Genomic DNA, 54586 nt, shown 5'->3' with positions numbered 1-54586 from the left:
CCAAGGCACAGCTCGTTTCCAACAACGCGCAGGGCGCTGCAATCGGCGCAACGCAGTGGGTTGAAAGCGTTGGCGACAAGGGCAAATATGTCGAATTGTTCGGTGCACCATCGGACAACAATGCGGCAACCCGCTCGAATGGTTACGAAACGGTCCTGTCGCAGTATCCAGATCTGGTGAAGGCCGGTAAAGACGTTGCCAACTGGAACCGCACTCAGGGCCACGACAAGATGCAGGCCCTGTTGCAGGCCAATCCCGACATTATCGGTGTCATCTCCGGTAACGACGAAATGGCTCTTGGTGCAATCGCTGCTCTGAAGAAGGCTGGCAAGCTGGAACAGGTCAAGGTCGGCGGTTTCGATGGTTCGCCGGATGCGGTCGCTGCGATCAAGGCCGGTGAGCTTCAGTACACCGTGCTGCAGCCGGTTGCCATTTTCTCGGAAGCTGCCGTCAAGCAGGCTGACAGCTTCATCAAGACCGGCAAGACCGGTGTTGATCAGGAAAAGCAGCTTTTCGATTGCTTCCTGATCACCAAGGATAATGTCGACAAATATACGGCTCCGTTCGTTCTCGAGCAGTAAGAGCATAGACCGGAGCGCCGGCTCTAACCGGCGCTCTGGATATCGTTCCCCTTTTTGTCTGGCGTAGTCCGCCAGAACCTGTCAGTGACAACGAAATAATGGCTGGGAACGGATGGCAGGCATGACGGTGAGCAACAAGGCAAGCATTGACAATCTGATGACAGATCAAGTGCCGAACGACAGTCGGCATGCGCGTCAGCTGGTTCGCCGCCAGCAGATCGCGGAGACTGTGATGGCCGAGGGGTCGATGCGGATCGAAGATTTGACCGAGCGTTTCGGCATCAGCCTGATGACGGCGCATCGTGATGTCGATGAACTTGTCAGCCGGGGACTTTTTCGCAAGACGCGCGGGGTCGTTTCCGCAGCACCCACCAGCCTGATCGAAGCAAGCGATCTTTACCGGGTGTCGCGGCAGTCGGAAGAAAAGAAACTGATCGCGGAAGCCGCGATGCAATTTGTCGAACCGGGGCAAGCCATCTTTCTGGATGACTCGACCACTGTTCTGCAAATGGTGCCGCATCTTCAGGCCAAGACGCCGTTGACTGTTATTACCAATTCGCTGATCCTGATGAACGAAGTTCGCGATATGCAGGACATAACGCTGATCGGTCTGGGTGGGCAGCTTTACAACTGGTGCAATGCCTTTGTCGGCGGCATGACGATCCATGAAATCCGTCGCCTGCGTGCCGATGTGGCGTTCATCTCGATCGCCGCGATCACCGACGATCTGTTGTTTCATCAATCGACCGAAATGGTTGAAACCAAAAGAGCGATGCGCGAATGCGCGGCGAAAAGTGTGCTTCTGGCCGACCACACGAAATTCGAACGGCGCGCTTTGCACAATTTCGGCGCTCTGAGCGATTTCGATGTGGTTATCGTCGATGAAAACACGCCCGAGGCGCATATCGAACATATGCAGTCACAGGAAATAAATGTCGTCATCGCCCGTTCGGGCGGTCAGAAAGAATAACAAAATCGCGGCGAACGCGTTTTGCCGAGCCTGCATTACCATACCAGGAATACGATCCATGCCCTGCCTGTTGGGAATCGATAGCGGACTGACCGTCACGAAAGCCGTATTGTTCGACATTGACGGCAGGACGCTGTCAGTCGCGCGCCGCCGTGTCGCCCAGTCGTTTCCGCATCCCCGTCACGTCGAGCGTGACATGGACGAATTCTGGAATGCCACCGCGGACGCGATTGCCGAAGCGATTGCCACGAGCGGCAGGCCTGCTTCCGATATTCTGGCCATCGCCACCACTGCTCATGGCGACGGTATTTATATGCTCGACAGTGAACACCGCCCGCTCGGCGCGGGCATTCTGTCGCTGGATAGCCGCGCTGTCGATATTGCGGAAAACTGGGTGAACGGTGCCGTCGCAGAACAGTCCATCGCCATTACCGGACAATTGCCGCATGCTTCCGCACCTTCGGCCATTCTCGCCTGGGTGAAAGAAAACGAGCCTGAGCGCTTCAGTCGTATCGCACATGTCATCGCCTGCAAGGACTGGCTCCGGTTCTGCCTGACCGGCGAGGTTGGAACGGATCGGACCGAAGCGTCCACCTCCTTCACGGATGTGCAGAGACAGGATTATTCACGCGACGCGCTTGCATTGTTCGGACTGGAAGCCCTTTGGAACGCGTTGCCACCCATGTCGCGTTCGGACGAGATCGTGGGTGGCGTTTCTGCGGCTTGCGCGGCGCGCACCGGTCTTGTTGCCGGAACGCCGGTTGTCGGTGGTTTGCACGATGTTACGGCATCGGCGCTTGGCGTCGGCGGGCTGAAGATGGGCACTGTGGCGGTGGTCGCGGGAACCTATTCGATCAACGAGACACTATCCTCCGAACCGCATGTGAATCCGAACTGGTTTTGCCGCAACGGTATCGCGCCGGGGGAATGGAACAACATGTCGATCTCGCCAGCGTCAACGGCAAATTACGACTGGTTTCTCGATAAGCTCTGCCCATCCGAGCGGCGTCTATCGGAAGAGACAGGTCGCTCGATCCACGACATGTTGCGCCCGGAAATAGATGCTGCACTGGCAAAGCCCTCAACAGCATTGTTCCATCCTTATCTTTTTGGTTCGCCTTATGGCGCCATGGCAAGCGGCGCTTTTTTTGGTCTGCGCGGCTGGCAGGAACGCGGTGATATGCTGCGCGCCGTATGGGAAGGGATTGCCTTTAATCACCGCATCCATGTCGATCATCTCAAGGAAGGGTTCGCCATCTCCGCTGCGCGGTTGACGGGCGGCGTATCGCGCAGCCCGGCCTTTGCGCAAATGTTTGCCAATGTGCTTGGGATGCCGGTGACCGTCACTGAGACGGATGAGGCAGCAGCTTGGGGCGCAGCGCTTTGCGCGGGCAAAGGTGCGGGTGTTTTTGCTGACGTTTATAGCGATCCGCGCGATCTCGATGCCATCGGCTGCACTTATACTCCAGATGTGGAGCGCAGCACGCAATATAAAAAACGCTTCGCACTGTTCAAGGAAATTGCCTCGGCGCTTGGGCCATTATGGCCGAAAATTGAAGCTCTTTCGGATTGACGACAGAACGAACGCATGTTGCGCGATTGCGCAGACAACAGATGTAAAGACGGTGAAATGAACAGTTTCGTAGGCCCTGCCGAAATGAAGAACCGCATCGCCCAACTGGAAGCGGACGGTGTTGACGTCCTTATTCTTGGCGCGGGCATCAACGGTGCGGGGCTGTACCGGGATTTGTGCGAACAAGGCGTGAACTGCCTTATCGTCGACAAAGGCGATTTTGGATCGGGCACCAGTGCTGCGCCGTCGCGGCTGATCCATGGTGGTTTGAAATATCTGGAAACCGGGGAATTCGGTCTGGTTGCGCAATCCACTCTGGAACGAAACCTGCTTTTGAAAAACGCGCCGCATAATGTTGAGCCGCTGCCGACGTTTATTCCTGTGTTCTCGTGGACCAAAGGGATCACCGCGGCCTTGCGCACATTGTTCGGTTCCACGACTGCGCCGCGCAGTCGCGGTGCCGTGCTGATCAAGATCGGCCTTGGCCTCTATGATTATTTCGGTGCGCGTGAGCGCGTCATGCCGCACCACCGTTTTCTCCTGAAGAAGACCGCAACGCAGGAAATGCCGTACATAACGCCCGCGATTGTTGCGGGCGGTATCTATCATGACGCCAAGGTCAGCCGACCCGAGCGGCTGGTCTATGAACTGGTCAGTGACGGACTTCAGGCCAATTCAAAAAGTGCAGCTGCGAATTTCACAGCCTTGGTCAAAGCCGGTGATGGGGCAATCAGCTTTGAAGGTCCAGACGGCGCGGCATTCTCAGTCAGGCCGAAGCTTGTGATCAACGCGGCCGGCCCGTGGATTGACCGGGTGAATTCTGCGCTTGGTAAACCCACCAAGATGATCGGCGGCACCAAGGGATCGCATATTCTGATCGACCATCCCGAACTGGTGAAAAGCCTTGCTGGAAGGATGATTTATTTCGAGGCCGATGACGGTCGTATCTGCCTTGTTTACGACTATCATGGTCTTGCGCTGGTCGGTTCGACCGACATTCCTTCCGACGATCCGGACAATGTGCGCTGCGAGGACGATGAGACAGATTATTTCATTGAAAGCCTGCGTTCACTGCTGCCGAAATTGCAGTTCGACCGCAATCAGATTGTCTACACCTATAGCGGTATTCGCCCGCTGCCTGCGTCCAGTGCCTCAGAACCGGGGTTGATCAGCCGCGATCACTCGGCGCCGGTGATTGAGCCCGATGCGGCGCGTCCATTCGCAATCATCTCGCTGGTAGGGGGCAAATGGACGACGTTCCGGGGGTTTGCCGAAGAGGTTGCGGACACGGTCTTGCGACGGTTGCAACGCACGCGCCTCCGCTCGACGCGCAATCTCGCAATCGGCGGCGGTAAGGATTACCCGCTGGATGACAATGCGCGCCGTGCGTGGGTCGCAAAACAGGCAAGTACAACGGGCCTTGAAGCTGCGCGTGTCGAGCTATTGCTCAAGCGTTACGGCACGACAGCGGGCTCCATCATCCGGGACGAAGCCAAAGTCGGTGTCACCTATTTGCCCGAGACGGATACGGTGAGCCGCGCCGAGATTGCCTGGATCGCTCGCAATGAACTGGTGGTTCATTTGGCTGATGTTGTGCTGCGTCGCACAACGCTTGCCATTGACGGCGCGCTGACCGCCGATAATCTGGCTGCGATTGCGGATATTCTGGCGCTGGAACTGGGTTGGGACGAAGCCCGCAAGGCTGAGGAAATTGAAGCGGTGACCGCAGAACTCGCCAAGCGCCACAATGTCATTTTGGCGGCGCGGCCCGCAAAGAGGCGCTGAACTTCCAAGGATACGCGACTGGGAGAATGTCGCGTATCCACTACTTTCCGCGCTTTGGCTTAAAGCGGTATTGATAGAACTCTATAGGGTTCGAGCGAAAACGCCCTCTTACCTTCTATGCTGACGCTCTGCTCTTCTGGCGTGACATTCACGAGCCAAAGTCCACTCTCAACCGCGAAGGCAAGAACGTGGGCCGGGCGGGATGAATGATAGGCGCGCCATTCTTTTCCGGCCAGTGCGGACAAGGCTTTCACGCTGTTGAAAATCGGGCGTGTACGCCCCGCAGGCGTGGGTTCGTTTTCATGCGCAACCAGCCCGAAGGGGCCGGTCAATGCTGATAGCGTCAGACAGTCGAGATTTGCATCTAGCACCCGCGCTGCATAGGCAAAGGCAAATGCTTCTGCGAATTTACCGTTATGGCGCGGATCGCGATTGGCCATGGCGATGCGTTTGCCATCGGGGTTGTCCATTGTCCGGCTCCCATAGGGATTCTGGCGCATGGGAATGGTCGATGGGCCGATGCGGTAGGGTTTGTCGCCATAAATGGCGCGTACCGAACGCGTAATGAAGGGCAGCGCCTCCAGTGTTTGCATGACGCTCAGGTCGTCGGCGGCATGCACGATTGGATTGGTGCAATGCGTCACAAAATCGATCAGGGCGCCCGGCACGCGCTTGCGGTTCAATTCCGTGAAATAGCTCAGCATACCGCCGCCGAGGTTAGCACCCGGAAAAGCGGTGCGCGCGGCGTTATAGACTTCTTCCAGTGGTGGGCAAGGCGGCCAAGCGCTGCCGGGCGGCGTGGACTGGCGATCTATTGACGGTGAGACAATGATAGCGTCGGGCGCAAAGCCTGCTGCTTTCATTTGCGTCGCAATCTGGGTGGTTTCGTCGATGAGTGACCCTTCACAGGGAAGTGCGATCTCCAGCGATGTGCGCCCCTTATATCCAGCGGCAAGAGCAGCAAAGTCTGCAAATGCTGTTGCGTCATGTCCGGCGTGTGGATCGTAATGGAACAGCAAATCCTGCGGAGAGATTTCGCTTAGCAGGCCGGACGAAGCAAGGCTCGCCTTGGCTTCTTCCGGAGTGATGATGATGCCGATACTTGGCATGATGCCGCGCGCGTCGTCAGACGTAATGAACACTGGTTCGGTGTTTGAAGTGACGGCAGTGGATGCACTCGACCGCTTATCGTGGATGGTCAATACGACCCGCTGATGGATTGGTTCGTTGGCTTCAATCCGATAGGGCCAAGGCAGCGCGAGAGGGCGCACATAGGTTTTATAGGAGGCATCGGACCAGTTGCGCTGATCCTCCATCTCGAAGACATCGCCTTCCATACGGCATTCGACCAACACACCCGGAAGGGCTTCATGGGTGATGGCGCGCATATCCTTAAATGGTTGCCACGGCTCGATGAGATCGGGCAGATGGTTCTGTACATGCGTTCCATCGACATGTTCCACCGTAACCGGCGAACCGGCAAGCCCGACAATCGGATGCAGAATACAAAAGCCGCAGCGGTTGGTTTCGAAGCCGGTTGTCGTTGTAGCCACAGCGTCGAATGTTAGTGTGCCACCAGTATCTGCCGATATGGTCACAGCAACCAATAGCTCGCTATCGCTGGGACCGCTGACATAGGCCTGATAGGCGACAGTAAAACCAGCGGCGTTTCTCTCTACGGTGAAGTCGCGAATAGAAGGGGCATATGTCCCCCAGTCGCGGTCGCGTACGAGATAAGACACCGCGCGCAGCACTTCGACACCATCATAGGTGATGCAGCGCAAATTCCCATCGCTCAGATCGACTGCGAGACGCCCAGCTTGCAGGTGCAGTGGCCGGGCATCGGTTTCTTCCGTGCCATAAAGCAGAAACGGATCGACGCTGCTCATCCCAGCATAGCCTTCACATCGACGCGGTTGCCGCTGGCCGCACTGTCATAAGCTGCATCCACCAGCGCGAAGGTTTTGAGATTATCGGCACCCGACGTTGATGTTTCCGCGCCGGAGGCAAGTTTGTCGATCCAGTGTTGCTGGATCGCGAAGACGCTCTCCTGAATATTGTGCCAGGGACGCGATGCCCAGGACAGCAGTTTGGGTGAAACGTCCGAAACGGTTGTGCCTCTGGCATTGATGACTTCCAGACGGTATCCCTGATAAAGCCGGATTGAGCCTGCTGTGCCATCCAGTTCGATGAGGGTTTCCGGGAAGGGGTCAACCTGAAGTCTGGTCGCATAGCTGACATCGACGACGGATGTGGCGCCATTTTCATGGTCGAGCAAAATGGTCGCGACGTCCTCGCCCTTAATCTTCGGGTTCACGCGTTTGGTCCGCGCGACGAGGCTTGCTACATCACCGAGAATAAAGCGCGCAATATCGAGCGTGTGAATGCCGAGGTCTTCGATGATGAAGCGCTCGCCTTCCGCAAGATACGGCTGGCCTGAGAAGACGTCGAAGCCAGAGCGGAAGGAAAAACGCCCCCAAAAGGGATCGCCTATCGCGCCGCTATCGAGTGCTTTCCGAACGGCCTGTATCGGTGTCTGCCAGCGGAAATTCTCGTGAACCATCAAAGGAACACCGGCATCTTGGCACGTTCTCACCATGGCCTTAGCGTCCTCAAGCTTCTTGGCAAAGGGCTTTTGGCAGATGGCGGGTACTTTATGTGCAGCGGCCATTTCAACCAGCATGCGATGGCTTCCAACTGTCGTGGCTATATCGACAAAATCGATATTTCCATCGGCAAACAGCGCCTCGGCATCGGTATAGCGACGTTCGATCCCGAACTGATCGCCAACGATCTTCAGTCGCTCGGGGTCGCGGTCGCAGATCGCCACGATTTTTGCGCCGGTAACATCGTTCCAGGCGTGCATTTGGTTGATTGCGAAGAAGCCGCAGCCGATGAGCGCGCCCTTGAATTCGGTCATTATCCTGCCTTTGCCATTTGCATGAGCGTGACGCGCTGCTGAAGGCGGCGCTGTGCCTGGTCTACAACCACGGCGATGATGATGACGAGCCCCTTGATGACCATCTGCCAGAAGGACGACACCCCCATCATGACCAGACCATCAGAAAGAATCCCGATCACGAAAGCGCCGATAATCGTTCCACCGATGGTACCGCGCCCGCCCGACATGGAGGTTCCACCCAGAACGGCCGCCGCGATGGCATTGAGTTCAAAAGAGTTTCCAGTTGCCGGGTGCGAAGCCATCAGTTCAGACGAAATGATAAGACCGGCAATGGCGGCGCAAAAGCCCGAAAACATGTAGACGAACATTTTTACGCGGTCGACGCGGATACCGGACATGCGCGCTGCGCGTTCATTGCCACCCACCGCGAAAATCTGTCGTCCCAACGGCGTGTACCGGGCGACATAGGCTGCGCCCAATGCAACGACGATCAGAAGCCAGATGGAAACCGGCAAGCCGAGGATGCTGCCCGCGCCGAGAAAGCCGAAGCCGGTGGTGCCGAGATCTTCTCGCCCGACGAGGTTCGGGAAGGTCTGGCCGTCAGATGACAACAGAGCAAGGCCGCGCGCGACATATAGGGTTCCAAGTGTTGCGATGAATGGCGCCACGTTGAGTCTGGTAATCAGGAGCCCGTTGATGAAGCCGACCGCGACACCTACAGCCAGTGTGATGAGCGATATCTCGATCACATTGAAATAGATCGTATAACCGATCCCCAGATCGATGCCGTAGATCAAAAGACCACCAGCGACCATGCCGCACAGGCCGACAATCGAACCGACAGACAAGTCGATCCCGCCCGTGATGATGACGAAAGTCATGCCCATGGCGAGAAAGGCGTTCAGCGCCACGTGTTTCGACATCAAAATGAGATTGGCTGTCGAGAGGAAGTTCGGTGCGGCGAAGGAGAAAAAGATGAAAACTGCAAAAAGCGCAATGAATGTCCGCAGCTTCATCAGCGTCAGCAAGGCCGATCCGCTCGAAAAGGTTGGGTCAGTGGCTGCCGTGGCGGTTTTGGCTGTCATGACGCGAGTTCCTTGGTTTGCAGATCGTGGTTATGGCCGTGGCCCTTGGCCGAGGCCGCTATGATATCGGCTTCCGTCGCATGCTCGCGGTCAAAGATGGCAATCAGCTTGCCATTGCTGAGCACGGCGATGCGGTCGGATAAGGCCATGACTTCTTCCAGATCGGAGGTTGAAAACAGGATGGCCAAGCCGTCGCCAGCGAGGCGACGCATGGTGCGGAAAACATCCGCTTTTGCGCCAACGTCGATGCCGCGTGATGGCTCGTCCATCAAAAGCACTTTCGGATTGGTCATCAGCGCTTTGCCGATCACAACCTTCTGCTGGTTGCCACCCGACATCGAAGTCACTTCGAAATCCGGGTTCGGGGCTTTGATGGCGAGATCCTTGATGGCCTGCCTGACGGCTTCCTTCTCACGCTTCGGCGCAATGTGGAACAGTTTCGTAAGCCGATCGAGACTGGCCATTGTCAGGTTGCTGGCAATCGACAGAACCTGCACCAGACCCTCGCGCTGACGGTCTTCGGGAATAAGCGCAAGTCCACGCCTTATGCGGCGTGTCGTATCGCGCTCGGTCACTTCCTGCCCGTCTATGAAAATATGGCCGGTCGAATGGCGGTGCTGACCCATGACGCATTCAAAAAACTCGGAACGGCCCGCACCCATAAGGCCGTATATTCCCAGAACTTCACCGGCGTGGACCGACAAGGACACATTATCGACGGCAAGGCCGCCTGTGGCGCGGGGCAGGGTGATGTTTTCGGCGCGGAACCGCTCTTCGCCTATCGTGTGGTTCACCGATTTGGCAAAATCCTTGGCATCGGAGCCGATCATGGAACGCACGATCCATTGCGTATCGATGTTCCTGACTTCTTCCTGCCCGGTGATCTTGCCATCGCGCAGCACAGTGATGTAATCGCCAATGCGCATCAGTTCTTCCAGACGATGCGAAATGTAGACGATGGCGACGCCTTGGCTTTTGAGTTCGGCGATGACCTTGAAGAGAATATCGACCTCGGCGGCTGAGAGCGCAGATGTCGGTTCGTCCATGATGACGATGCGCGCATCAAGTGAAATGGCTTTGGCGATTTCCACCAATTGCTGCTGGCCGATGGGAAGATCGGAAACCAGCATATTGGCATCGATGCCAGCATCCAGACGCTTGAGATATTCGTTGGCCTTTTGGACCTGCGCCTTGTGATCGATGCCGCGTACTCCGCGCATGATCTCACGGGTGGCGAAAATATTCTCGGCCACGGACATATTGGCGAACAGATTGAGTTCCTGAAAGATCATCGCGATGCCGCACTTTTGCGCATCGGCAGGACTGTCGAAAACCACCGGTTCACCGTCGAGAATGATCTTGCCCATGGTCGGGCGCTCAACACCGGCGATGATCTTCATCAATGTGGATTTGCCAGCGCCGTTCTCGCCCACCAGCACATTGACCGATCCGCGTCGCAATTCGAGATTGGCGCGTTTGACGGCGACGATCCCCGAATAGACTTTCGATACGTCTTCAAGCTTGAGGACGATATCGTCTTTGGTTGGCTGTTCCGTTTCCATGGCTCACTTCTCCAGCGCAATGGATACGGGCGTGAAAAGCGGTAACTGGCCCTTAGATGGCATGGCGAAGGCGCCACTGGCCTTTACTTTCATGCCGACCAGATTTTCGCGTGGCAGCTTCGACAAAACTTCGTCGTTGACGCGGATATTGAACGATTTCCCGAACTGCGCCCATTCGATCTGGTTGCGGAATTCGTTGAAGTTTACAAAGCTCAAGCTGTCGCGAATGGCCGTTCCGCGAACGGTTGGCCCGATCTGAACACGCGCATCCGCCTTGCCATCGCCATTGCTGTCCACATCGACATAGGCAGCCCGCGATTTGGTCTCGGCGCCAACGACCGTACCTTCCAGCCTGGTTGCAAAGGTCCAAGGCGCGTTGCCCTGCTTTTCGCGGTGGCCGAATTTGTTTCCCGCCGCGTCAGCGTCGGTATTGGCTGCCGTCATGACTTCATCAAGCGTCACGGTCTTTTCCGCGAAGAACGGTTTGACCTTGGAATCCCAGATGTCGGCAACCGAGCGGTCCGGGTTGAAATTGTCACCGCGGGCAGCTGCGGCTTCCTCAGCTGTTGGCGTCTTGATGATCTTGCAGCCCGAAAGCGCAACACCACAGGCCAGCACAACGATGGACGCTGACTTCAGCACTGACATGAAGATATCCTCGGTATGGGGAATATGCCGGGAGCATTAAGGCTCCCGGCTCTCAACTTTCCGGGGCTCAATCCTTCAAAGCGAAGGTTTCGAGCTTTTCCGCGTTGTCGCCATTGATCAGCACGCAATCCATCAACTGCTTCTCTTCAGCAGGCTTTTTGCCCGACTTGATGAATTCGTCAGCCTGAACGACAGCGGTTTGCGCCTGCGCGTAAGCTGGCTGCAGGACGGTGGCCTTGATGCCGCCAGCCTTGATGGAATCGCGTACATCGTTGGAGCCGTCGAAGCCGACGACGATCACGTCCTTACGACCGGCAGCTTCGAGAGCCGCCCAAGCGCCCATCGCCATCGTATCGTTGCCTGAAATCACGCCTTTGATGTCCGGATTGGCCTGCAGAATGCTCTGCATTTTGGTGAAGGCTTCCGGCTGGCTCCAGTTGGCCGACTGCTGTGCGACCATCTTCATATCCGGATAGTCGTCGATAACGTCGTGATAGCCCTTGGAGCGTATGCCGGCATTGAGATCGGCTTCGCGGCCAAGCAATTCCACGTAATTGCCTTTTTCACCCATCAGCTTGACGAATTCTTCCGCGCCGAGCTGGGCGCCCTGATAGTTGTTGGAAACAATCTGCGAGACGGCAATGCCGGTCGCATTGATTTCACGGTCGATCAGGAAGGATGGAATGCCTGCATCCTTCGCCTTCTGTACGGCAGCGATAGACGCTTCGGAACCGGCATTGTCCAGAATAATCGCCTTGGCGCCACGCCCGATTGCCGTATCGACGAGCTGAGATTGCTTGTTTGCGTCGTCGTCGTGAACGAGGATCAGCGTTTCATAGCCAAGTTCCTTGGCTTTTGCCTCTGCGCCCACGGCCTCAGCCTTGAAGAACGGATTGTCGTGTGACGGCGTGATGATCGCGATGAGGTCCGCCGCCCAGGCTGGCATGACTGTGCCTGCCGACAGCGCACCAGCGACGATGGCCAGCGCGATACCGCGCGTCAGTTTCCTGCGTGTGAATTCCATAATTTCCTCCCAGTGTGTTCAGCCCTGTTCCCAGCAGGGCAGTGAAGGAGGGCGCTTGACCCTCCCGTTGATTATCAGGTGATACGGCGAATGCTTTCGGCGATCTCCTGCGGTTCAAACACGTTTTTCCAGTCGTCGCGCATCAGCGCGGGTATGCCGAACTCGATTGCCTTGTTGCAGGCATCCGAGAATACGCCGTCGACTTCCTTGAAGATGACCGCGCCCAGAACATTCATATGGCCGAGCAGGAAATCGCGGGCCGCTTCTTCCGGTACGCCACGCCGCACGCATTCGTCCATTGCCTGGCGCATGACGACGAGAAGCGAGGCGCAGACGGTTTCCGAAAGGCCCGGCTCCAGCATCGCCATCTGTTCGACCGTGACGCGATGCGAGCGCATGACGGGGGCCCAGATCACCTTTGCGATTTCTTCGCCCAGCACGTAATCCGTTTCCGGCCCCTGCATGAGCGCCGAAACGATATGCTGCTTGGCGAAAAGACCACCGAAATGATCCTTCTTTGCCTGCATGTCCGTCTCGTCGTTGAAGATCGGCGGATGGCATGGGTGGGTGACGAAATAGGTCAGGTCGGCGCGTTCGGGCAGATGACCTGCGAAGGGAGCTGCCGCGTCAAGCGCGATCACCATGGTGCCGGGCTTCAGCTTGTCGATAATGCCTGCGGCCACTTTTCCGATGAGGGTGTCCGGCACGGCCAGAATGACAACCTCGGCGCCTGCAAGGCCCTGATCGGCATCGACTGTATCGATGCCCAGATCGTTCTTCAGACGCGCCTTGCCTGCATCGCTGACTTCAATATGGCGGACGTCGAAGCGCGAGCCCTTCAAGTTCTTGGCCAGACGGTAACCCATCTTGCCGCCTGCGCCGAACAAAGCGATTGCTGTCATGGTTGAATTTTCCTCCGGTGTCTTTGGTAACTTAACTGGTATAACCAGTCAATGAGTATTCCAGATTTCAGTTGGGTAAACCGTCGCGTATTTGGCTGAAATAATTGTCAGCGCCGACCTGTCCGCCTTTCAGTGCGATTTGCAGGCCATTGGTCGCAGTATCGCCACCATGCGCAGTGCAAAGCGGCGAGCCGGGTGTTTGCGGAAGCGGCAGCAGCGTGGTCAGCGCATCGACATGCAGCTCGCGCAGGGCGTGACTGGACGTGTCGCCACCAGCTATTACGGCGCGCGGCAGTTTTTCGCGCTCAACCAGACTGCGCAGGATCGAGCCCAGAATGCGCGCCAGTCGATGGCGGCTCCCGGCGATACGGTCGATTTCGCGACCGCGATCAGCAGAGGGGCCGAGCGCCGTGTTGAGAATGACGCTTCTGCCAGCCTGCAAGGTTTTTTGCGCATGTGCGACGGCGGTTTCAGTCGCCCGCGCGGCATTTTCGCCAAGGAGTTCGAGCGGATCGAGATCGATGCCGACAAAACCGGCTGCGGTTGCGGTGCGGATTTGTCTTTCTGTTGTCGGCGAAACGCTGCCCGACACCACGGCGATACGATCCACTTTGCCCGGCAGCGGAAAATCTTTCCGCGCGCCGATCAGGCCCGCCTCCCGCCATGCGGCAAGCAGCGCATATTCGATGCCCGAGGAACCGGCAACAAACCAGCCCTGAGGGGCACGTAAACGCCAGAGTTGTTCCCCTGCGCGCAACTGGCTTTCGGTGCTATCCACATCGAACAGCACCATGCCGGTCGCCTTTTGCGTGATCGCGTCGATACGCTTATCCGCTTCAGATGCGGCCAGCGCTGCACTATCAACCAATTCGGCTTTCAATGTCGTTTGTTGGGCCAGATGCAAACGCAGATCTGCTTCATGCATCGGCGTCACCGGATGACGGCTCATCACCGGATGGCGATCAATCCGGTAGGTCTCACCCTGATAGGCTGCAAAGAGATTGCCGAAGGATGTGTAGCGCTTGAGTTGCGGCGCACCGACGATCAGCGGAACATAAGCCTGCTGAAAGACCGATTTGCCGATCTCGCTCGCCTTGCCGATATTGCCGACATGCGGCGCGGAATCGAAAGTGGAACAGACCTTGTAGTGGCAAATTGCGGCATTGAGGCTACGCAGCCAGGCGAAGGCGGGTGTCAGATGCGCATCCATCCAATCCGGGGTTTCGCTGCGGCTGGTGCCTGCAAGACCAATGGCCCGGCAATGTCCAAAGCGCGATAGAAGCGCGTCATCCGGCTTGTTCATGAACAAGACAGTTTCGATGCCATTCGAACTGAGCGCTTCCATCACATCCGTGGAACCGGTCAGATCATCTCCGTAATAGGAAAGCAGCGGAGCGAGGCTGGTCATCCTTCGCCTCCATTGCCGAATTTCGCCAGCGAGGCCGCGAGTTCGGGGTGGTCTTTTGCGTAAACCTCAAGCGGGATGTCGGCCACTGCGGCCTCCCACGCCTGCTGTACAGCGCGAACCCCTGCTGCCGGTCCGCCGGGATGGCTGACAATGCCGCCGCCGCACAAATAGAGGAGGTCCGTGGTACGGCCTGTGCGTGCAAAGGTTTCCGGTGCCTGCCCGCCCCATTGACCGGAGCCTGCAACCGGCAGCGGGCAATCGGACGGATCGAAGAGCGGTGTACTGATCGCCTTGAACGACGAGACGAAGCTTTCGTCCGGCTCCCAATATTTCACGCGGATGCCGTTGATCTGGAACTGATCGACGCCGAGCAGGCGCCAGAACTGCTGATAGACGCGGAAATCCATGCCGACACCCGGATTGCGGGTCAAAACGTCCCAGCCATTGCGATGCGCATGCAGAACAAGACCCGAGCGCTTGCGCAGGAAACTCATGCCGCCGAAGCCGATGGAGTTGATATTGATCACGGCGCAATTGCCGCCCGCTTTGAGCACCAGGTCATGATTGCGCATCATCTCGTCAGGGTCTGCATGCGAGATGCCGAAGGCATACATGACCTTCTTGCCGGTCTTCTGTTCGTGATCGAGAATGCGCGGCATGATTGCCGCAATGCGTTCTTTCAGCGGGGAATAAGCAGGACTCATCAGTTTTTCATCGTCCTTGATGAAATCCACGCCGGATTCAATCAACTCACCCACCAATTCCGCCGTTTCATGGGGACGCAGGCCAAGCGCGGGCTTGACGATGGTGCCAATGATCGGACGCTTTTCAACGCCGGTGAGCTTGCGGCTTCCCTCAATACCGAATTGCGGGCCAGGATGGGCGTTACGGAATGCCTGCGGCAATTTCATATCGACGACGCGAATACCGGTCATGCCCTTGATCGAATAGACCCCGCCAATGGCGATGGTCATGAGCGCGGCGAGATCGGTGCCGACCGCATCAAGCGGAAAAGCAATATCAACATCGGCGCGCCTGATCGGGCCGTGATCGCATTCCAGTTCCGGCCAGGCTGGAACCTGCGCGTCTTCCAAAGGGCGGATATCCAGCACCTTGGCGGCGACGCGGGCCTTCAATTCCTCCGTTTCACCGGGAACAGCAACAAAAGTGCCGGTGGATTGATCGCTGGCGATCTTGGCCGCCATCTTCTCAATGTTGCCGGTGCTTTCTATGCGATAGGTCAAGCGGATGTTCATCGGAATTGCCGTCACTCGCTGTTTTACTCGCGCCAGCGAAAAGCGCATGGCGTTTGAATGCAAACTGGTATAATGAGTATTCCAACATGTGCAAGAGGAAAAATTGTTAGCCCCTGCATGTGGGTGTGGGTAACGGCTTTCATCTGCGCCGTTGAAGATGCATAAGGGAACAAAGCTCATGACTAGTGAGATGCCATGACCCAGCCAATCGAACCTATCGTTCGCCGTAAATTGTCAGACGAAGTTTTTGACCGGCTTGAAACCATGATCACGTCGGGCGAATTGCTGCCGGGCGATGAAATGCCATCCGAACGGGTTTTGATGGAACGCTTCGGTGTGGGGCGTCCGGCAATCCGCGAGGCAATGCAGTCGCTTGCAAAAATGGGTTTGGTCAGCATTTCGCATGGAGAGCGCGCGAAGGTTCTCAAGCTCACCGCAAGGTCGATATTTCAACAGGTGGACCCAACCGCGAAGATCATGCTTGCGCAGTCGATGGAGACGCTCGAGCATCTGAAGAGCGCGCGTATATTTTTTGAACGCGGCGTTGCACGTGAGGCGGCGCAGAAGGTGACTGCGCGCGATATTTCCGAATTGCGGGATATCATTGAACGGCAACGGCAGTCATTGGGTGATGCCAATGCGTTCATCGCCGCGGATATGGAGTTTCATATTCGCATAGCAAAGATACTGGATAATCCGATCTTTGTGGCGGTCAGCGAAGCCATGCTGGCGTGGCTGAAAGAATACCACACACACATGCTGATCTGGACCGGCAAGGAAAAATACACGCTTGCCGAGCACACCGAAATTCTAGACCGTTTGGCCGAAAATGACGCTGAAGGCGCCGAGGCGGCAATGCTGGCGCATCTGAAGCGTTCACGCGACTTATATGTGAAGTGATCGACCGTTTGGGGTGAATTCCGTCGTAAGTTTGCATTGAGTACGGATTTTTCTGCTGCGTCTGCCCCAGACGTACATATTCCGATATATTTGCTTTTCCGGAAATAGCAGCATGTATAATATTTATTGATCAATTATTATATTTTAAATATATTTTGGTGGAATCCATAAAATATAGTTTAATTACTGCGCAATGAAGGCGGGAGCCTTCGTTGATTGTGTCAGTTTTGCAATTAATTAATGTCACTCTTGCCAATTTCAATTTATGTGGTGTAGCTTAAATAAGGGAATGCTGCATCTATCCGCTCTATATCAAAGGTATATACCTGACCGGAGGACCAAAGCATGAAAGCTCAAACTGAGCTTGCGTCACAGATAATTGGTTCAAATCGGCTTGAGAGTTTCGCTGACGGTCCGCCGTCGGGCGGGTAGCGTACGCACTACCAACTGGCACCAACACAATCATTGAGCTCCATTCATCCGCGACTTGTTCTTGGTGGATGACGTTTGAATTGCGGTGCAGTGCATAAAACTGAATAGCATGCGTCTTTATCATCCCCGACAACAAAGGAGAATTGCCGTGACTTTTGTTAAAGCCAAGGATGGAACAGAGATTTTTTACAAGGATTGGGGCCCGAAGGATGCGCAGCCGATTCATTTCCACCATGGTTGGCCATTAAGCGCCGACGATTGGGATAATCAGATGCTATTCTTCCTAAAGGAAGGCTTCCGCGTTGTTGCTCACGATCGTCGCGGCCATGGCCGGTCGAGCCAGGTCAGCGAAGGGCACGATATGGATCACTACGCGGCCGATGCTTCGGCCGTCGCGGAACATCTCGATCTTCGCAATGCCATTCATATAGGCCACTCAACCGGCGGCGGCGAAGTCGCTCGTTATGTCGCCCAACACGGCCAGCCACAAGGTCGTGTCGCCAAAGCCGTGCTGGTCAGCTCTGTTCCACCACTGATGGTGAAGACAGAGAATAATCCTGAGGGTACTCCGATCGAGGTGTTCGATGGCTTTCGCGCCGCTCTCGCCGCCAATCGCGCTCAGTTTTTCATCGATGTGCCGGCCGGCCCTTTCTATGGCTTCAACCGCACGGGAGCGGAGCCTTCACAAGGCGTGATAGATAATTGGTGGCGGCAGGGCATGATGGGCAGCGCCAAGGCGCATTATGAAGGCATAAAAGCCTTCTCGGAAACTGACCAGACTGCGGACTTGAAAGCGATTACAGTCCCGACCCTAGTGCTTCAGGGCGATGATGACCAAGTCGTTCCCTATAAAACTGCCGCGCTTATGCAAGACAAGCTGCTGCAAAACAGCAAGTTGATCATCTATCCGGGTTTCTCGCACGGAATGCTAACGGTCAATGCAGATGTGATTAACGCCGATTTGCTCGCCTTTATTCGCAGCTAAACGATAGATGCGCCGGTATTTTCCGGCGCATTTCACTTTGATTCATTGCGCTTGGCTTTTTGCCAGATGTTGAAAGTTGAACTATTGGAGCGGCGGTTCAAAAAACCAATTGCCCAGAACATAGGCTGCTTGACTTCATCGCTAAATGCAGAGGGCGTTCAAACACTGGGATTATGGTCGGTCACCCGAGGCTGCATGATGAAATTCGGAACGGGAAGTACGTTACGGTAAAGTCGCCTCCGCAGATCGGCGGGCACGAAAGCCGAGAATAACCTCTATACGGGATAGTTTTTGGGTAAACCCAGCCTGTTTCCAGCACTGTGTTCACCCTCGTTATATTTGAACAGGCTCAACGATATCAAAGGGACTGGCACAAGCGGGTTTTAGCTACACGACTTCAATTCGCCCCTTCATATTGGGATGAAACCGGCAATAGTAATCAATGTTGGCTTTGTCCGTGATGACCCTACTCGCCCGTTTCCCGGGTGGTATCATGATTTCCCATCCACCTTGAACTGCAGCGGTAGGAGCCATCGGGTCCTTATTTGTCCACTCAACGGTCCAGCCTGCCTTTACTTTGACAATGCTCGGTTCCCCACTTCCGTTATGATATACCTTTGTAGGTCCGCGCGTCAGCGATATCGGAAAAGTTCACCATCAGGAACCGGCTTGCCGGTTATCGCGGCTGTGATGTTTTGCGATGCGATCATGGCAAAGGTAATTCCGTTGCCACCGAAACCCATGGCTGCGAATATGCGTTCATATCCCGGTACACGGTCGATGATCGGCAAGCCATCTTTCGTAATTCCGAATGGCGAGGACCAGATATAATCTGGCTTATCGATCGCAATTCCGGTGAGGTCTTTCAGCTTTTTCGCGATGATGGCCGCTTTATATGCCAGCTTCTTTGGATCGTGGCTGCTTTCTTGCGCCTGCTCGTCTTCACCCCCGGCGATGATGCGCCCAAATGCATCAGTTCTCAAATAAAGATAGGGATCAGCAGCTTCCCAGACGAGCAAGTTGCGCATCCAACGGGGCACACCAGACATAGGCTTAGAAGCGATCGCCCAGGTCGATGTGATGCTGTGCCATTTGGTTTCCATCTGGGGGAGATATTCATAACCGGTGCAAAACACGGCATGTTCCGCAACCAGAACTTCGCCCTTTCGGGTCGCCAGAGCTACGCCGGAGGGCATCTCAGCCATATCGGTGATCTCGACAGGAGAAACAATATGGGCATTGCGCGTCAGCGCCTTGTGCAGAAGCCCGGCGGTCAGCTGTGCTGGATTGGCAGATGCGGAAACATCCGACAAAATCGCGGCGGGACGATCCAGTCCGAAGCGCGCAATCAGAGCTGCGCGGTTGAGATAGTCGGCTTTGATGCCGATCTCGTTGCGCGCCTCCTCCTCCTTGGCCAATGCTTGAGCGCTCATCTTGTTGCCTGCGAGATAGAGCGCTGACTTGCGATGCATTTGACAATTGATCTCAAGCCGGGCGGACAAATCGATCAAGTCCTGAACAGCCTGCGCTGATCGGAGCCAGGCCGCATTGGCTGGTGCGGCGCCGATTTTCCTGCGCAGTTGCGTGAGAGGTATGTCGATTTCATGCTGGATCATTGATGTGGACGCCGAAGTTGATCCGCGTACAGGTGGCCTGCGGTCAACGATCAACACGCTTTTTCCACTGCGGGTCAGTGCTTCCGCCATCAAAGCCCCGGAGATGCCTGCGCCGATGACGGTAACGTCAAAAGACTGATCGGGAAGATGCCGGTCCACTTGCACCGTGGAATTCGGAGTTTTTATCCAGAAGGGAATTCCGGTTCGCAACTTGTCTTTGCGGGTTGCAGCATCATGATCTGCCATGAACAATCTCCTCCAAAGATACGTGAAAACGGGATTTATGAGCGTTTGTGGCAGCCATTGATCTGATCGCGGACTAAAAAAGCTGGAACATCTGCCATGGTAATAGGTTTTGAGGGCAAACAGTTCCCTTAAAATCATCGAGGTGCAGGCATGACCAAGTCCAAAAAGTGGTCGGCAGAAGTGACCGAGCATAGCGATGCGCTGACACTGGAACCGCATATTTTCGAAGATAATGATCCGAAGAAGATCGCGCTCTCCCTGAAACGTTCGGCCGATCACAGTCGAAAGCGCAAAACCACTCCATTCCAATCGGCGATGTCGATGCTGACTTTTTATATCAATCGTGCTGGCACAAAGCTGCCGAAAGAGCGCAAACGAATATTGGAGCTGGCGAAAACTGAATTGCGCAGTGCTTACGGAAAGCCGGAGAAACGTTAAACAGCTGGCGGAACAATCGCCTCTGCGACAGGTTCGGCCCTTCTGGAAAAGAGGAAGGAAATCCGATGAAAACGCTGCAACCCGATACCGCAAACGCTGCCCAATTCAAGAAGAACGCTCTGGAATTGCAATCGGGCGATCCCCCGGAGATACCATCGCCTGAGCCCGAAAAAGTCCCCCAGCAGCCGCCGGAGACCATACCACAGCCCGATGGAGATCCCATTGGTCCTGACGAACCGGAACAAATACCGCCGCTTCCCGATCCCGGGCCACCTTCGCCGGAACCGGACAACCCAAGCCAGCCCATGATGTTTTAATGGCTACCTGGATAGGGGTGGTTCTTCAATAAATGGGCAAGATGGACACAATTTGCGGCGACCATTTTCGTCGTTGAAACAACGACTTCGGGAATTGTGTTGAGATCGACGAAGTTGGTTGATTGCATCGCCTCGCCACCCAATAGGTGACGGCATTCGCTGGCAAGGTAAAACCAACATCGTTCAAAGCCTGATATAGCTCGGCGGATACGTGATGAGCTCCATCCTCATTGCCAACCACAACCACCGCAGCAACACAGTCATAGGAAGGCATCCGGTTCTTGTCGTCTGTTTCGGAAAGAAAGGCATCCATGCGTTCCAAAACACGCTTACAGATGCTGGATGGCTGTCCGAGCCAGATCGGGGTGCCGAGAATAAAAATGTCCGAATCTAAAATCTTCTGCCGCACCATGGGCCATTCATCCTCGTCGCTTTCGCGGGATGTCACACCCGGCTCGATATTGAATGCGCTCAATCGCAGATGTTCGGTCTCTACCCCATATGGAATGAGATGAGAATCCAGATAGCGTAACAGTTCATCGGTCGAGGACGGCGTATGATCCGCCTTGCCTTTCAATGTCGCATTCAGCGCGAGCGCCTTGAGAGGGATGGGGATTGGAGAAGTCGTCGTCATTACGCATCTCCTTTTTTCTTCGTCGTGTTGGACTTTGGCTCGCTTAAAGCATCGGAGAGATTTCTGCGGTCGGGATCTGACAGGCTGTGTCCCGCTGCATCGCGTTGTTTGTCGGGATTATCTTCCGCCGGGTCATAACCGCGCGGTCGGTTTTCCGGTGGACCTTCCCATTTTGGTTTTTGATCGGTCGTTCCGGGCTTCGGTGAAGGATTTGCCATTGTTCAGCCTCCATTAATTGGGGAGGTCTAACTTCTCAAAACCACATATGTTTCGAACCAAATCGGTTTCTGTCGAAGGGCTTGCGGGAACGCAGTCTATTTCGGGCGGTATTGTTTTGCTCTTCGGGTCGCATTACGCAGCAATTCCTCAACATTCACTTTGGTAGTTTGATCTCCGTTTTCGTCCTCAATTGCCGTCCGTATCGCTTCGACTTCGCTTTCGGTGAGGTGCTCAATACCGATAAGCTGTGAACGCGCCCCTTCCAGACAACGAATGACTTCGTCCAGTTTCGCCTCCACCGCCGTGGAATCGCGATTTTGCGAATTCTGGATCAAAAAAACCATCAGGAAAGTGATGATTGTTGTGGCCGTGTTGATGACAAGCTGCCAGGTGTCGGAAAAGCCAAATATCGGACCCGAACAGGCCCATATGAGAATGAAACCCAAAGCAACACCGAACGCATAGGATGTCCCTGCCAGTTCAGCGATGGTCTGGGAGAGACGAGTGAAGAACTTTTCCATGGCAATTCCTCCTCCAGGATAGTGGAAGCCGACACAGCGCTCCATTGAAACTTATTTGACCGGGATCGGTTCCTTCGTGGCGAAGTCTATAAAGTAAAACGGCGTTGTCGAATTCCGAGGCTCCGGAAGAAATCAGCAAGAGGTCGCCGGAACATTTGCTCTACGAGATCGTTGGGCCAGGGAGGTTTATGGCGATGATTACACCCAACAAAACCACCGATAGTGCCCGTGTCTATCGAGCGCCGGGCGGTCAGAAAGCGGAATCTGAACGGCGCCGTGGATTGCAGGAAGGCCGTATCTATCTGATCTGGTGGATGGTCATTCTCGCGATCATCTGCATCGGTTACGCCACTACGTTCTGGATATGACGAGGAAGCCCAGCCGCACAAGCTTATCAAAAGCCAATCGATTGAGGAAACCATCATGACTGAGCAAGAGCAAAACCCGGCTCCATTGACTGAAGATGAGGATATCAAGTTTCTCGCCGAGAACTCGGATCTTTCGCCACTACAGGCGCGGGAACTGATCGAACGTTTGGGACACCGTGACCGGCAGAAGCTTCTCGCAGAGGCCAAAAAGTTCAAGGCGGAGAGCTAGCGCAGCTTTCGGGAAGCGGCTGTCCGGAACAAGTTCGCGGTTCTGCGAGTTTACCCGAGCAGGTAATCTGACACGGAATGAGGAAGCCATGGCTATCCGCGCAAACTGGAAAGGCCAGTTGAAAGTCGAGCAGCTTTTGATGCCTGTCGGTCTTTATACGGCGGTGTCAACCTCCGAGCGGGTTTCGTTCCATCTGGTCAATCGCAAAACGGGCAATCGTCTCAGCCGCGAATTTGTCGACAGCGATACAGGCAAACCTGTTCCGCGCGAAGAGCAGATCAAGGGATATGAAATCTCTTCTGGTCGTTATGTCAGTTTCGATGATGATGAAATCCAGTCGACCATCCCAGACAGCAACAAAACGTTGAACGTCACTCATTTTGTCAAATGTGGTGATATCGATGATGTCTATCTGGACCGCCCCTATTATCTGGCGCCTGTTGATGATGACGAGGTCTTCTCGCTTTTTAGCGACGGTATAAAAGCCGAAAACGTTGCGGCGGTCGCAGAGGCGGTGCTTTTCCGCCGCGCGCGCAAAATTCTTATCCGCGCGGAGGGCGATGGATTGATCGCAACGACGCTTAATTTTGATTATGAAGTTCGTTCTGCGAACGAAGCTTTTTCAAATCTCGAAGCATTCAAATTCGACCGGGAAATGCTCGATCTGGCCAAGCATATCATCGACACCAAGATGGGCCGTTTCGATCCCTCAAGCTTCGACGACCGTTATGACGCGGCGCTTGCCGAGCTGATAAAAGCGAAGATCGAAGGCAAGCCGCTCAAAAAGCCTGCCGCTCCAAAGACTGCTGACGTGATCGATCTGAAGGAAGCCTTGCGTAAGAGCGCAGCCATGAGCGCGCCCAAGAAAAAAGCGGCGAAAACCGCGACCAGCAAAGCGAAGCCCCGAAAGGCTGGATAATGGGACAGCCGCTTGAAACTTATCACAAGAAACGCGACTTCAGCCTGACGAAAGAGCCGCGCGGCAAGGCTGGGCGGAGCAAGGGCGACCTTTTTGTGGTGCAGAAACACGACGCGCGCCGGTTGCACTATGATTTCAGGCTCGAAATGGACGGCGTGTTGAAAAGCTGGGCGGTCACGCGCGGACCAAGTCTGGTGCCCGGTGAAAAGCGTCTGGCTGTCCATGTGGAGGATCATCCTCTCGAATATGCCGGTTTTGAAGGCACAATCCCCAAGGGCGAATATGGCGGCGGCACAGTCATTGTCTGGGACAATGGGCAGTGGAAGCCAATCGGCGATCCACACAAACAGTACAATAAGGGGCACATGGAATTCGAACTGAATGGCGAAAAGCTCAAGGGCCGTTGGCATCTCGTTCGAATGCATGGAAAGCCCGGTGAAAAGCGCGAAAACTGGCTGCTCATAAAGGGGGAGGATGAGTTTGCGCGGGAGGCAAACGATCCGGATATTCTCGAGGAAGAACCGCAATCGGTAAAAACCGGGCGGGTTATTGCCGAGGTGGAAGATGAAGCGCCGGGCTGGTCATCCAAAACCGGGCCTATCGCTAAAACCCGCGTTGCCAAAGAAAAGGCGCAACCTCTGCCGAAGCTCGCCAAAAAGGCTGCGATGCCGCAGTTCATCGAACCGCAATTGGCGACGTTGGTATCCGCTGCTCCAGAAGGGAGCCGCTGGATTCACGAAATCAAGTTTGATGGCTATCGTATTCAAGCGCACGTTTTAAACGGCAATGTCGTGCTTTATTCGCGCAGTGGGCTGGATTGGACCGAAAAATTCGGCCAAGCGATCACAAAAGATATTCTGGCGACCGGCGTCGACAATGCCATTTTGGACGGCGAAATTGTGGTGGAAAGCGGCGCGGGCTTGTCGGATTTTTCCGCGTTGCAAAGCGATTTGAGCGAGGGGCGTTCGGATCGCTTCGCCTATTATCTCTTTGATCTCCTCTATTTTAATGGCAACGATCTGCGTCAGGTGCCGTTGGTCGAGCGCAAGGCGCTGCTGGCAAAGCTTATCTCCCCTTCGATGGCCACATTACGCTATAGCGAGGCTTTTGATGCCGACGGGGAAGCTGTGTTGAACAATGCCTGCGGTCTGGGGCTGGAAGGCATCGTCTCGAAGCTGAGCGAGGGTCTTTATAGTTCGGGACGCAGCAAAGACTGGCGCAAATCGAAATGCATCGGACGACAGGAATTTGTCATTGCGGGCTTTGTACCTTCCAGCGCAACGCGCGATGCAATCGGTTCGTTGTTGCTGGGCGTTCAGGAAAAGAGAGGTCTCGTTTCGGTCGGGAGGGTCGGAACCGGATTTTCGGTCAAACTGGCCAAAGATCTTTATAAAAAGCTCAACGCGATGCGTCAGGAGAAAAGCCCCTTTGCCACGACGCTGACAGCTGAAGAAAAGCGCGGCGCGATATTCGTCAAACCGCAGCTCGTCGCAGAGATCGAGTTTCGCGCATGGACCGCAGACAGGAGATTGCGCCACGCGTCTTTCCGCGGCCTGCGGGACGACAAGGCCGCGAAGGAGGTCATCTTGGAGAAAAGTGCCATGCCAGCCCGGCCCGAAAAAGCAGCTTCCGAAGAAGCCGATGTGAAGCTCACCCACCCGGACCGTGTATACTGGCCGAAAGAGGGTATCACCAAACAGGGATTGGCGGATTATTACGCCGAGGTCTGGCCGCGCATTGAGCCGTTTATCATCAATCGGCCACTGGCTTTGCTGCGCTGTCCCACAGGCATCGACGGCCAGCACTTCTTCCAGAAACACGCGTGGAAGGGTCCGAACGAACATATTTTTGAGGTTGATGATCCGTCTGAGAAGGATGAAGAACCGTACATAGCAATCAAGGATTTCGACGGTCTGATCGGTTTGGTGCAGGCCGCCACGCTGGAAATACATCCATGGGGATCGACCCTTAAAAACTGGGAACTGCCAGATATATTGACGATGGATCTTGATCCCGGAGACGGTGTCGCCTGGGAGCGCGTCGTCGAAGGCGCTTTTGAAACAAAGGAGCGGCTTGAGAAACACGGCCTCACCACCTTTGTAAAAACGTCGGGCGGCAAGGGGCTGCATGTCGTTGTGCCGTTAAAACCGAAGGCCGACTGGGAAAGTCTGAAGGCTTTCACCAAGGCAATCGCCGACGAGATGGCGGCGGATAGTCCTGATCGCTACGTATCGACTATTTCCAAAGCCAAACGCAAAGGCAAAATCCTCATTGATTACTTGCGCAATCAACGCGGTATGACTGCGGTTGCGCCATATTCGCCTCGCGCTCGTCCGGGGGCAGCGGTTTCCATGCCGCTCGCATGGAACGAAGTGAGCCCGGCAATCGGCCCGACCCATTTCACCATATTGAATACGCCGACGCGGCTTGCGGCTTTAAAGAACGACCCTTGGGAGGATTTCAGCAAAGCGGCAAAACCTTTACCGAAGCGGTAAGGGAACGCGCCAAAATAAGTAGTTAGCGCTGTTTTTTCTCGTTGGCGAGACTTTTGCGCAAAGCATCCATGATGTTGATAACATTGCCGCTGGTCGGCGGGGGCGTGGCGCTGGATTTAGCCTTTGCGGGTGCTTTTGTTTTCTTCTTCTTGGCGGCGATCATCGATTTCAGATTCCTCTGAACCGGGTCCTTCAGCAAATCCGGATTCCAGTCTTCCGTCTTATCCTTGATCAGCTTACGAACCATGGAAAACAGCTTTTTATCGGGCTTTTCGCCCCCGATATTTGAAAAATAATCCTCAGGTTTTCGCACTTCATCGCCGAAATGCAAGGTCCATAAGACAATACCTGGTCCACGTGGCTCCAGAAGAACGGCTCGTTCGCGCCGGTACATCACCAGTCGCGCCAAGCCGCAGACGCCGCTTTTGTCCATCGCTTCCCGAATGACGGCAAAGGCTTCCTGCCCAACCTTGTCAGCGGGTGAGAGATAATGGGGCTTGTCGTACCAGATCCAACCGATGCTATCGCGTTCTACGAATTTATCGATATCGATGGTGCGTGTGCTTTCGAGGGCCACCGCTTCCAGCTCATCATCTTCAAGGAGGATATAGTCGCCTTCCGCTTTCTCAAAGCCCTTGATCTCGTCCTGATCGCGCACAGGCTTGTGCGTCACTGAATCGACATAGCGGCTGATGACCCGATTGCCTGTTTTGGCGTTGAGCGTGTGAAAGCGCACTTTCTCGCTGTCGCTGGTCGCTGGCATCAACTCCACGGCACAAGTGACGAGCGACAGTTTCAGGTAGCCTTTCCAGAATGCGTGCGGCACCGTTTCATCCCCTTCCGAGTGGAAGATAACCAGTTGAAGGCCGGAAGGTTCCGGTTTCAGAGCCGCGCTGGAACTCGTTAGGCGTTTGGGTGGTTATCAGCGAAGGAAATCCCGCCACAGCCATTTCGGGGAAACACCATTGCTCGAAAAACCGCCGATCCCGCATCGCCTGATCCATGTCACTGATACCGAGCCGGGCCTAAAGCGCATTCGTTGCGGTACGGGCTTTCGTTATGTCGATTGCCATCGACATGCGGTCAGCGCGAGGGAAAAGGTGCGGATAGCGGCCTTGGCCATTCCGCCCGCATGGAAGGACGTCTGGATATGTCTCGACCAGTATGGCCACACACAGGCTACAGGCCGCGACGCACGCGGCAGGAAGCAGTATATCTATCATCCTGCGTGGATGGCAGAGCGTGGACAGAGCAAGTTTTCAAGCTTGCAGGCTTTCGGTCAGAAGCTCAGCGGTCTCCGGCAAAAGATCGACGCAGACATGCGGCGACGTTCCCTCGGTCGGGAAAAGGTAGTCGCAACCGTCATCTGGATGATGGACAGACTGTTGCTGCGCGTTGGCAACCCTAACTATGCGCGGGAGAACAACAGTTTTGGTATCACCACGTTGCGCAATCGCCATGTCAAGGACGACGGAGCAGGCTTGCGTCTGGTTTTCACGGGCAAGTCGGGCAAGAGCTGGAACCTGAAACTGTCCGACAGGCGGATTGCACGGATTGTGCGGTCAGTACAGGAGCTGCCGGGGCAGCAACTGTTCCAATATATCGATGACGAGGGAGCCCGGCGTGCCGTTTGCTCGCAAGATATCAACGATTATCTGCGAGACGCCATGGGGGCAGAATTTACCTCCAAGCATTTTCGCACCTGGGCTGCGACCGCAGAGGCAGTTGAAGCACTCTGCTCGACGGAATTACCTGAAAGCGAAGCGGCCAGAAAGCGCGTGCTCAATCAAGTGATTGACGGTATCGCGCAATCGCTTGGCAATACGCGGGCGGTTTGTCGCAGCGCCTATATTCATCCGGGTGTTATCGAGCATTGGGAGCAGGGTACGCTAGCTGGCGAAGTGGAGGCCGCCGGGGCGAACCGGCTTGTGGCGCCTCGGCTGAGCAAAGCCGAACGCAACACGCTGAAATGGCTGATGGCGAATGCCTGAATAACGGAACTATTTCTCCCGCATCTGGTTAGTCATGAACTGACAAGGAAGGACGCAATTATGAAAACGGCCAAGTTTCTGCTCGGAATTTCGGGGTTAGCACTGGGATTTGCTCTGGCAAGAGCAGCATCGCCGCAAGTGCCCAAAGGCGTTGTGCCGGTGAAACCGTTCGATCTTTCCCGCTATCTTGGAAAATGGTTTGAGCTTGGCCGTATTGAAAACCGCTTCGAACGCGGTCTCACGCGCACAACGGCGGAATATTCTCTGAACCCTGATGGAACCGTCCGCGTCGTCAATAGCGGGTTTGATCCATGGAAAGGCCGTTCGACAAGTGCGACCGGTACTGCAAAATTTGTAGGCGCGTCCGACGAAGGTGCGTTGAAAGTGTCCTTCTTCGGCCCATTCTATGGCGGTTATAACATTGTTGATCTTGATGAGAATTACGAGTGGGCGATCATCGTCGGGTCAAGCCGCAACTATTTCTGGGTGCTTTCCCGATCCACAGTTCTCACCGAGGAACTGAAGGCCCGTGCGGTAGCCGTGGCGTTGCTTCTGGGGATTAATCCCGACGCGATCCACTGGATACCGCAGGAGAAGCCGCTGTAGAGGCCACTCATTCCACAGGATGATTTGCCATCTCCCTGCAGGATGCGGCGCAGCGTTGGCAAGCCGCCACACATTCTTCCATACCATCCAGCGCGCGACAGCTTTCCGCGCAGTCGTCGCATATCCGGGCGCAGAGCCTGCATAGCTCATTGTGGATGGGGCTCTTAAGCATCATCACGTGCGCCGCAGTACGACAAAGTTCGGCGCAGCCCAGCATGGTTCTGAAATGTTTTGGTTCGACATGTGCGCCTCCACGTTCCAGACAATGGTCGGACGCCATTTCGGTGCAGATGCGATAGCAGTCGAGACAGGCGGTGATGCATTCAGTCTGCTTTGCGTCGTGCATTTTCCCGTTCCTCCTTTGACATGTTCGAACCCCAAACCATGAAATGGCGTTATTGTTTCAAATGGAACAGAAGCGTATTTTTGCGGTTATGCATCGGGATGCTCCAGGAGGAGAGCCGATGGCTAGTGGAAAATGGAAAAAGCGAATCCGTCGGGCCAAGGCTGGCCACGAGCTGGAGCAGGCGGCAGCACTTCCCTATCGGTTTGAAAATGGCCACCTCAAGATCATGCTGGTCACGTCGCGCAGCACACATCGCTTCACCTTGCCGAAAGGCTGGCCGATGAAAAAGCGCAGTCTCGCCGACGCTGCACGTATTGAAGCCCTCGAAGAAGCGGGGATTGAAGGAAAAGTCAGCCGTTCTACGATCGGCCACTATCTGTATTGGAAGCGCCTGAAAAGAGTTTTCATCCCGGTTAAGGTGAGGGTCTATCCGTTGCATGTTCAATGCGAAAACGCCCGTTGGCCAGAACAGAAGCAGCGCCAGCGCAAATGGCTTTCGCCGGATGAGGCGGGTCTGCTGGTGGACGAGCCGCAATTGATAAGCCTCATTGCGTCCCTCGATACCGATCATCGAGCCTAATTTTGTGGGAACATAAACTGCGCTTGTCGGTTAGGTGCCGGTCTGAGCCCAAAAAACTGGCCCAAAGGAGAACGAGATGGACGATCATCATATCCCCAAGCAACTCCGACAAGAGCATAGAAAGGCATCAACAATGCCTGATAAGACTTCAGAAAAGTCGAAGGACCAGAAGGCTACCGACCGTCCGAAGGACCGCGGTGACAAGGAGCATTGGCTCTACGCGCAACGCGTGCCAGACAAATGAGAACGCTCCTTCTATTGGCCATCGGTGTGGTGTTGCTTCTGGTGGTAGGGTCTCTCTTTTATCCTTCCACCGATGACGATGCTGGAACGCAGCCTTCGCCCCATTCTTTACAGACAGATCCTCCCGATTGAAGCGCCCGCTTAAAGCGGGCGCTTTCTTTTAGAGGATTGGCTTTCCGCCCGTGACTGCAATGGTTGCGCCTGACGTATAGCTCGATAGTGGATCTGCCAGCATGACATAGGCGGAGGCAAGTTCCGCAGGCTGGGCGGGTCGTTTCATCGGCGTCTGTTTGCCGAATGATGCAACAGCCTCTTCCGGCAGTGTGGAAGGGATCAGGGGCGTCCAGACCGGCCCCGGCGCAACCGCATTGGCGCGAATGCCTTTTTCAGCCAGCAATTGCGCAAGGCCAGCAGTGAAATTCTGGATGGCGCCCTTTGTCGTTGCATAAGCCAGCAAGGTCGGGTTGGGCATGTCCGAATTGATCGAAGCCGTGTTGATGATCGCGGATCCCGGTTTCATATGAGGCAGGGCGGCCTTTGTCAGATAGAACATTGCATGGATGTTCACACGGAAGGTCAGATCCCATTCTTCATCGCTGATATCTTCCAACGCGTTAAAACTGGCCTGATGCGCGGCATTATTGACCAGGATATCGATCTGCCCAAATTCTTTGGCGGCGCGCTCTGCAATTTCCCGGCAGGTCTGGGAACGCTGAATATCGCATTTCATCAAAACGGCCTTGCGGCCCTCTGCCTCGATCAGCGACCGCGTTTCAAGCGCATCGGCCTCTTCCTGAAGATAGGCGATCAGAACATCAGCACCTTCTCGTGCAAAGGCGATAGCTACGGCGCGTCCGATCCCGCTATCGCCGCCCGTGATGATGGCTTTTCGTCCTTCCAACTTGCCGGAACCCTTGTAGCTTGCTTCGCCATGATCAGGCTTGGGATTCATCTTTTCCGTCAAGCCTGGCATGGCCTGATGCGGCGTATCGAAGGGAGGGGTGGGATATTGTTTATTCATAAAGGGTTGTCCTTCCTCAGCATTATTATCGCTTCGGATCTAACCACCGGAATCCTCCGGTGTTCCCATCATGTGGCGTAGAATGTGTCCGTGACGTTCGGGACTACTGTTCCAGACCGCGACGACGAAAAAGAGCTTCGGCAATGACCGACAGATCATTGTCACGATTACTCAGCACGAAGCCGGTAAAGCCCTTGTTATCACTCGCCGGATTCATGGACAGGGCGAAAATGAACGGCGTCGATCGCGTTTCAAGCGCATCGACAAGCGGCAATACAGTTGCCGGCTCCAGCGCCACATCAAGTATAGCGGCGTCGACTTCTTCGTTTTGGAGAAAATGGAGCGCTTGCTCGGTCGTGTTGACGGGGCCAAGAATTACAGCACCAATCGCACCAAGTTTGCGACCGGTTTCCTCCGAAAGAAGAAAACTGTCTTCGAAAACGAGAATGCGCTTGCCCGAAAATGAATACATGGCCCTATCATTTAGACTTATCATAACAAGTAGTTAGTTAGTCATGTCCGAAGGCAAAACGCAAGATATCGGGCGATGGTTTTGCGCTTCAATCAAAACGCTATGAATAGGCAGTTCGACAGTTTTTCGTTCATCAACTATCGACGATATCGTGCAGCTTATGGCGGGCGCGATGCAGACGGCTTTTCACTGTACCAATCGAACAAGCGCAAATTTCAGCTGTACGTTCATAGCTTTTACCTTCCAGCACCACCAGCGAAAGCACACGGCGATATTTCTGTGGCAAGGTTTCAAGCGCGATCTGCACATCATGTGCTTCGAGCGTATATTCCTGTGAAGCACCGACGCTTGCGGTCGGCGATATACATTCGGCAACACCGGGCGCTTCTCGCTTTTGCAACCGGATGCGGGTGCAAAATGTGTTGCGCATAATGGTGAAAAGCCAGGATTTCAGCGGGGAATAAGGGATATATTTCTCCCGGTTTGCCAGGGCTTTAACGAGCGTTTCCTGTACGAGATCTTCGGCATCTTCCCGTTGGCTATAAAAAGTGCGCGCAAATGCGCGCAATGCCGGGATCATATCAACAAGCTCGTCCGGTTCCAACGTGTAGTCGGAATGGAGGGGGCAAGACATCAGTCTGACCTTTCCGAACCACGGTTCGGTTTGAGTGTGGGGCGGCTTATGCCGCCCCTTTTTTGTCACGAGTTCTTGTGGCTTTGCTGCCCCGCCATCACATGCTGCTCGTGTGAGCCGCCGCGTGAGGAAGACTGCTGATTATTGCCACCGCTAGCCTGCTTGCCGTCGTTCTTATGGCTTTGCTGACCAGCCTTGACATGTTGTTCGTGGGTGCCACCCTGGGTATGGCTTGGTGTATGACTCTGGGCCATTATCTTTCCTTCCGGTGGGTTTCATGCTTTCCAAGGTTGTTGTGTCGCGCGTGACATAAGCCTAACCCGACCGGCGCGCCGATGTTCCGTGCTGTCGTTGTAACAAACTTCACGTTTGTCCAGAGTTCGGATTAATTGGCAAAATCCGCAGCCATCGCGAGCTCTTTGAGGAACAAGGCGCGTTCTTTCTCGAAATCCGGTCGGCTTCGTAGCCGCAGCAGGTAGGAAGGGTGGATGGTGACGAGCAATTGGATATGCTCACCGTAAGCGAGCAAGCGCCCGCGCATGTCCGCTATCCGAACTGGCTTCCCCAACAGGGATTGCGCGGCAGTCGCTCCCAGCGCCACAATAAGTTGCGGGTGGACCAGTTCGATCTCCTGCTCGAGCCACCAGCGACACGCCTCAATATGGCTGGTAGAAGGGCGCTGATGGAGCCTTTTCTTGCCCCGCTGAATATGTCGGAAATGTTTGACCGCGTTGGTGAGATAGCAACGATCGCGTGAAAGGCCTACTTCCGCGAGGCAGCGTTCAAACATCTGCCCTGCCGGACCGATCAAGGGGCGCCCCCCTTGATCCTCCTTATCTCCCGGCTGTTCTGCAACGAACATGATACCGGCTCCCACCGGCCCTTCGCCAAAGACTGTTTGCGTCGCATTTTTGTATAGCTCGCAACGCCTGCAGCTAAGCGCTTCATGCCGGACGGAGGCCAGGGTAGCCTCCGTAATTTTTGTTGCCGGACGTGTCATTGCGCGCCCGTTGCCGAAGCAGGAGGTTTCGATTCCGTGGATGCGGGCGGCTTGCTGTTGTCATCCATGAAACCCCTGCCGGGGGTCAACTGGCCGTAAGATTCGACCGCCGCCCAGACAATCATCGCCAGCACGAGACTGACAATAAGTATCAGGAAAATCCGGCTTCCCTTCCGGCCTTGCCGGGCATCCTTGGGAGTAACCTCCTTCATGCTGGCTGCTCCACTTCTAAATTATGTCCATCGGCGGCGTTCTTGCTCGATCTGGTCGGATGTGTAAGGCGCGCCAGAAGCGCTGAATCCTTCCCAACCTTCATCGACATAAGCATTGCGCCTTTTCCGGATGTCCACACGCGCCCACTCGTCGAAAATCGCTTCCACTTTCTGACGGTCCTCTTCGTCGCACCGAACGACGACCAGCGTGCTGCCCCGGCGGATCGCTTCGGAATAGGCTTGCGCTTCTTCCTCCGGAATGCCGCTTTCCATCAGCGCTCCGACAATGCCTCCTGCAACGCCGCCTGCAGCTGCACCACCGACCAGCCCGACGAGGGTGGCTGTCAGCCAACCGCCGGCAACGACGGGCCCGACACCGGGAATTGCAAGCAGACCCAGCCCCGTCAGCAGTCCGGCTCCGCCACCCGCAACAGCTCCGACACCAGCGCCAGTTTCCACGCCCGTGATGGTGGATTGATCTTCCTGGACCGCGTCATCGACATATTGCCCATTGGTGTTATTGGATATGAGGCTGATATCGTCCGCTGAAATACCTGCTTCTTGCAGTGCCCGGACAGCGTCGAGCGCTTCGTCATGATTATCGAAAAGACCGGTGACATGTACCATTGTCATCTCCTTCGTTCGTTTTGGGCTGCGTTATTATTGCGTGGTTACGTTGCCCTGAAAGTCGAGCTGAACTTTAAAGGGCTGTCCATCACGCGCCGCTTCGGCGCGCCAGATGCCATCTTCACCCAGTTTGAGGTTCATGATGTTGGTGTAACCTGCGTCGGTGAAACGCTGCTTTGCCTGCTCTTCGGTAAAACTGTTCTTGCCCGGAACGGGTGCGTTCGGATTGGTCTCGCCTGGCGTTGTAACCGCAGGGGTTTGCGGCTCATCAGAGGGCGCCGTTTGGGCGAAGGCAGTGGTGGCAATAAGAACAAAAGCAGCGGCTGCTGGATATCGGACTGAGCTTTTCATGGAATTCCTCCCTTCATCGTGAGAGGTGTCCTAACCAGCGAGAGGCTAGGATGTTCCACTGCCTTGTGTTTTGATCCAACAGAGTTGGATAATGGCCGTAAGTTTCTGCTTTTACGCTGTATTCTAACGGGCGCCGAGAACCATTTCCCTGATCCAGCGTGTCAGAAGATGGTTATAAGTCTTCTGGTGAACAGCGTCCTCAAGAGCGTGGTCTGCACCATCCAGCATACGCAGGGTCAGTGAATGAGAATGGATGAAAGCGCTTTGATAACTGGCGATGGTTGGATGGGGTACAATTGTATCATGTTCGGACTCAACGAGCAGGACGTCCCCGCGAAACTCTCGGGCCTGACGCAGCGCTCGATTGTCCTCTGCTCCGATCAACGCCGAGCGATAGGATTGGAGATCAACCCTATCGAGTTGCGCTTTCGGCAATTGCCAATAACTGTCGCGATAAAGGGCAGGGGCTCTGAGAGCCAACCACCTGACGGGCCGAAATTCCGTCAATAGCGTCGCCAGATAACCGCCATAGCTGCTTCCGACGACGACAATCGAACCATCCTCTACGATCTTCAGGCTTGCCAGCCGGTCATAGGCGGCAATGACGTCGTCCAGATTGTCTCCCCGCGTTACGGTCTTGTTGCTGGTGACTGTATGTCCGTGACCGCGCATGTCGAATGTCAGGCAAACGCAACCGAGTTCCGAAATTGATTTAGCCCGCTCGATATCGCGTTCTTGATTGCCAGCCCAGCCGTGGAGAAACAAAACGCCTGGAATGGTTGTGTCCGGTGAGATGACCGTGGCGTCCAGTTGGACCTGGTCTACATCAATGGTGGTAGCATTACGGATCATGATAGAGTTTCTCTATTCGTGCATATTTATGGAGCGGCTGGCCGATATCGTCCTCGCCCGCATACACAACAAAATCATCGGCTGCGAACCGGGGTTCTGCACCGTAAGTCTCGCGTGCGACAACCTTCAATGCGCTGACGGAACTGTCCGCAGTCATCGCCTCCAGAGCGAGCATTTCCGCGGGAGAAGCCCCGCCCACTCGCCATGATTGCTCTAGCACCCCGCAGCAAAAGCCGTCTTCCGTCACGGGTCCGACCAGAACGTCATAGTTTTTACGCGAGGCGACGAGGCCGAAATGCTGTTCGGCGGCGGTGTCGTAGCGTTGCGCGCCTTCGATAATTCGATGGGCGACAGGCATGCGCAGTCGCATTCGCAATGCATCCCAGTCTCCGCGTGCCACATAGAGCCGACTTCCCGCATAAACGGTCTCGCCATTGAGATCGCTCGCGGTATATTGGCGACCGAGATAGCTCATGGTCAGACCGGCAAGACTGACCTGCCCAACCGAATAGGTCGATGAGTTTTCAATATCTTCCTCAATTACCATTCCTCCAGCGATATCGCTTTCCGAAAGCGTTTGAAGAAACAGGTCCAGTTCGTGGTTGTTTTGAAAGACACTTTGCTTTTTGCCGCCCGATGCATAGGGGTCTTTCAATCGGATCTTTCGCTTGCCGAGAAGAAACGCACCCGCTTGCGCAGCATGGTCATGCGAAAAAACGGAGTAACCGGAGAGGGCAGCACCTTCCAGATCCTTCGCGAATTGGGGCATCCAGCCGGTCGGCAGAGCGTCTTCTTCGGTCCAGGCGGGGTGTGTCGCCAGTTTGGTCGTCATGAATTCCTGATCCACACAGCCACCCCAAAACTGACCGGCATCGAGTTCGGGGTGGCTTTGTCGGATAAGCGAGAAAGTCGGCACAAAGAATGTCCGCACTGCGTCGTCGAAATGCTGCACAGTGGAACCGAGACGGATTCCTGTCAGCTTCGCCAACCGTGCAGCGATGGCCTCGACACTGGCAACATTATGCCGACTGTCGGAAGGCTGGCTGACGACGCAAATTTTCTCGTAGCTGTCCATCAAAGTCAGGCAGCTTCGGCGTGACGATTGGCTGACGTTTCAGCAAGCTGGGTCAGGTCCTTGTCGGTCTGGCCTTCTTCCTGCAAGGTTTGATCGAGCAGCTTGGCCACATCATTGTAGCCCAATGTTTGCGCCCAACGCTTCAGGGTGCCGTAACGGGTTATTTCATAGTGCTCAACCGCCTGCGCGGCAGAGATCAGGCCTGCATCCAGAGCGGGGGTCTCGGAAAATTCATCCATAATCTCTTCGCCCTCGGCAATGATACCCTCAATCGCTTCGCATGTTTTGCCCTGCGCGCGCTTTCCGAGGATCTCGAAACATTGCTGCAAGCGTTCGACATGCCCTTCCGTCTGCTCATAGTGTTTCATGAAAGCATTCTTGAGCTTTTCGTCTTCGGCGGCGCGTGCCATTTTTGGTAGCGCTTTCAATATTTTGCGCTCAGCATAGTAGATATCTTTCAGCGTATCGTAGAAGAGATCCTCAAGTGTGCGTTGCTTGGTTCTGGCCATTTCCAACTCTCCCTTTGGTGTTTCAGACGTAGGTGCCGCTCCGTTACAGCGACAGGCCTGCCCAACCCATCAGGCCGCTAAATGTTTCATCGTCCCGATAATTCTTGCAGGTTGACGTTCAGGATTTGGATGCGTGTTTCGGCTTTCCCTTTTGCTTGGTGGAAGCCATTTTCTCGAGTTCCGTCTCGCTCATGGACTTTTCCATTTGCTTGGACGCGCCTTGCAAGCTGCTTTTGGCTTTGTCTCCGCGTTTTGCGGCGAGGGCCGCCCCGGCGGCCTGTTGCTGTGCTTTCGATTTTGCGGGCATGTCTTTTCCTCCGGCATCAATGCGCTCATTGGAATGGAGTGCTTGGTCCGCTACGCACAGACGCGAAGCGAAATAGCCCTACCAAACCGCGCGATACGGAGATTGTTCCAAAAGGAATGACGACAGATAGCCGATTACTTGCGACCGCGCTGTTCGTCCCTGCATTTCTTCGCGTCCTGACCTGGCACACACTTTGTGTGCTTCTCAATCCGGTCTTTACGATCATGTTTTGGTGGTTGCGCTTTTTCAGGAACGGGTACGTTCTCTGGTGCAGCAGGCTGCTGATTGGACGAAGGCGGCGGGTTTCCCGGCACCTCAGGTTCCTGTCCGCCCGATTGGGTCGGCATGCCGGGTGTTTGCGCAGACGCTGCAGTCGAGGCGACTGCAAAAGCTATCGCGATAATGAACTGTTTCATTGCTCTATCCTCATCGCTGCAAGATGAGTAGATCAACAGTCTCGCTGGAATAATGTTCCGACAGGTGCGATGCACCCACAGAGCCGCTAATGCGGGTTTTAATTGTCAGTGAAGCAAAATGGCGGGCGGATTGCTGGGGCCGCCTCGCTACTTTGCTTCTATTCGAAAAACCGATCAGCGGTTATTTATCAATGCCTGCACAAGGTCGGCTTCCAGATCTTCCGGGTCTTCCAGACCGATAGAGATGCGAATGAGCTGCGCGCCAATGCCCAGATCATTCTTCTGGTCTTCTGGCACCACCGCATGTGTCAGTGAAAACGGATGCTGAATGAGGCTTTCCACACTTCCGAGGCTGACAGCGAAGTGGAAATAGCGGGTCGAAGTCAAGATGCGTTCGACGCGTGCAAGGTCACCTGCGACTTCTATGGAGATGACGCAACCGAAATTGATCATCTGATCCGACGCCAGTTTATGCTGCGGGTGGCTTTCCAGACCGGGATATACAACCTTGGTCAGCCCCAGTTCTTGAGCTCTTTGTTCGAGATGGGTTGCAAGCTTCAGCGCGGTTTCCGATTGCCGGATGCTGCGAATTTCCAAGGTTTTCAGCGAGCGATGCAAAAGAGCGCAATCGGTCGGCGACATCACGGAACCGAGCGCGTTTTGCAAATATTTGACGCGTTCTGCAAACCCGCCGGGAGCGTTCGAAGAGACCGCAACCACGCCGCCGAGAAGATCGGAATGCCCGTTCAGCATTTTCGTTGCCGAATGGACGACCACATCAATTCCATAGTCGATCGGGCGCTGGCCAGCTGGCGAGGAGAAGGTGCTGTCGCAAACCGTAATCGCGCCAGCCTTGTTGCCGAGTTCTGCGACCAGAGAAAGATCAACGATGCGCAGCGTTGGGTTGGATGGTGTTTCAAACCAGAGCAGAGCGGGCTTGTGATCGGCGACGGCCTGGCGAAGAGCGGCTTCGTCGGAAAAATCCACGAAACTGACATTATGCGCCGCCGTGATCGGCTTGACGTCGGCAAGCAGTCGATAGACACCGCCATAAAGATCGTTATGCGCCAATATCGACGATCCCGCCGGCAGCGCTTCAATTAATGTCGCCGCTGCTGCAAGCCCGCTCGGAAAAACGAACGCGGCTTCTGCACCTTCAAGGTCTGCGAGGCAGCGTTCCAGACCATTTCGGGTTGGATTGCCGCTGCGGGTGTAGTCGAAACCCTTGCTCGCTCCAATCCCGTCCTGCACATATGTCGTTGCATGGTAGATCGGAGGGATCACGGCTCCGGTCAAAGGATCTGGTTCCTGACCGATATGGATCGCGCGCGTTGCAAAACCAGCCTGATTGCGGGGAGGGTTCTTGGCCAATTTTCCGTCTTTCTATCGTTGGTCTGTGGTGCCGGTTTTGCGCATCAACCGCTCCCCGGATCGATAATATTTTTTGTGTCCAGCCGAACATCGTTCGTGTTTCAATAAGCGATCAATTCGCTCGTATCCTTCAAATAAAGCGGGTGGCCGGGCGAGCCATTATTTGTAATCTTCAGCGCATGGAGCTTAATATTGTTGTTGCGCAGCGCATTCGTGATGAGCTCGCCATGATGCGCCAACTTCTTGTGCAGTGATCCATAGGCCATCACCACGATTGCTGCATGTTTGGCCTGTTCGAGAATTGTCTGAACATTCTCCTCGGTGCAAGGAACAACACCTTCTTCCAGCAACATTTTTGGATGCGTGGCGCGATAATCCATCACGTTGCATTTTACATAGCGGCTGTAGCCCCAGCGGCGCGTAAACTTCTGCTCTTTGAAAACCGTTGGATCGTCCACATCATAGGCTGCAGTGCTGGGGTTCATGCCGATCCAGAGCACATATCCGTCTTTATCTCCACCGTCCCATTCGCGCGTCAGAAGACGACGGTATCGACCGCATTCGGAAAAGACTGCGTCGCCTCTGATCTCCGGTTTAACCTTCAAGCGAACCTTGCCGCCTGGGTCATGGGATTCGTGATTCATCATCGCTGCGTCTCGAGTTTCCGTGGTCGTCATGTCTTTCTATGGAGGATTTAGCATCCGATGCGCTGAACGCCTAGCGTATTATACTGTGGAAGTAGAATTTGCGACCGGGCCGCTCGCCGACCTCGCCTTTGCAGCAGTGCGAGATATGCAGATGATGGAAGGAAGACAGCGGTAAGCCGCCTTCCTCCCTATGGAATTGTCAGGCGCTGACTGGTTGACGCGGGCTGCTATTCTTTTGGGATTGTAGAACCGTTTCTGCGCTTCGATTGACAGAATAAACATAATGAAATGCATCGGCTCTGCCACCTATCAGGCATATATCGTGACGGTTCCAGCTCCACTGTTCCGCATCAAGCATTCTCTCGAACTTTGACGATGTGGTTGCCGACCAGAAACTTGCCGCCCCTGTCGGGATCAGAGCTCTTCCCAGGACGGCGAGGCCGCTTCCAGAATAAATCGCATTGTTCTGTTCTCTTACGAGAAAATCAGGACCATTATCGGTATCCATCAAAATCAAATCATATGCCGCGGGCCGCTGTCGTAACGTCTCCATGACGTCGCCAACCTGAAGTTCAACACGATGATCCCGAATTGGATGGTCGGCCAGATGACCGATGAGGGAACGGTTCCATTCGACAATTTCAGGAACGAGTTCACACACGGTTATCTGCGCGTCCTGCGGAACAAAATCGAGCGCTGCTCGAAGCGTGAAACCCATGCCAAGCCCACCGATGAGAATTCTCTTGGGCGTGTGATTTAGGAAGCGCAGTGAACGTTCAGCGAGAAAAATCTCCGATTGGAAATTGACGTTCGACATCAATTCCAACCCGTTATATCGAATTTCGTAGATATCGCCTCTTTGTCGCAACAATATTTCGTCGCCAGCGGCATTGCCGGCGCGCGCCAACTCAGTCCAGATAGCCATTTAAAAACCCAAACGTTGAAAAGAACGACTGGCCCTGCCAGTGCGAACTAGATGTTTCTTAGTGATGGGAGTGTCGGGGTCGCTGCAAACCTAGATGTGCAGCAACCCAATGGCATCGTCTGATCTGGCATCCATCATGAGAGGAAATGCCGACACATTCTTCAAACCGTTGGAAATATTGAGCAAGATTTGAAAAATATTCGTCATATCAAAATTCTTGATCACATCCTGATTGTGTAATGGCCTTCTTTTAGTACCAAAGTGGCTTTTTTTATCAAGATGCTCGGGTGAAATGTCGCACAAATCCGGCATGGCTTCAGCAACGTTCGACGTTGACCGTTATTTTCTTTGATAGGTGATCTGTTCGCCGTCTTCCTTGGTAAAGGACGCAATCGGGCTTTCGAGAATATCGAGGACCAGTTCTGATGGACGGCAGAGTTTGGCGCCAAGTGGCGTTTCAACGATCGGGCGATTGATCAGGATCGGATGCGCCATCATGAAATCGATCAGCTCATCATCCGTCCATTTTGGATCGGAGAGGTCCAATTCTGCATAGGGCGTGCCTTTTTCCCGAAGGAGCTGGCGGGGTGTCATCTGCATTGCGGTGAGCAACTCAGCAAGTCGTTCGCGTGAAGGCGGATTTTGAACATATTCGATGATGACCGGCTCTTCTCCGCTGGCGCGGATCATAGCCAGTGTGTTGCGAGAGGTGCCACATTTCGGATTGTGGTAAATCGTAACAGTCATCAAAGTTTCCCGTTCAGAGTCCGTAGGCGCGGATTATCCCGCTTTCATCTATGAAAAGGAACCTTGTTTCAAGGCAACAGTGGCTCACCTGCCAGAAAAGATTAGGGCCGCTTAGCTGCGGCCCCGACTGTTCTTTATTTTGCAACGATTGCCTGGATACCGGCAAGTGCGCATTCGGCATCCGTTGCGCCCGACGGTGCGCCGCCGACGCCAATTCCGCCCACTAGCGCATCGCCGATCTTGATCGGCAGCCCGCCCGCCTGGATGACGAAGCGTGAATCCATATCCCGCATGCCGCTATTGGCTGGCTTCGACGCGATAAATTCTGCGAGTTCGCCGGAGTCACGGCCAAGAGCTGCCGCCGTGAACGCTTTTCCTGTAGCGCTGTTGCCAGTGTGCGGGCCGGAAAGATCGGCTTTCAGCAGCACCTTCGTCGATCCATCACGCGCAACAACTGCGACGCTCACATTGTTGCCCTTGGCGACACATGCATCGAGTGCAGCCTGAGCGGCTTTGGTTGCCAGATCGAGCGGCAGATAGGGCGTCGTGGGAAGGGTCTGAGCGAAAGCGGTAGCCGGAGCCAGCGACAGAGCGATAATAGCAAGTTTGCGGATCATGGTCGTTCCTCGGTTTCGATGGGTGTGATCTAACTCTGCCCGCCCTGAAACTGAATCCGTAGCCTTTGCGATCTTATCCGTAGTTCTACGGATTTGCACTTCCTTCGAGCCACAGGCGAGTCATTTCCGCTTGCGATGTGGTGCCCAGTTTCACGCCAATGGCTGCACGGTGACTGTCGATGGTGCGTGGAGATAACCCAAGACCATCCGCAATCTGCCGGGTGGTGAAGCCTTGCGCAATACGGTCCAGCACCTCGCGCTCGCGTGCTGTCAACATATCGAGCAAGGCAAGCGTTTCGGCTCTCAGCGCCTTGCTGCCCAGCTTGTGGTCCAGCAATTGCTGGGCTTTCTGGATCGCATCGATCAGGTCCTGCTCATCGACGGGTTTGGATAGATAATCTACAGCGCCATTGCGAAAAGCGCGGCGACAGGCTTCGATGTCGCCATGGCCGGAAATAATGATCACAGGCCAGTCGATTTCCTGCGCAGCCAAAACCTCCTGCAGTTTAAGGCCCGTCATCACCGGCATACGAATGTCGAAAATCAGGCATCCGGGCGTCAGTCGTGGCAATTGCGCCAGAAATGCAGACGGATCGGCAAAAGTTTTAACCTCGATATCTATGGTCGAGAGCAGAAGGCTGAGGGCCTTTCTGACTGCTGCATCGTCATCGACGAGGTAAACAGGCTGAACCATTAATTTCAACTTTCTCTGTCGGCAGCCATCGGAAGCACCACGCGAAATAGCGCGCCGTGTTCCTGTGGGATATAGGAAATCTCGCCGCCGAAGCGTTCAACCAGACGTTGGCTCAGCGCAAGTCCAAGGCCGGTCCCCTCGGGGCGGGTTGTCGTAAACGGCGTGAAAAGGCGAGGCAGCAGTTCGGGCGCGACACCTGTGCCGTTATCCTGAACCTCCAGAACCGCCATGGTTCCTTCCGTTTTAAGCGACGCTGTTACGTGCCGATCACGATCATCGTCGGTGTCACGAAAAGACTCGATGGCGTTGCGCAGAAGATTGAACATTACCTGCTCCATTTCCACCGGGTCTACTGCGGCCAACAAAGGGCTTTCAGGCATCAGGAGGTCTAACCCGACACTTTGCCGTTTTGCTTCTGAGGCCAGCAAGGTTTGTACATTTTGCAGTGAAAGGCGCAGGTCGGCTTTGATGTTTTCCCTGCGTTGCGGACGCGACCAGTTGCGCAACCGATCCAGAATGGCCGACGCGCGGCGCGCCTGATCCACCATATCGTCAAGCGCACTCGCAAGCGCTGTTGTGTTGTTGCGGCTCAACAGGCGGCGTCCGGCCTGCGCCCCAGCGAGAAGCGCCGTCAGCGGCTGCGTCAATTCATGCGCCATGCCGCTTGCCATTTCACCCATCGTGTTGACGCGCGATGCATGGGCCAGGCGGGCTTCAAGGCCGCTCAGTTCGGCGCGACGCTCCGCATGGCGTGTGCGTTTGATTTGGCGAATGATGACCAGCCCCCCGAAGAAAAGCAGGTTTGTGAGAACGAGGATCGGAATCAACTGGTCCAGAGGCAGCAGAGCCGCCCATCCCACATTCATGGCAGTTTCGAAAAGAAGCGGTTGAGAGGCGCTTCCCAATTGCTTGGAAAAGAGCGCTGCGCCAAATGATACTGGGTTGCTGAAAAGAATTGTTCCATCCGGCATCAGAAGTCGGCGCGCAACACCGCTGCGACGCCAGAATGCATCGTCCGAGCTGATCAGGGCGTCAGCATTTATCGATAGCGCCAGCCCATCGTGGGGATCGTCGTTATTCGGGCTGCGCTTTACAATCATGTAATGCCCGGGACGCGCCGCTGGTGTGATCAATTTCGGAATGCCGCTCGATGAAAGTGCCGCCGCTCGTATGGTTGCGGTCAGCTCCGGTTCCAGCCGTCTTGTGCCAGTGACAGGCGCTGACGGGTCGATCGGCACAAGTTGAATTTCATCGATCCGTGGATAGAAACGTGTGATGGTCGTAGCGACTTCGAGAAACACGTCGTCTTGTGAGAGTTCGGCAGTCCGCACCTTGGATTGCGCTATCGTCGAAAGCGCAGTCAAATGGGCATCATGCTGAACCGCACGTTGAGAAGCTTCACGATGTAACGTGAAACTGGCTGCCTGGAGTTCGGACAACAATTCGGATCGCTGATAGACTGCAAGGCCGCCGATTACCAGAAGATTAAGCAGAAGCCATATGATAAATGGGAGCAAGGCAGAGCGGAACCGCGCCCATATGCTTCCATTATGCAGGTTCATAGTTCCATCCTGATACCGATCGCTATTCCGGCAAAACATATCGATACTGATTTGCTGCGCCAACAGGAAATCGTCCTGCGTTCAGGTTCCAGTCATCTGAGCGAGATTATCAACGGTCATAAGGCTGCTGGTGTTTCGCAATAGCGCTATTCCGGTGGCAGATGGTTCGTTCTGAAAGGATATCTTGATCATGGATTTCATGCGTCGCTCATTTTTGTTGTCCGGTGCGGTGTTGGTGCTTGCGGTATCCGCATGTCAAAAAGAACAAGTCCCGGCTGCGCCCGAAGCTCAGGCTGGAATTTGCAAAAAAGATGTCGCAGAAACCCTCGCTGGCATGGATAGACTTACCGACGACGCCGCCATGCAGCTGACAGGCGCAACCATCGTCCGCCAAGTGAAGCCCGGCGACCCGGTTACAATGGATTTCAGGCAGGAGCGCATCACCATCGAAACAGACGCCACGACCGGCAAAATCAGTCGCGCATATTGCGGCTAGCTGTTTCTCATAGCCGGGACGCAAAGTAACAGCGCAAGAGAAAACTTAGCTGATTGGCGAAGTTTTCTCTTGCGCATTGTTCCGATATCTGAATAGTTAGCAATATGGCTAAGCATGATCCAGATCTTTCATTATTGTTCCACGCGTTGGCAGACCCGACACGACGGTCGATCCTGACCCGTTTGGCTGGTGGGCCGTCAGCGGTGACGGAATTGGCTGGTCCGACGGGGCTGCGCCTGCCGACGGTGATGCGACACCTTTCCGTGCTGGAAGAGGCTGGTTTGATCGTGTCATCGAAGGATGGACGAATACGCACTTGCGCTATCCGCCCTGAAGCTATGGAGCCAGCGCGCAGTTGGATGGATGAACAGCGCGCCATTTGGGAAGCACGTCTGGATCGGCTGGATGCGTTTGTGATGAATGTGATGGAGGAGCGCAAGAATGACACGGATTGAGAAGCCCGGTAGCATGGGCGTAGCGGCAACAGATGACAGTCGTTTTGCAACGCTTACCTTTGAGCGGAACGTGGCGGCGCCGGTATCCGTTCTGTGGCAGGCGTGGACCGCTCCCGCCGCACGGGCGGTCTGGGCTGCGCCAAACTCTGCCGTCGAAGTGGAATTTCTGGAAGCCGACACCCGGATCGGCGGTCGCGAGGTTTCGCTATGCAGGGTGAAAGGTCAGCCCGACATTCGCTGCGAATGTGGCTGGCTCGAATTGCAGCCCGCGTTGCGCAGCGTGAATTACGAAGTGATCTCCAGCGAAGGCGTGAAGCAATCGGCAGCATTGGTCACGGCCACCTTTGCCGATAAGGGAGAACGCAGCAGTGTGGCGGTGACGGTTCAGCTGTCTTCGCTGGCCGGGAATATGGAGGCGGGCTATAGCGAAGGCTTCGGCGCGGGTCTAGACAATCTGGCACAAGCCGCCGAGCGCACCATGGTGTTGCAGAAAATCATACGGGCGCCGCGAGCGGTTGTCTGGAAGGCATGGATGAACCCCGAGACGTTGCCGCTTTGGTGGGGGCCGGAAGGTTTTTCGTGTCGCACAAAGAGGATCGATCTTCGTCAGGGCGGCGAATGGGTTTTCGACATGATCGGCCCGGACGGCACAGCCTATCCGAACCACCACCGCTATTGTGAGGTCAGGCCGGAGGAACGGCTGGGCTATACGCTTTTGTGGGGTGAGAACGGGCCGAAACATGCCGATGCATGGGCCGCGTTCGAGGATCAGGACGGGTTTACGAAAGTGACCCTGGGAATGGTCTTCAGTACAGCGGCTGAATTCCAGGATGCCAAGGGCTTCGGAGCGATCGAGCTGGGGATGGAGACACTCGGCAAACTGGATCGTTTTGTCACAACGAAATGAAATTCGCCAGTTCAGCTCTTAAAGCAATTGATGGCGCATTCGTGGGAGGCGGTCGGTCGTCTCTTACGAATGCAGCCCTTTGATCTGTATGCCCACAATTTCTTTGGCCAGGGCAATCCTGTCGGCGTCGGTATCGACGCTTCTGGGTTGATACCAGATCGACAGCCAGTTGATGGCGCCGAGCACGGCCTTGGCCGCTATCGACACGTCGACATGGCGAATGCTGCCGTCCTCGATGCCTTCGCGAATGACCTGCTTGAACAAATCCTCAAACCGGCGTCTGATCGAGATCAGCTCGTTGAGCGTTCTGCGCTGGTCGGGTGTGGTCGCCGCGAGCTTGTGCATGTGAACGCCTTGCACCACCACCGCTTCGAAAGCGACGTTGTTCATCATGGCAAGCGCGTGAGCGGTGAGCATCTCTTCAAGCCGGTACAGGCCTGAGCCATTCAGCGTCATAACCGGCTCAACGGCCTTGAACAGTCGTTCCATGCCTTCGCGGTGCACGTCGAAGAACAAATCCGTCTTGGAAGAATAGTAGTGATAGATACGCCCCTTGGTGGAGCCCATCCTGCGCGCCACATCATCAATGCTTGTGGTCGAAAAGCCTTGTTCCATGAAACACTGGGCGGCTGTTTCCAGGATCACGACATTCCCTGTACTGTCCGTGCGGTTAGATCGGCGGCTGTCAGCCATCTGCTACTCCGATTTATGCGTAGGTAAGCGGCAACCAAGCCTAGCAAATTTCGTAAGGAAAATGCCACTAGACAAAGCGATGTTCAAGTGCATACTACTCAGTATGTTGTTGATTAATGCGACCGCGTTCCATTTTTCAGCGCTTGGAGGACATAAATTTGGAAATACAGCCTAATTCTGCTGCGTCTGCGCGGTCCGCAAACGCAGAAAGCCAGCTCCTGTACTCGGACTGGATCAAGATCGATCAGCAGCTTGTGGATCGGTTTGCGGATGTGATCGACGATCATCAATTCATTCATACAGACCCCGAACGCGCAGCGACTGAAAGTGTGTTCGGTGGCACCATCGCACACGGGTTTCTTGTGCTCGGCCTGTTGACCAAGCTCAGCCGCGAGGTTTTGCCGGAAGTTGCAGCCGGTACGGTTGAAATCAACTATGGTTTCGACAAAGTCCGCTTCCTTTCGCCGGTGAAGGTGGGTTCTTCCATCCGTGGCGTGTTCAGTTCCAAATCGGTGCAGCCGAAGGGTAACGGTCAGCTCCAGACTCTTGCAGCGACCGTTGAAATCAAAGACGAAACCAAGCCAGCACTCGCCGCTGACTGGCTCATACTGACAGTAGGTTGAAGATCACATGGCCATTTCTTTTGAAAATCGTGTTGCAATTGTAACGGGTGCGGGCGGCGGGCTTGGGCGCGCTTATGCCCTCGAACTGGCAGCGCGCGGCGCAAAGGTCGTCGTGAACGATTTCGGTGGCAGCCGCGACGGCACCGGGGGGGCATCGGAGGCAGCCGAAAAGGTCGTTGCGGAAATTCGATCCAAGGGCGGTGTCGCCATTGCCGACGCCGGCAACGTCACGAAGTTCGAAGACATGCAGGCGCTGGCGAAGCGCACGGTCGAAGAATTCGGTCGCATCGATATTCTCATCAACAATGCCGGGATCTTGCGCGACAAGAGCTTCGCGAAGATGGATATGGCCGATTTTCGCGCCGTGGTTGACGTGCATCTTATTGGCTCGGCCAATGCCAGCCGGGCGGTGTGGGACGTCATGAAAGGCCAGAACTATGGCCGCATCCTGATGACGACCTCTACGTCTGGCGTTTATGGGAATTTCGGCCAGTCCAACTATGGTGCGGCCAAGGCAGGCCTCGTCGGCCTGATGAATGTGTTGCATTTTGAAGGCGACAAATACGACATTCATGTCAATGCGATTGCCCCGACTGCTGCAACGCGCATGACCGGCGATGTGCTGGATGACGAGATGCTGGTGCGCCTCGCACCCGAAAACGTCGTTCCGGCTGCTCTCTTCCTCGTCAGTGAACAGGCGCCAAGCCGCACTGTGCTTCTGGCTGGTGCGGGAACTGTGGCCCGTATGGCGATTGTGGAAAGTGAAGGCGTTTATCTGCCGAAAGGCGAGCGGACACCGGAAGCCGTTGCGGCTGCTTTCTCAAAGATCGATGACATGACTAATTTCATCGAGACGGATGCCGGTTTGGCGCATGTGGATCGCATCATCGCGACGTCCCGCGCTCATGAGGTTATCGAATGACGGCATCAAAACCCCGTCCGAAGGCTGAACCCCGGTCAGCCTATCGGGAGTTCTACGATATGCAGACGCGCTGGAGCGACATGGACATTTATGGCCACGTCAACAATGTCGTCTATATGCAATATTGCGATGCGGCATTGAACCGGTCGCTGATTGCGTCTGGTGCTCTGGAGTTGAACGGCTCTACACCAATTGGTATCGTTGCGCGCAATTCAACGAATTATTTCTCCGAAATTTCCTATCCTGACAATGTCGTTGTCGGGGTTCGCGTCGAGCATATCGGCAATACCAGTCTGCTGTGGGGTTTTGGCATCTTCAAGGATGACGAAGAGTTGACCGCCGCTGTAAGTGAATATGTGCATGTCTATGTAGACCGAGACACGCGACGGCCGGTTCCGCTGACTCCGGAATTGAAAGAATTGGCCGACAGGCTTTACGTTTCGGCGTCAGTGGAGGAGTTTTGATGAGAGAAGCTGTCATAGTATCAACTGCGCGCACACCGATTGGCAAAGCCTATCGCGGAGCTTTCAACGACACGTCTGCGCCAGCGCTGGCGGGTCACGCGATTGCCGCTGCGGTTGAGCGCGCGGGCATTGATGGCGCGGAAGTAGAGGATGTGGTTCTTGGTGCTGCGCTTCAGCAAGGCACGACCCACATGAATATCGCCCGCACGTCCTTGTTGCGGGCTGGCCTTCCGGTTTCAGTTCCGGGTCAGTCTATGGATCGTCAATGCGCGTCGGGGCTGATGGCTATCGCAACAGCAGCCAAGCAGATCACCGGCGATGGTATGACGATTGCTATTGGCGGTGGTGTGGAGCAGATTTCACTCGTGCAGAACGAGCATATGAATGTCTATCGCTGGCGTGATCCCTGGCTGACGGAGCATCTGCCCGCCACTTATATCAGCATGATTGAGACGGTGGAGATCGTTTCAGCGCGTTATGGTATATCGCGTGAGGCGCAGGATGAATATGCGCTGCAATCGCAGCAACGCACCGCGGCTGCACAGGCCGCAGGCCGCCTGAACGCCGAGATTGTCCCGATCCAGTCCACCATGCTGGTCAAGGACAAGGCCACGGGCGAGGTCTCCGCAAAAAGCGTTGAGCTGGCCATGGACGAAGGCAATCGCCCCGAAACCACACTGGAAGGTTTGCGCGGGTTGAAGCCGGTCTTTTCCGGGGGGCAGACAATAGCGCAGGGTGGCTTTATTACCGCTGGCAACGCCTCGCAATTGTCTGATGGTGCTTCGGCATCTGTTTTGATGGAAGCAAAGGAAGCGGAAAAGCGGGGCCTATCTCCGCTTGGTATTTATCGCGGAATGGCGGTCGCCGGATGCGAACCTGACGAGATGGGTATCGGCCCGGTTTATGCCGTACCGAAACTGCTAAAACAGCATGGCCTGACGGTCGATGATATCGATCTGTGGGAACTGAACGAAGCCTTTGCGGCACAGGTGCTTTATTGCCGCGACAAGCTTGGTATCGACAATGAAAAACTGAATGTAAGTGGCGGCGCTATTTCGATTGGCCATCCTTATGGAATGTCGGGCGCGCGTATGACCGGGCATGCCCTCATCGAAGGCAAGCGGCGCAATGGACGTTACGTGGTGGTGACCATGTGCGTTGGCGGCGGCATGGGCGCTGCGGGCCTGTTCGAAATTTGCTGATAGATACGAAAAAGGCCGGTCAAACCGGCCTTTTTCATGATGTTACCAGCGGCGCTATCAATAAGCGGCTTTATAAATCGCCAAGGCATCCGCCTCAGTGACTTTGCGCGGATTGTTGACCAGAAGCCGCGTCTGTTTCATTGCGTCGCGCGCAAGCAGGGGCAGATCGTCTTCCGTAATATTCACTTCGCGCAATGTCTGCGGCACGCCGAGCTCACGGCTGAGATCCACCAGTTTTTCGACAAAGGCTTCAGCACGTTTTTCTGCCGACACGGTGCTCAGTTCCGGAAAAACGTCTGCTGCAATTTCCGCATAAATGTGGCTGGCTTCCGGCAAGTTGAAGCGCAATACATGCGCAAGCACGAGCGCGTTGGACAAGCCGTGCGGCACATGGAAATGCCCGCCAATCGGGTATGCGAGTGCATGCACAGCAGCAACCGGAGAATTGGCAAAGGCCTGACCGGCAAGCAACGATCCGAGCAACATAGCGGCGCGTGCGTCGCGGTTGCCGCCCTCAAAGACCGCAGTGCGAATATTGGCGCCGAGCAGTTGCAGGGCGTTGCGCGCCAGCGAACGCGACAAAGGATTGTTGTTGGCCGAAGCTGAAGCATAAGCCTCGATGGCATGGACCATCGCATCGATGCCGGTGGCAGCGGTTACCGCTGCTGGCAAGCCGACAGTCAAATCCGCGTCCAGAATCGCCATGTCCGGCAATAGAAGGGGCGAGACAACGCCCTTCTTCTCCGATGCTCCAGTGGTGATGATTGATATCGGTGTGACTTCCGACCCCGTACCCGCCGTCGTTGGCACCAGCACGAGCGGCAGGCGTGGCCCGCGCGCGATGTTGACGCCGTAAATGTCGTTCAGCGTTTCACCGCTTTTTGCCAACAGGGCGGCAACCTTTGCAACATCCATTGATGAGCCACCGCCGATGGCGAGAACGCCAGTCGCTTCGTGCGCGACGATCTGGTCCCTCAGTGCCAGAACATTGCTTTCCGGCGGGTCGGCCTGCACATCATCGAAGATCGAAACGGCAATGCCCGCCTGCTCCAAGGCGTTTGTGGCCGGGGTCAGCAGTCCGAGCTTGCGCAATCCTTTGTCGGTGACGATAACAACGCGCTTGCCCAATAGGTGTCCGGCAATATCGACAATCTTCGCCAGCCCGCCGGTTTGCAGCACGATGGATGGCGTTGTGTTGAAGATAAAATTTTCCATGATGTTCAGGTCTTTCGATTTTGATAGATCAACTCGCGCGCTTCACCTTGAGCTCGCGATCAATCGTATCTCCGGTAATGCCTTCGCTGCGTAGTACATGTTTCTGAATTTTACCGCTCGAGGTTTTTGGAAGAGATTCCAAAATTCGTACATAGCGCGGCACCATGAAGCGGGGCAGACGACCTGCGAGAAACTCCAGCAGTTCCCCCGCAACGATTTCCTGCCCTTCGACAGGGGTTACGGCGATCAGAACTTCATCCTCACTCAGTTCACTCGGGACTGCGATGGCTGCGCATTCCTTGACGGTGTCGTGGAAAAGCACTTCGGCCTCCAAAGCGAAGGACGAGATATTTTCACCGCGCCGCCGGATGACGTCTTTCAGGCGATCCACGAAGAAATAGACACCGTTTTCATCCTTGCGAAAGCTGTCTCCAGTGTGAAACCAGCCATTGCGCATGGCTTCGACGGTAGCTTTCGGATTGTTGTAATAACCTTTCATCAACGCCCAGGGGCGGTCGGAGCGGATGACCAGTTCACCAGCCGTGCCATCCGGCACGTCGATGTCGTTTTCGTCAACCACGCGCAGCTGATACCAGGGGCGCGGCTTTCCGGCGATTCCGTTTTGCGTGATGCCGGGTCCAGCAACAAGCGGACTGGCAATTTCGGTCATGTTGTAGATGGTCCATGCCTCGACGCCGAATCTTTCCGCAAATAATGGGCCATCCTCGCCGAACGGGGTAATGAAGGCGCGCCGCAGCGGGTGGTTGCGATCATCCGATGAAACCGGCTGTTTCAGAAGGAAACTCGCCATGACGCCCAGCAACAGGCAATAGGTCGAGTTGGTATCCCGAACGGCCTGCCAGAAATGCTGGGTTTTGAACTCGCGCATCATGCCGATGGAAAGGCCTCGTGCCAGCATGGCGTAGACGTAAAGGGTAGAGCCGCAATGGAAGATCGGACCGCAGATCATGCAGCGATCCGTTTCATCGACGCAGTCAAAGGCGTCCGGGCCCATCGTATAAAGCTGCACATAAGAGGTTACGACGCCCTTGGCGTTGCCCGTCGTACCCGAGGTGTACATGATGGCAAGCGTGTCCCACGGCTCAATCGGCTTGTCGAGAACAAGTTCGGTTTCGCTGACTGTTTCCACGTCAGACAAAGGCAGAATTTCCACACCATCGACTGCACAGCTAACAGAGCCTTCGACCACCAGAACCTTGCGCAGTTTGCCGGGTGCGACATCCAGCAATCGTTCCACCAGATCGGCGTGGGCGATCATCAACGGTGCATCCGCATCGTCCAGAATATGTTCCAGAGGGCGACCGAGTGCTGCGGTGTTGATTGGCACATAGACTGCGCCGATATAGTTGATTGCGAACCAGGTGGTGAGCAGATCCGGGCCATTGCCCATAAAACAAAGCACGTGATCGCCGCGTTTTACGCCATGGGATTGCAGCGTTGCCGCGCGCTGGCGAACTCGGTCGCGGGTCGTCTTGTAATCCCACTCCGTCGACGGCCAAAAATGCACGAATGGTGCCGTGGGGCGCTCGGCTGCATATTGATCGAGAAGATATCGCAACACGGAATGGTTACGGTTGAGCGCGCGCTGGTCTGGCGTCATGTTCTGAATTCCTCCTACCCGGCCACAACTAAACCTTCAAAAGAGGGCAGTTGCAAACCTGTTTGGAATATGCAACATACTCGGTAGTATGTCAAAGCGAAAACATCTGGGAGGATGGAAATGGCCATAGTCGATATCAAGCGCGAGGGACCGATTGCGGTGGCGCGCTATGACCGTGGCGGCAAGGCCAATGCTCTCAATGAAGAATCGATCAAGGCGCTCATCCAGGCAGCGGACGAATTATCGGCGGATGACAGTGTTCAGGTCGTTATCATCGCCGGAACCGAAAGCCGCTTTTCCGGCGGCGTCGATCTGAAAGACGAGAACCTGTGGCGCACCAGTGCGGGCGCCGTTGCACGCCACACGGCCATGTCGCTCGGCGGCGTCATGTGCGATCGGTGGCGGTTGTTGCCGCAGATCACCATTGCAGCGGTTGAAGGTCCGGCAGTTGGTGGTGGCGGCATCCTGGCCTTGGCAGCAGATTTCCGCGTTATGGCGGCGGGGGCCTTCTTTCAGTTTCCGGAAGTCCGTCTGGGCATGACGCTGGGTTGGGGCGGGCTGCCCCTCCTGTCATCGCTAATCGGCCCGACGCGCGCCAAGCGGGCGCTTTTCGCTAATGACCGGATCGGCGAACAGGACGCGCTTCATATGGGTCTTTGCGACAAGATTGCCCCGGCGGGCGGTGCAGTCGAAACCGCCACACTCTTCGCGCAGACCATCGCCGAATGTCCACCCTTGGCCTTGCGGATGACGAAAAGAGCCATTGATCAAGAACACCGCGCCAACTGGGCTGCGCCTTATGAAGCCGACCAGTTTTATCTGGCGAGACTGATTGCGGAAAGCAGCAGCCAGTCGGGCTGACACCGTTATAATTTGGGAGGAGGAAAACATGAAAATGAAATCAATGATGCTTTCGGGTGCGTTTGCCACCATGGTGCTCGCAAGCCCGGCTTTGGCAGAACCGGTTCGACTGGGCGTGCTGACGGATATGTCCGGCATGAACTTCGACCTTGCCGGCGACGGTTCGGTCGTGGCCGCAAAAATGGCGGTGGAGGATTTCGGCGGAAAGCTGAATGGGGAGCCCATCGAGGTCATCGTCGGCGACCATCAGAACAAGCCGGATATCGGTTCGACGCTGGCGCGCAGCTGGATCGACGAGAAGAACGTCAAAGCCATTATCGACGTGCCGACATCATCGGTCGCCATGGCGGTTCAAGAGATCACGCGTGACAAGGACATAGCGTTTCTGGCGTCCACGGCAGGTTCCTCGGACCTGACCGGCAAAGCCTGTTCGCCAACGACGGCGCAATGGACCTGGGACACCTATTCGCTCGCCAATGGCACCGGTCGCGCCATGACGCAGGAGGGCGGCAAGAAGTGGTACTTCATTACCGTTGACTATACCTTCGGCCATGCGCTGGAACGCGATACAGCGGAAGCCGTCAAGGCAAGCGGTGGCGAAGTGGTGGGCGCGGTGCGTCATCCGCGTGAAACCACTGATTTTTCCTCCTTCCTGCTACAGGCGCAAGCATCGGGCGCTGACGTGATTGCTCTTGCAAATTCGTCGGGCGATACGATGACCGCCCTCAAGCAAGCCAGTGAATATGGTATTACCCAGGGCGGCCAGAAGATCGCAGGCATGTTGCTGTTTCTCTCTGACGTTCATAGCGTTGGCCTCGAAACTGCAAAAGGCCTGACGCTGACCACCGGCTTTTACTGGGATTATGATGATCAGACCCGTGCCTGGTCGAAGCGTTTCGGGGAACGGATGAACGGTAAAATGCCGACGATGGTTCATGCAGGCGTTTATTCGTCTGTCATGAATTACCTCAAGGCGTCCGAAGCGGCAAAATCCACCAGCGGCAAGGCCGTGCTCGACAAGATGCGCACGATGGATATCAGTGACTTCTTCGCTCGCAATGCAAAGCTGCGCGCCGACGGTCGTATGGTTCACGACATGTATCTCGTTCAGGTCAAGTCACCTGAGGAATCCAAAGGTCCGTGGGACTATTACAAAGTTCTGCGCACCATCCCCGGTGACGAGGCATTCCGTCCGCTCGACAAGGGCGGCTGCCCGCTTGTGACGCAGTAAAGAGGCTTTTTGGATGACAGCTTCGACTGGCAATGTGACGGCTCTGCGTGAAGCAGGGCCGGCGACCTCGACTTCT

Annotated in this window: 61 protein-coding genes and 1 pseudogene (1 of these 62 cut by a window edge); 24 read left to right on the top strand and 38 right to left on the bottom strand. The window is 55.3% G+C overall.

Annotated features, from left to right (window positions below; translation table 11 throughout):
• From FIC94_RS17335 to FIC94_RS17320, 4 genes are all read left to right on the top strand, one after another.
• Positions 1-581 carry the 3' portion of a D-ribose ABC transporter substrate-binding protein gene (locus FIC94_RS17335; RefSeq protein ID WP_109365872.1) on the top strand. Its footprint begins 367 nt before the window's first position, so the window shows 581 of its 948 coding nt (coding positions 368-948); its start codon lies beyond the left edge, outside the window; it ends in the stop codon at positions 579-581.
• Positions 582-702: 121 nt separating this feature from the next.
• A complete protein-coding gene (locus FIC94_RS17330; RefSeq protein ID WP_121538992.1) occupies positions 703-1551 on the top strand; it encodes a DeoR/GlpR family DNA-binding transcription regulator in 849 nt (282 codons plus the stop codon).
• Between the two features lie 58 nt (positions 1552-1609).
• Positions 1610-3124 carry an FGGY-family carbohydrate kinase gene (locus FIC94_RS17325; protein WP_140025724.1) on the top strand — a complete coding sequence of 505 codons (1515 nt, stop codon included), beginning with the start codon at positions 1610-1612 and terminating at the stop codon, positions 3122-3124.
• A gap of 57 nt (positions 3125-3181) precedes the next feature.
• Positions 3182-4909 carry a glycerol-3-phosphate dehydrogenase/oxidase gene (locus tag FIC94_RS17320; protein WP_140025723.1) on the top strand — a complete coding sequence of 576 codons (1728 nt, stop codon included), beginning with the start codon at positions 3182-3184 and terminating at the stop codon, positions 4907-4909.
• A 59-nt stretch (positions 4910-4968) separates the two neighbouring features.
• Here the strand turns inward: FIC94_RS17320 and apnL are convergent, their stop codons facing one another.
• The 9 genes from apnL to oiaX form a co-directional block, all read right to left on the bottom strand.
• Positions 4969-6798, bottom strand: a complete 1830-nt coding sequence (gene apnL, locus FIC94_RS17315; protein WP_140025722.1) for a D-apionate lactonase — start codon at positions 6796-6798, stop codon at positions 4969-4971.
• Positions 6795-7829, bottom strand: a complete 1035-nt coding sequence (locus FIC94_RS17310) for a Gfo/Idh/MocA family protein (RefSeq protein ID WP_140025721.1) — start codon at positions 7827-7829, stop codon at positions 6795-6797. The genes apnL and FIC94_RS17310 overlap by 4 nt, the downstream gene beginning before the upstream one ends.
• Positions 7829-8896 (bottom strand): ABC transporter permease, encoded by a 1068-nt coding sequence (locus tag FIC94_RS17305; protein ID WP_109365877.1) that lies wholly within the window; start codon positions 8894-8896, stop codon positions 7829-7831. The genes FIC94_RS17310 and FIC94_RS17305 overlap by 1 nt, the downstream gene beginning before the upstream one ends.
• Positions 8893-10458: a sugar ABC transporter ATP-binding protein gene (locus tag FIC94_RS17300; protein WP_140025720.1), complete on the bottom strand. Its 1566-nt coding sequence runs from the start codon at positions 10456-10458 to the stop codon at positions 8893-8895. Before FIC94_RS17300 ends, FIC94_RS17305 begins: the two co-directional genes overlap by 4 nt.
• A 3-nt stretch (positions 10459-10461) precedes the next feature.
• Complete coding sequence (locus FIC94_RS17295; protein ID WP_140025719.1) at positions 10462-11106, bottom strand: DUF2291 family protein; 645 nt, start codon at positions 11104-11106, stop codon at positions 10462-10464.
• Between the two features lie 67 nt (positions 11107-11173).
• Positions 11174-12130 (bottom strand): D-ribose ABC transporter substrate-binding protein, encoded by a 957-nt coding sequence (locus tag FIC94_RS17290; RefSeq protein WP_109365880.1) that lies wholly within the window; start codon positions 12128-12130, stop codon positions 11174-11176.
• Positions 12131-12204: 74 nt separating this feature from the next.
• Positions 12205-13032: a phosphogluconate dehydrogenase C-terminal domain-containing protein gene (locus FIC94_RS17285; RefSeq protein ID WP_140025718.1), complete on the bottom strand. Its 828-nt coding sequence runs from the start codon at positions 13030-13032 to the stop codon at positions 12205-12207.
• 67 nt (positions 13033-13099) lie between these two features.
• The gene (locus FIC94_RS17280) at positions 13100-14440 is read right to left on the bottom strand and encodes a four-carbon acid sugar kinase family protein (RefSeq protein WP_140025717.1); all 1341 of its coding nucleotides are present in this window, start codon (positions 14438-14440) and stop codon (positions 13100-13102) included.
• A complete protein-coding gene (oiaX, locus tag FIC94_RS17275; protein WP_140025716.1) occupies positions 14437-15696 on the bottom strand; it encodes a 3-oxo-isoapionate-4-phosphate decarboxylase OiaX in 1260 nt (419 codons plus the stop codon). The genes FIC94_RS17280 and oiaX overlap by 4 nt, the downstream gene beginning before the upstream one ends.
• 195 nt (positions 15697-15891) lie before the next feature.
• On the opposite strand from oiaX, the gene FIC94_RS17270 reads away from it, so the two are divergent.
• Together FIC94_RS17270 and FIC94_RS17265 are read left to right on the top strand one after the other, a co-directional pair.
• Positions 15892-16596 carry a transcriptional regulator NanR gene (locus FIC94_RS17270; protein WP_140025713.1) on the top strand — a complete coding sequence of 235 codons (705 nt, stop codon included), beginning with the start codon at positions 15892-15894 and terminating at the stop codon, positions 16594-16596.
• Between the two features lie 541 nt (positions 16597-17137).
• Complete coding sequence (locus FIC94_RS17265) at positions 17138-18013, top strand: alpha/beta fold hydrolase (RefSeq protein ID WP_210237305.1); 876 nt, start codon at positions 17138-17140, stop codon at positions 18011-18013.
• A 632-nt stretch (positions 18014-18645) separates the two neighbouring features.
• On the opposite strand, the gene FIC94_RS17260 is transcribed toward FIC94_RS17265, so the two are convergent.
• Positions 18646-19875, bottom strand: a complete 1230-nt coding sequence (locus tag FIC94_RS17260; protein WP_140025863.1) for an NAD(P)/FAD-dependent oxidoreductase — start codon at positions 19873-19875, stop codon at positions 18646-18648.
• Between the two features lie 150 nt (positions 19876-20025).
• On the opposite strand from FIC94_RS17260, the gene FIC94_RS17255 reads away from it, so the two are divergent.
• Together FIC94_RS17255 and FIC94_RS17250 are read left to right on the top strand one after the other, a co-directional pair.
• Positions 20026-20313: a DUF3175 domain-containing protein gene (locus FIC94_RS17255; RefSeq protein ID WP_109365888.1), complete on the top strand. Its 288-nt coding sequence runs from the start codon at positions 20026-20028 to the stop codon at positions 20311-20313.
• Positions 20314-20378: 65 nt separating this feature from the next.
• Entirely contained in the window at positions 20379-20630 is a 252-nt protein-coding gene (locus FIC94_RS17250; protein ID WP_180918036.1) for a chitin-binding protein, read from the top strand.
• On the opposite strand, the pseudogene FIC94_RS17245 reads toward FIC94_RS17250, so the two are convergent.
• From FIC94_RS17245 to FIC94_RS17235, 3 genes and pseudogenes are all read right to left on the bottom strand, one after another.
• A pseudogene (locus FIC94_RS17245) lies at positions 20627-21240 on the bottom strand (flavodoxin family protein). The gene FIC94_RS17250 and the pseudogene FIC94_RS17245 sit on opposite strands and share 4 nt — an antisense overlap.
• A gap of 23 nt (positions 21241-21263) precedes the next feature.
• Complete coding sequence (locus tag FIC94_RS17240; RefSeq protein ID WP_140025710.1) at positions 21264-21482, bottom strand: hypothetical protein; 219 nt, start codon at positions 21480-21482, stop codon at positions 21264-21266.
• 96 nt (positions 21483-21578) lie between these two features.
• The gene (locus tag FIC94_RS17235; protein WP_140025708.1) at positions 21579-22004 is read right to left on the bottom strand and encodes a low affinity iron permease family protein; all 426 of its coding nucleotides are present in this window, start codon (positions 22002-22004) and stop codon (positions 21579-21581) included.
• Between the two features lie 194 nt (positions 22005-22198).
• Here FIC94_RS17235 and FIC94_RS22495 point away from each other — a divergent pair, with 194 nt between their 5' ends.
• From FIC94_RS22495 to ligD, 4 genes are all read left to right on the top strand, one after another.
• The gene (locus tag FIC94_RS22495) at positions 22199-22372 is read left to right on the top strand and encodes a hypothetical protein (RefSeq protein ID WP_180918034.1); all 174 of its coding nucleotides are present in this window, start codon (positions 22199-22201) and stop codon (positions 22370-22372) included.
• 55 nt (positions 22373-22427) lie between these two features.
• Entirely contained in the window at positions 22428-22601 is a 174-nt protein-coding gene (locus tag FIC94_RS22490; RefSeq protein WP_167836116.1) for a hypothetical protein, read from the top strand.
• Between the two features lie 88 nt (positions 22602-22689).
• Positions 22690-23520 (top strand): non-homologous end joining protein Ku, encoded by an 831-nt coding sequence (gene ku / locus FIC94_RS17230; RefSeq protein ID WP_140025706.1) that lies wholly within the window; start codon positions 22690-22692, stop codon positions 23518-23520.
• On the top strand, positions 23520-26015 hold the full coding sequence (ligD, locus tag FIC94_RS17225; protein ID WP_140025704.1) for a DNA ligase D: 2496 nt from the start codon (positions 23520-23522) through the stop codon (positions 26013-26015). The genes ku (FIC94_RS17230) and ligD overlap by 1 nt, the downstream gene beginning before the upstream one ends.
• Positions 26016-26037: 22 nt before the next feature.
• Here ligD and ku (FIC94_RS17220) read toward each other — a convergent pair whose 3' ends face one another.
• Positions 26038-26841, bottom strand: coding sequence for a non-homologous end joining protein Ku (gene ku / locus FIC94_RS17220; protein ID WP_109366411.1), 804 nt, complete (start codon positions 26839-26841; stop codon positions 26038-26040).
• A gap of 139 nt (positions 26842-26980) precedes the next feature.
• Between ku (FIC94_RS17220) and FIC94_RS17215 the strand changes: the two genes are divergently transcribed.
• Positions 26981-28006, top strand: a complete 1026-nt coding sequence (locus tag FIC94_RS17215; protein WP_140025702.1) for a DNA topoisomerase IB — start codon at positions 26981-26983, stop codon at positions 28004-28006.
• A 60-nt stretch (positions 28007-28066) separates the two neighbouring features.
• Entirely contained in the window at positions 28067-28612 is a 546-nt protein-coding gene (locus FIC94_RS17210) for a lipocalin family protein (RefSeq protein ID WP_140025701.1), read from the top strand.
• Between the two features lie 7 nt (positions 28613-28619).
• On the opposite strand, the gene FIC94_RS22945 is transcribed toward FIC94_RS17210, so the two are convergent.
• Positions 28620-28958 carry a four-helix bundle copper-binding protein gene (locus FIC94_RS22945; protein ID WP_121538936.1) on the bottom strand — a complete coding sequence of 113 codons (339 nt, stop codon included), beginning with the start codon at positions 28956-28958 and terminating at the stop codon, positions 28620-28622.
• 61 nt (positions 28959-29019) lie between these two features.
• Here FIC94_RS22945 and FIC94_RS17200 point away from each other — a divergent pair, with 61 nt between their 5' ends.
• The gene (locus tag FIC94_RS17200; RefSeq protein ID WP_235859008.1) at positions 29020-29538 is read left to right on the top strand and encodes an NUDIX hydrolase; all 519 of its coding nucleotides are present in this window, start codon (positions 29020-29022) and stop codon (positions 29536-29538) included.
• A 403-nt stretch (positions 29539-29941) separates the two neighbouring features.
• Here FIC94_RS17200 and FIC94_RS17195 read toward each other — a convergent pair whose 3' ends face one another.
• From FIC94_RS17195 to FIC94_RS17100, 20 genes are all read right to left on the bottom strand, one after another.
• Positions 29942-30802 (bottom strand): SDR family oxidoreductase, encoded by an 861-nt coding sequence (locus tag FIC94_RS17195; RefSeq protein ID WP_121538934.1) that lies wholly within the window; start codon positions 30800-30802, stop codon positions 29942-29944.
• A gap of 103 nt (positions 30803-30905) precedes the next feature.
• Positions 30906-31274, bottom strand: coding sequence for a response regulator (locus FIC94_RS17190; RefSeq protein WP_235859007.1), 369 nt, complete (start codon positions 31272-31274; stop codon positions 30906-30908).
• 133 nt (positions 31275-31407) lie between these two features.
• Positions 31408-31908: a sigma-70 family RNA polymerase sigma factor gene (locus FIC94_RS17185; protein ID WP_121538933.1), complete on the bottom strand. Its 501-nt coding sequence runs from the start codon at positions 31906-31908 to the stop codon at positions 31408-31410.
• Between the two features lie 65 nt (positions 31909-31973).
• Positions 31974-32162: a hypothetical protein gene (locus FIC94_RS17180; protein WP_140025699.1), complete on the bottom strand. Its 189-nt coding sequence runs from the start codon at positions 32160-32162 to the stop codon at positions 31974-31976.
• 131 nt (positions 32163-32293) lie between these two features.
• Positions 32294-32908, bottom strand: a complete 615-nt coding sequence (locus tag FIC94_RS17175) for a UdgX family uracil-DNA binding protein (RefSeq protein ID WP_124916022.1) — start codon at positions 32906-32908, stop codon at positions 32294-32296.
• Positions 32905-33120, bottom strand: a complete 216-nt coding sequence (locus FIC94_RS17170; RefSeq protein ID WP_124916021.1) for a hypothetical protein — start codon at positions 33118-33120, stop codon at positions 32905-32907. The genes FIC94_RS17175 and FIC94_RS17170 overlap by 4 nt, the downstream gene beginning before the upstream one ends.
• Before the next feature lie 21 nt (positions 33121-33141).
• The gene (locus FIC94_RS17165; RefSeq protein ID WP_140025698.1) at positions 33142-33747 is read right to left on the bottom strand and encodes a DUF1269 domain-containing protein; all 606 of its coding nucleotides are present in this window, start codon (positions 33745-33747) and stop codon (positions 33142-33144) included.
• Between the two features lie 33 nt (positions 33748-33780).
• Positions 33781-34098, bottom strand: a complete 318-nt coding sequence (locus FIC94_RS17160; RefSeq protein WP_121538929.1) for a PepSY domain-containing protein — start codon at positions 34096-34098, stop codon at positions 33781-33783.
• 123 nt (positions 34099-34221) lie between these two features.
• On the bottom strand, positions 34222-34950 hold the full coding sequence (locus tag FIC94_RS17155; protein ID WP_124916018.1) for an alpha/beta hydrolase family protein: 729 nt from the start codon (positions 34948-34950) through the stop codon (positions 34222-34224).
• Positions 34940-36025 (bottom strand): DUF3182 family protein, encoded by a 1086-nt coding sequence (locus FIC94_RS17150; RefSeq protein WP_140025696.1) that lies wholly within the window; start codon positions 36023-36025, stop codon positions 34940-34942. The genes FIC94_RS17155 and FIC94_RS17150 overlap by 11 nt, the downstream gene beginning before the upstream one ends.
• A gap of 5 nt (positions 36026-36030) precedes the next feature.
• The gene (locus tag FIC94_RS17145; RefSeq protein ID WP_109365908.1) at positions 36031-36534 is read right to left on the bottom strand and encodes a YciE/YciF ferroxidase family protein; all 504 of its coding nucleotides are present in this window, start codon (positions 36532-36534) and stop codon (positions 36031-36033) included.
• A gap of 118 nt (positions 36535-36652) precedes the next feature.
• Positions 36653-36841, bottom strand: coding sequence for a DUF3008 family protein (locus tag FIC94_RS17140; protein WP_124916016.1), 189 nt, complete (start codon positions 36839-36841; stop codon positions 36653-36655).
• A 134-nt stretch (positions 36842-36975) separates the two neighbouring features.
• Positions 36976-37257 (bottom strand): hypothetical protein, encoded by a 282-nt coding sequence (locus FIC94_RS17135; protein WP_140025695.1) that lies wholly within the window; start codon positions 37255-37257, stop codon positions 36976-36978.
• A 174-nt stretch (positions 37258-37431) separates the two neighbouring features.
• Positions 37432-38628, bottom strand: a complete 1197-nt coding sequence (locus tag FIC94_RS17130) for a trans-sulfuration enzyme family protein (protein ID WP_140025693.1) — start codon at positions 38626-38628, stop codon at positions 37432-37434.
• A 101-nt stretch (positions 38629-38729) separates the two neighbouring features.
• Positions 38730-39305, bottom strand: a complete 576-nt coding sequence (locus FIC94_RS17125; RefSeq protein WP_235892044.1) for a DUF1643 domain-containing protein — start codon at positions 39303-39305, stop codon at positions 38730-38732.
• A gap of 169 nt (positions 39306-39474) precedes the next feature.
• Positions 39475-40200 (bottom strand): spermine/spermidine synthase domain-containing protein, encoded by a 726-nt coding sequence (locus tag FIC94_RS17120; protein WP_140025691.1) that lies wholly within the window; start codon positions 40198-40200, stop codon positions 39475-39477.
• Positions 40201-40539: 339 nt separating this feature from the next.
• Positions 40540-40947 carry an arsenate reductase (glutaredoxin) gene (arsC, locus tag FIC94_RS17115; RefSeq protein ID WP_140025690.1) on the bottom strand — a complete coding sequence of 136 codons (408 nt, stop codon included), beginning with the start codon at positions 40945-40947 and terminating at the stop codon, positions 40540-40542.
• A 134-nt stretch (positions 40948-41081) separates the two neighbouring features.
• Positions 41082-41564, bottom strand: coding sequence for a GlcG/HbpS family heme-binding protein (locus FIC94_RS17110; RefSeq protein WP_109365913.1), 483 nt, complete (start codon positions 41562-41564; stop codon positions 41082-41084).
• An 85-nt stretch (positions 41565-41649) separates the two neighbouring features.
• Positions 41650-42258, bottom strand: a complete 609-nt coding sequence (locus FIC94_RS17105) for a response regulator transcription factor (protein ID WP_121538922.1) — start codon at positions 42256-42258, stop codon at positions 41650-41652.
• A 5-nt stretch (positions 42259-42263) separates the two neighbouring features.
• Positions 42264-43820, bottom strand: a complete 1557-nt coding sequence (locus FIC94_RS17100) for a sensor histidine kinase (protein ID WP_140025688.1) — start codon at positions 43818-43820, stop codon at positions 42264-42266.
• A gap of 190 nt (positions 43821-44010) precedes the next feature.
• On the opposite strand from FIC94_RS17100, the gene FIC94_RS17095 reads away from it, so the two are divergent.
• The 3 genes from FIC94_RS17095 (at position 44011) to FIC94_RS17085 (ending at position 45678) form a co-directional block, all read left to right on the top strand.
• Complete coding sequence (locus FIC94_RS17095; protein ID WP_235892043.1) at positions 44011-44316, top strand: I78 family peptidase inhibitor; 306 nt, start codon at positions 44011-44013, stop codon at positions 44314-44316.
• Positions 44317-44420: 104 nt separating this feature from the next.
• Positions 44421-44771: an ArsR/SmtB family transcription factor gene (locus FIC94_RS17090; protein ID WP_109365916.1), complete on the top strand. Its 351-nt coding sequence runs from the start codon at positions 44421-44423 to the stop codon at positions 44769-44771.
• Positions 44758-45678 (top strand): SRPBCC family protein, encoded by a 921-nt coding sequence (locus FIC94_RS17085; protein WP_140025686.1) that lies wholly within the window; start codon positions 44758-44760, stop codon positions 45676-45678. Before FIC94_RS17090 ends, FIC94_RS17085 begins: the two co-directional genes overlap by 14 nt.
• Positions 45679-45741: 63 nt before the next feature.
• Here the strand turns inward: FIC94_RS17085 and FIC94_RS17080 are convergent, their stop codons facing one another.
• Positions 45742-46371, bottom strand: a complete 630-nt coding sequence (locus FIC94_RS17080; protein WP_109365918.1) for a TetR/AcrR family transcriptional regulator — start codon at positions 46369-46371, stop codon at positions 45742-45744.
• A gap of 164 nt (positions 46372-46535) precedes the next feature.
• On the opposite strand from FIC94_RS17080, the gene FIC94_RS17075 reads away from it, so the two are divergent.
• The 4 genes from FIC94_RS17075 to FIC94_RS17060 are packed head-to-tail and all read left to right on the top strand — an operon-like array spanning position 46536 to position 49582.
• Complete coding sequence (locus FIC94_RS17075) at positions 46536-46994, top strand: MaoC family dehydratase (RefSeq protein WP_371830930.1); 459 nt, start codon at positions 46536-46538, stop codon at positions 46992-46994.
• A 7-nt stretch (positions 46995-47001) separates the two neighbouring features.
• A complete protein-coding gene (locus FIC94_RS17070) occupies positions 47002-47916 on the top strand; it encodes an SDR family NAD(P)-dependent oxidoreductase (RefSeq protein WP_140025682.1) in 915 nt (304 codons plus the stop codon).
• Positions 47913-48380 (top strand): acyl-CoA thioesterase, encoded by a 468-nt coding sequence (locus tag FIC94_RS17065; protein ID WP_094513360.1) that lies wholly within the window; start codon positions 47913-47915, stop codon positions 48378-48380. The genes FIC94_RS17070 and FIC94_RS17065 overlap by 4 nt, the downstream gene beginning before the upstream one ends.
• Positions 48380-49582 carry an acetyl-CoA C-acyltransferase gene (locus FIC94_RS17060; RefSeq protein WP_140025681.1) on the top strand — a complete coding sequence of 401 codons (1203 nt, stop codon included), beginning with the start codon at positions 48380-48382 and terminating at the stop codon, positions 49580-49582. The genes FIC94_RS17065 and FIC94_RS17060 overlap by 1 nt, the downstream gene beginning before the upstream one ends.
• Positions 49583-49639: 57 nt before the next feature.
• Here the strand turns inward: FIC94_RS17060 and FIC94_RS17055 are convergent, their stop codons facing one another.
• The gene (locus FIC94_RS17055) at positions 49640-50797 is read right to left on the bottom strand and encodes an iron-containing alcohol dehydrogenase (protein ID WP_140025679.1); all 1158 of its coding nucleotides are present in this window, start codon (positions 50795-50797) and stop codon (positions 49640-49642) included.
• Between the two features lie 28 nt (positions 50798-50825).
• Complete coding sequence (locus FIC94_RS17050) at positions 50826-52418, bottom strand: AMP-binding protein (RefSeq protein ID WP_140025678.1); 1593 nt, start codon at positions 52416-52418, stop codon at positions 50826-50828.
• Between the two features lie 120 nt (positions 52419-52538).
• Here FIC94_RS17050 and FIC94_RS17045 point away from each other — a divergent pair, with 120 nt between their 5' ends.
• Together FIC94_RS17045 and FIC94_RS17040 are read left to right on the top strand one after the other, a co-directional pair.
• A complete protein-coding gene (locus FIC94_RS17045) occupies positions 52539-53279 on the top strand; it encodes an enoyl-CoA hydratase/isomerase family protein (protein WP_140025676.1) in 741 nt (246 codons plus the stop codon).
• A 28-nt stretch (positions 53280-53307) separates the two neighbouring features.
• Positions 53308-54510, top strand: a complete 1203-nt coding sequence (locus FIC94_RS17040) for an ABC transporter substrate-binding protein (protein WP_140025674.1) — start codon at positions 53308-53310, stop codon at positions 54508-54510.
• Positions 54511-54586 lie beyond the last annotated feature (76 nt).

Source organism: Ochrobactrum teleogrylli (assembly GCF_006376685.1).
In the GTDB taxonomy this organism is placed as follows: Bacteria; Pseudomonadota; Alphaproteobacteria; order Rhizobiales; family Rhizobiaceae; genus Brucella; species Brucella teleogrylli.
The sequence above is the reverse complement of the archived record's forward strand: the minus strand, read 5'-3'. Positions and strand labels throughout refer to the sequence as shown.

Excerpts from the sequence above, each read along its gene's own strand:
- FIC94_RS17140 (WP_124916016.1), bottom strand. The coding sequence starts at position 36,841 with ATGCCCGCAAAATCGAAAGCACAGCAACAGGCCGCCGGGGCGGCCCTC.
- FIC94_RS17150 (WP_140025696.1), bottom strand. The coding sequence starts at position 36,025 with ATGGACAGCTACGAGAAAATTTGCGTCGTCAGCCAGCCTTCCGACAGT.
- FIC94_RS17055 (WP_140025679.1), bottom strand. The coding sequence starts at position 50,797 with ATGGAAAATTTTATCTTCAACACAACGCCATCCATCGTGCTGCAAACC.
- FIC94_RS17325 (WP_140025724.1), top strand. The coding sequence starts at position 1,610 with ATGCCCTGCCTGTTGGGAATCGATAGCGGACTGACCGTCACGAAAGCC.
- FIC94_RS17105 (WP_121538922.1), bottom strand. The coding sequence starts at position 42,258 with ATGGTTCAGCCTGTTTACCTCGTCGATGACGATGCAGCAGTCAGAAAG.
- FIC94_RS17290 (WP_109365880.1), bottom strand. The coding sequence starts at position 12,130 with ATGGAATTCACACGCAGGAAACTGACGCGCGGTATCGCGCTGGCCATC.
- FIC94_RS17125 (WP_235892044.1), bottom strand. The coding sequence starts at position 39,305 with ATGACGACCACGGAAACTCGAGACGCAGCGATGATGAATCACGAATCC.
- FIC94_RS17045 (WP_140025676.1), top strand. The coding sequence starts at position 52,539 with ATGGCCATAGTCGATATCAAGCGCGAGGGACCGATTGCGGTGGCGCGC.
- FIC94_RS17330 (WP_121538992.1), top strand. The coding sequence starts at position 703 with ATGACGGTGAGCAACAAGGCAAGCATTGACAATCTGATGACAGATCAA.
- FIC94_RS17255 (WP_109365888.1), top strand. The coding sequence starts at position 20,026 with ATGACCAAGTCCAAAAAGTGGTCGGCAGAAGTGACCGAGCATAGCGAT.
- FIC94_RS17095 (WP_235892043.1), top strand. The coding sequence starts at position 44,011 with ATGGATTTCATGCGTCGCTCATTTTTGTTGTCCGGTGCGGTGTTGGTG.
- FIC94_RS17180 (WP_140025699.1), bottom strand. The coding sequence starts at position 32,162 with ATGGCCCAGAGTCATACACCAAGCCATACCCAGGGTGGCACCCACGAA.
- ligD (WP_140025704.1), top strand. The coding sequence starts at position 23,520 with ATGGGACAGCCGCTTGAAACTTATCACAAGAAACGCGACTTCAGCCTG.
- arsC (WP_140025690.1), bottom strand. The coding sequence starts at position 40,947 with ATGACTGTTACGATTTACCACAATCCGAAATGTGGCACCTCTCGCAAC.
- FIC94_RS17090 (WP_109365916.1), top strand. The coding sequence starts at position 44,421 with ATGGCTAAGCATGATCCAGATCTTTCATTATTGTTCCACGCGTTGGCA.
- FIC94_RS17260 (WP_140025863.1), bottom strand. The coding sequence starts at position 19,875 with ATGGCAGATCATGATGCTGCAACCCGCAAAGACAAGTTGCGAACCGGA.
- FIC94_RS17270 (WP_140025713.1), top strand. The coding sequence starts at position 15,892 with ATGACCCAGCCAATCGAACCTATCGTTCGCCGTAAATTGTCAGACGAA.
- FIC94_RS17135 (WP_140025695.1), bottom strand. The coding sequence starts at position 37,257 with ATGAAACAGTTCATTATCGCGATAGCTTTTGCAGTCGCCTCGACTGCA.
- FIC94_RS22495 (WP_180918034.1), top strand. The coding sequence starts at position 22,199 with ATGATTACACCCAACAAAACCACCGATAGTGCCCGTGTCTATCGAGCG.
- FIC94_RS17040 (WP_140025674.1), top strand. The coding sequence starts at position 53,308 with ATGAAAATGAAATCAATGATGCTTTCGGGTGCGTTTGCCACCATGGTG.
- FIC94_RS17305 (WP_109365877.1), bottom strand. The coding sequence starts at position 8,896 with ATGACAGCCAAAACCGCCACGGCAGCCACTGACCCAACCTTTTCGAGC.
- FIC94_RS17280 (WP_140025717.1), bottom strand. The coding sequence starts at position 14,440 with ATGACCAGCCTCGCTCCGCTGCTTTCCTATTACGGAGATGATCTGACC.
- FIC94_RS17110 (WP_109365913.1), bottom strand. The coding sequence starts at position 41,564 with ATGATCCGCAAACTTGCTATTATCGCTCTGTCGCTGGCTCCGGCTACC.
- oiaX (WP_140025716.1), bottom strand. The coding sequence starts at position 15,696 with ATGAACATCCGCTTGACCTATCGCATAGAAAGCACCGGCAACATTGAG.
- FIC94_RS17235 (WP_140025708.1), bottom strand. The coding sequence starts at position 22,004 with ATGGAAAAGTTCTTCACTCGTCTCTCCCAGACCATCGCTGAACTGGCA.
- FIC94_RS17070 (WP_140025682.1), top strand. The coding sequence starts at position 47,002 with ATGGCCATTTCTTTTGAAAATCGTGTTGCAATTGTAACGGGTGCGGGC.
- FIC94_RS17100 (WP_140025688.1), bottom strand. The coding sequence starts at position 43,820 with ATGAACCTGCATAATGGAAGCATATGGGCGCGGTTCCGCTCTGCCTTG.
- FIC94_RS17085 (WP_140025686.1), top strand. The coding sequence starts at position 44,758 with ATGACACGGATTGAGAAGCCCGGTAGCATGGGCGTAGCGGCAACAGAT.
- FIC94_RS17210 (WP_140025701.1), top strand. The coding sequence starts at position 28,067 with ATGAAAACGGCCAAGTTTCTGCTCGGAATTTCGGGGTTAGCACTGGGA.
- FIC94_RS17250 (WP_180918036.1), top strand. The coding sequence starts at position 20,379 with ATGAAAACGCTGCAACCCGATACCGCAAACGCTGCCCAATTCAAGAAG.
- FIC94_RS17170 (WP_124916021.1), bottom strand. The coding sequence starts at position 33,120 with ATGAAGGAGGTTACTCCCAAGGATGCCCGGCAAGGCCGGAAGGGAAGC.
- FIC94_RS22945 (WP_121538936.1), bottom strand. The coding sequence starts at position 28,958 with ATGCACGACGCAAAGCAGACTGAATGCATCACCGCCTGTCTCGACTGC.
- FIC94_RS17080 (WP_109365918.1), bottom strand. The coding sequence starts at position 46,371 with ATGGCTGACAGCCGCCGATCTAACCGCACGGACAGTACAGGGAATGTC.
- FIC94_RS17285 (WP_140025718.1), bottom strand. The coding sequence starts at position 13,032 with ATGACAGCAATCGCTTTGTTCGGCGCAGGCGGCAAGATGGGTTACCGT.
- FIC94_RS17145 (WP_109365908.1), bottom strand. The coding sequence starts at position 36,534 with ATGGCCAGAACCAAGCAACGCACACTTGAGGATCTCTTCTACGATACG.
- FIC94_RS17190 (WP_235859007.1), bottom strand. The coding sequence starts at position 31,274 with ATGTATTCATTTTCGGGCAAGCGCATTCTCGTTTTCGAAGACAGTTTT.
- FIC94_RS17320 (WP_140025723.1), top strand. The coding sequence starts at position 3,182 with ATGAACAGTTTCGTAGGCCCTGCCGAAATGAAGAACCGCATCGCCCAA.
- FIC94_RS17155 (WP_124916018.1), bottom strand. The coding sequence starts at position 34,950 with ATGATCCGTAATGCTACCACCATTGATGTAGACCAGGTCCAACTGGAC.
- FIC94_RS17295 (WP_140025719.1), bottom strand. The coding sequence starts at position 11,106 with ATGTCAGTGCTGAAGTCAGCGTCCATCGTTGTGCTGGCCTGTGGTGTT.
- FIC94_RS17165 (WP_140025698.1), bottom strand. The coding sequence starts at position 33,747 with ATGGTACATGTCACCGGTCTTTTCGATAATCATGACGAAGCGCTCGAC.
- FIC94_RS17050 (WP_140025678.1), bottom strand. The coding sequence starts at position 52,418 with ATGACGCCAGACCAGCGCGCGCTCAACCGTAACCATTCCGTGTTGCGA.
- apnL (WP_140025722.1), bottom strand. The coding sequence starts at position 6,798 with ATGAGCAGCGTCGATCCGTTTCTGCTTTATGGCACGGAAGAAACCGAT.
- FIC94_RS17200 (WP_235859008.1), top strand. The coding sequence starts at position 29,020 with ATGGAACAGAAGCGTATTTTTGCGGTTATGCATCGGGATGCTCCAGGA.
- FIC94_RS17065 (WP_094513360.1), top strand. The coding sequence starts at position 47,913 with ATGACGGCATCAAAACCCCGTCCGAAGGCTGAACCCCGGTCAGCCTAT.
- FIC94_RS17060 (WP_140025681.1), top strand. The coding sequence starts at position 48,380 with ATGAGAGAAGCTGTCATAGTATCAACTGCGCGCACACCGATTGGCAAA.
- FIC94_RS17310 (WP_140025721.1), bottom strand. The coding sequence starts at position 7,829 with ATGACCGAATTCAAGGGCGCGCTCATCGGCTGCGGCTTCTTCGCAATC.
- FIC94_RS17160 (WP_121538929.1), bottom strand. The coding sequence starts at position 34,098 with ATGAAAAGCTCAGTCCGATATCCAGCAGCCGCTGCTTTTGTTCTTATT.
- FIC94_RS22490 (WP_167836116.1), top strand. The coding sequence starts at position 22,428 with ATGACTGAGCAAGAGCAAAACCCGGCTCCATTGACTGAAGATGAGGAT.
- FIC94_RS17195 (WP_121538934.1), bottom strand. The coding sequence starts at position 30,802 with ATGAATAAACAATATCCCACCCCTCCCTTCGATACGCCGCATCAGGCC.
- FIC94_RS17240 (WP_140025710.1), bottom strand. The coding sequence starts at position 21,482 with ATGGCAAATCCTTCACCGAAGCCCGGAACGACCGATCAAAAACCAAAA.
- FIC94_RS17265 (WP_210237305.1), top strand. The coding sequence starts at position 17,138 with ATGCGTCTTTATCATCCCCGACAACAAAGGAGAATTGCCGTGACTTTT.
- FIC94_RS17120 (WP_140025691.1), bottom strand. The coding sequence starts at position 40,200 with ATGGCTATCTGGACTGAGTTGGCGCGCGCCGGCAATGCCGCTGGCGAC.
- FIC94_RS17300 (WP_140025720.1), bottom strand. The coding sequence starts at position 10,458 with ATGGAAACGGAACAGCCAACCAAAGACGATATCGTCCTCAAGCTTGAA.
- ku (WP_140025706.1), top strand. The coding sequence starts at position 22,690 with ATGGCTATCCGCGCAAACTGGAAAGGCCAGTTGAAAGTCGAGCAGCTT.
- FIC94_RS17175 (WP_124916022.1), bottom strand. The coding sequence starts at position 32,908 with ATGACACGTCCGGCAACAAAAATTACGGAGGCTACCCTGGCCTCCGTC.
- FIC94_RS17185 (WP_121538933.1), bottom strand. The coding sequence starts at position 31,908 with ATGTCTTGCCCCCTCCATTCCGACTACACGTTGGAACCGGACGAGCTT.